This window comes from Ramlibacter tataouinensis (assembly GCF_001580455.1).
In the GTDB taxonomy this organism is placed as follows: Bacteria; Pseudomonadota; Gammaproteobacteria; order Burkholderiales; family Burkholderiaceae_C; genus Ramlibacter; species Ramlibacter tataouinensis_B.
Genome location: NZ_CP010951.1, coordinates 3,653,245 through 3,708,732, shown reverse-complemented (window position 1 = coordinate 3,708,732; position 55,488 = coordinate 3,653,245). Strand labels below are relative to the sequence as shown.

At 68.4% G+C, this 55,488-nt stretch carries 54 protein-coding genes and 1 other RNA gene (1 of these 55 only partly in view); 5 read left to right on the top strand and 50 right to left on the bottom strand.

Features of this window, described 5'->3' with window-relative positions:
- Position 1: 1 nt before the first annotated feature.
- From UC35_RS17160 to UC35_RS17105, 12 genes are all read right to left on the bottom strand, one after another.
- The gene (locus UC35_RS17160; RefSeq protein ID WP_061501818.1) at positions 2–1,483 is read right to left on the bottom strand and encodes a UDP-N-acetylmuramoyl-L-alanyl-D-glutamate--2,6-diaminopimelate ligase; all 1,482 of its coding nucleotides are present in this window, start codon (positions 1,481–1,483) and stop codon (positions 2–4) included.
- Positions 1,483–3,216 carry a peptidoglycan D,D-transpeptidase FtsI family protein gene (locus UC35_RS17155; RefSeq protein ID WP_061501815.1) on the bottom strand — a complete coding sequence of 578 codons (1,734 nt, stop codon included), beginning with the start codon at positions 3,214–3,216 and terminating at the stop codon, positions 1,483–1,485. Before UC35_RS17155 ends, UC35_RS17160 begins: the two co-directional genes overlap by 1 nt.
- Entirely contained in the window at positions 3,213–3,497 is a 285-nt protein-coding gene (ftsL, locus tag UC35_RS17150; protein WP_061501813.1) for a cell division protein FtsL, read from the bottom strand. The genes UC35_RS17155 and ftsL overlap by 4 nt, the downstream gene beginning before the upstream one ends.
- Positions 3,494–4,414, bottom strand: a complete 921-nt coding sequence (gene rsmH, locus UC35_RS17145; RefSeq protein ID WP_061501811.1) for a 16S rRNA (cytosine(1402)-N(4))-methyltransferase RsmH — start codon at positions 4,412–4,414, stop codon at positions 3,494–3,496. Before rsmH ends, ftsL begins: the two co-directional genes overlap by 4 nt.
- A 9-nt stretch (positions 4,415–4,423) precedes the next feature.
- The gene (gene mraZ / locus UC35_RS17140) at positions 4,424–4,852 is read right to left on the bottom strand and encodes a division/cell wall cluster transcriptional repressor MraZ (protein ID WP_061501809.1); all 429 of its coding nucleotides are present in this window, start codon (positions 4,850–4,852) and stop codon (positions 4,424–4,426) included.
- Positions 4,853–5,072: 220 nt separating this feature from the next.
- On the bottom strand, positions 5,073–6,389 hold the full coding sequence (gene hslU / locus UC35_RS17135) for an ATP-dependent protease ATPase subunit HslU (RefSeq protein WP_061501807.1): 1,317 nt from the start codon (positions 6,387–6,389) through the stop codon (positions 5,073–5,075).
- A gap of 57 nt (positions 6,390–6,446) precedes the next feature.
- Entirely contained in the window at positions 6,447–6,998 is a 552-nt protein-coding gene (gene hslV, locus UC35_RS17130) for an ATP-dependent protease subunit HslV (RefSeq protein WP_061501805.1), read from the bottom strand.
- Between the two features lie 117 nt (positions 6,999–7,115).
- Positions 7,116–7,400 carry an STAS domain-containing protein gene (locus tag UC35_RS24515; protein ID WP_227820571.1) on the bottom strand — a complete coding sequence of 95 codons (285 nt, stop codon included), beginning with the start codon at positions 7,398–7,400 and terminating at the stop codon, positions 7,116–7,118.
- 205 nt (positions 7,401–7,605) lie between these two features.
- On the bottom strand, positions 7,606–7,758 hold the full coding sequence (locus tag UC35_RS24510) for a hypothetical protein (RefSeq protein ID WP_415752711.1): 153 nt from the start codon (positions 7,756–7,758) through the stop codon (positions 7,606–7,608).
- A 1,275-nt stretch (positions 7,759–9,033) separates the two neighbouring features.
- Entirely contained in the window at positions 9,034–9,789 is a 756-nt protein-coding gene (dksA, locus tag UC35_RS24505) for an RNA polymerase-binding protein DksA (RefSeq protein ID WP_415752710.1), read from the bottom strand.
- 571 nt (positions 9,790–10,360) lie between these two features.
- Positions 10,361–11,416 carry a CobW family GTP-binding protein gene (locus UC35_RS17110; RefSeq protein WP_061501796.1) on the bottom strand — a complete coding sequence of 352 codons (1,056 nt, stop codon included), beginning with the start codon at positions 11,414–11,416 and terminating at the stop codon, positions 10,361–10,363.
- Between the two features lie 34 nt (positions 11,417–11,450).
- Entirely contained in the window at positions 11,451–12,635 is a 1,185-nt protein-coding gene (locus tag UC35_RS17105) for a class I SAM-dependent rRNA methyltransferase (RefSeq protein WP_061501794.1), read from the bottom strand.
- 50 nt (positions 12,636–12,685) lie between these two features.
- Between UC35_RS17105 and UC35_RS17100 the strand changes: the two genes are divergently transcribed.
- Positions 12,686–14,401, top strand: coding sequence for a 7TM diverse intracellular signaling domain-containing protein (locus UC35_RS17100; protein WP_082793339.1), 1,716 nt, complete (start codon positions 12,686–12,688; stop codon positions 14,399–14,401).
- Between the two features lie 39 nt (positions 14,402–14,440).
- Here UC35_RS17100 and UC35_RS17095 read toward each other — a convergent pair whose 3' ends face one another.
- The 3 genes from UC35_RS17095 to dapF all read right to left on the bottom strand — a co-directional run bounded on the left by UC35_RS17095 (position 14,441) and on the right by dapF (position 17,195).
- Entirely contained in the window at positions 14,441–15,367 is a 927-nt protein-coding gene (locus UC35_RS17095; RefSeq protein WP_061501791.1) for a tyrosine recombinase XerC, read from the bottom strand.
- Positions 15,368–15,369: 2 nt separating this feature from the next.
- On the bottom strand, positions 15,370–16,047 hold the full coding sequence (locus UC35_RS17090; RefSeq protein WP_227820358.1) for a DUF484 family protein: 678 nt from the start codon (positions 16,045–16,047) through the stop codon (positions 15,370–15,372).
- A gap of 284 nt (positions 16,048–16,331) precedes the next feature.
- Complete coding sequence (dapF, locus tag UC35_RS17085; protein ID WP_061501787.1) at positions 16,332–17,195, bottom strand: diaminopimelate epimerase; 864 nt, start codon at positions 17,193–17,195, stop codon at positions 16,332–16,334.
- 71 nt (positions 17,196–17,266) lie between these two features.
- On the opposite strand from dapF, the gene UC35_RS17080 reads away from it, so the two are divergent.
- Positions 17,267–18,895 (top strand): MBL fold metallo-hydrolase, encoded by a 1,629-nt coding sequence (locus UC35_RS17080; RefSeq protein ID WP_061503898.1) that lies wholly within the window; start codon positions 17,267–17,269, stop codon positions 18,893–18,895.
- 13 nt (positions 18,896–18,908) lie between these two features.
- Here the strand turns inward: UC35_RS17080 and UC35_RS17075 are convergent, their stop codons facing one another.
- Both UC35_RS17075 and rnpB read right to left on the bottom strand, forming a co-directional pair.
- On the bottom strand, positions 18,909–19,898 hold the full coding sequence (locus tag UC35_RS17075) for a zinc-dependent alcohol dehydrogenase family protein (RefSeq protein ID WP_061503897.1): 990 nt from the start codon (positions 19,896–19,898) through the stop codon (positions 18,909–18,911).
- 45 nt (positions 19,899–19,943) lie between these two features.
- Positions 19,944–20,303: RNase P RNA component class A (gene rnpB, locus UC35_RS17070), an RNA gene on the bottom strand.
- Between the two features lie 52 nt (positions 20,304–20,355).
- On the opposite strand from rnpB, the gene UC35_RS17065 reads away from it, so the two are divergent.
- On the top strand, positions 20,356–22,005 hold the full coding sequence (locus tag UC35_RS17065; protein WP_061501785.1) for an NAD(P)/FAD-dependent oxidoreductase: 1,650 nt from the start codon (positions 20,356–20,358) through the stop codon (positions 22,003–22,005).
- Between the two features lie 55 nt (positions 22,006–22,060).
- Here UC35_RS17065 and htpX read toward each other — a convergent pair whose 3' ends face one another.
- From htpX to UC35_RS16980, 17 genes are all read right to left on the bottom strand, one after another.
- Positions 22,061–22,933: a protease HtpX gene (gene htpX / locus UC35_RS17060; protein ID WP_061501783.1), complete on the bottom strand. Its 873-nt coding sequence runs from the start codon at positions 22,931–22,933 to the stop codon at positions 22,061–22,063.
- Positions 22,934–22,998: 65 nt separating this feature from the next.
- Positions 22,999–23,766 carry a DUF3025 domain-containing protein gene (locus tag UC35_RS17055; RefSeq protein WP_415752683.1) on the bottom strand — a complete coding sequence of 256 codons (768 nt, stop codon included), beginning with the start codon at positions 23,764–23,766 and terminating at the stop codon, positions 22,999–23,001.
- Entirely contained in the window at positions 23,767–24,522 is a 756-nt protein-coding gene (locus UC35_RS17050) for an NYN domain-containing protein (RefSeq protein WP_061501781.1), read from the bottom strand. It abuts the gene before it with no gap.
- On the bottom strand, positions 24,519–25,553 hold the full coding sequence (pyrC, locus tag UC35_RS17045; protein ID WP_061501779.1) for a dihydroorotase: 1,035 nt from the start codon (positions 25,551–25,553) through the stop codon (positions 24,519–24,521). The genes UC35_RS17050 and pyrC overlap by 4 nt, the downstream gene beginning before the upstream one ends.
- 111 nt (positions 25,554–25,664) lie before the next feature.
- On the bottom strand, positions 25,665–26,402 hold the full coding sequence (locus UC35_RS17040) for an amino acid ABC transporter ATP-binding protein (protein WP_061501777.1): 738 nt from the start codon (positions 26,400–26,402) through the stop codon (positions 25,665–25,667).
- A 24-nt stretch (positions 26,403–26,426) separates the two neighbouring features.
- Positions 26,427–27,098, bottom strand: coding sequence for an amino acid ABC transporter permease (locus UC35_RS17035; RefSeq protein ID WP_061501775.1), 672 nt, complete (start codon positions 27,096–27,098; stop codon positions 26,427–26,429).
- On the bottom strand, positions 27,098–27,862 hold the full coding sequence (locus tag UC35_RS17030) for an amino acid ABC transporter permease (RefSeq protein ID WP_061501773.1): 765 nt from the start codon (positions 27,860–27,862) through the stop codon (positions 27,098–27,100). Before UC35_RS17030 ends, UC35_RS17035 begins: the two co-directional genes overlap by 1 nt.
- 103 nt (positions 27,863–27,965) lie before the next feature.
- A complete protein-coding gene (locus UC35_RS17025; RefSeq protein ID WP_061501771.1) occupies positions 27,966–28,865 on the bottom strand; it encodes a transporter substrate-binding domain-containing protein in 900 nt (299 codons plus the stop codon).
- 165 nt (positions 28,866–29,030) lie between these two features.
- Positions 29,031–29,960, bottom strand: coding sequence for a LysR family transcriptional regulator (locus UC35_RS17020; RefSeq protein WP_061501769.1), 930 nt, complete (start codon positions 29,958–29,960; stop codon positions 29,031–29,033).
- Positions 29,961–29,969: 9 nt separating this feature from the next.
- Complete coding sequence (locus tag UC35_RS17015) at positions 29,970–30,269, bottom strand: hypothetical protein (protein ID WP_061501767.1); 300 nt, start codon at positions 30,267–30,269, stop codon at positions 29,970–29,972.
- Positions 30,269–30,757 (bottom strand): GFA family protein, encoded by a 489-nt coding sequence (locus UC35_RS17010; protein WP_061501765.1) that lies wholly within the window; start codon positions 30,755–30,757, stop codon positions 30,269–30,271. The genes UC35_RS17015 and UC35_RS17010 overlap by 1 nt, the downstream gene beginning before the upstream one ends.
- Positions 30,754–31,212 (bottom strand): YybH family protein, encoded by a 459-nt coding sequence (locus tag UC35_RS17005; RefSeq protein ID WP_061501763.1) that lies wholly within the window; start codon positions 31,210–31,212, stop codon positions 30,754–30,756. The genes UC35_RS17010 and UC35_RS17005 overlap by 4 nt, the downstream gene beginning before the upstream one ends.
- Before the next feature lie 39 nt (positions 31,213–31,251).
- Positions 31,252–31,836 carry a GNAT family N-acetyltransferase gene (locus UC35_RS17000; protein ID WP_061501762.1) on the bottom strand — a complete coding sequence of 195 codons (585 nt, stop codon included), beginning with the start codon at positions 31,834–31,836 and terminating at the stop codon, positions 31,252–31,254.
- Between the two features lie 28 nt (positions 31,837–31,864).
- Positions 31,865–32,338 (bottom strand): hypothetical protein, encoded by a 474-nt coding sequence (locus UC35_RS16995; protein ID WP_061501760.1) that lies wholly within the window; start codon positions 32,336–32,338, stop codon positions 31,865–31,867.
- A gap of 52 nt (positions 32,339–32,390) precedes the next feature.
- Positions 32,391–33,308 carry a threonine/serine dehydratase gene (locus tag UC35_RS16990; RefSeq protein ID WP_145979635.1) on the bottom strand — a complete coding sequence of 306 codons (918 nt, stop codon included), beginning with the start codon at positions 33,306–33,308 and terminating at the stop codon, positions 32,391–32,393.
- A gap of 32 nt (positions 33,309–33,340) precedes the next feature.
- Positions 33,341–34,291: a 4-hydroxy-3-methylbut-2-enyl diphosphate reductase gene (ispH, locus tag UC35_RS16985; protein ID WP_061501756.1), complete on the bottom strand. Its 951-nt coding sequence runs from the start codon at positions 34,289–34,291 to the stop codon at positions 33,341–33,343.
- Complete coding sequence (locus tag UC35_RS16980; protein ID WP_061501754.1) at positions 34,288–34,758, bottom strand: FKBP-type peptidyl-prolyl cis-trans isomerase; 471 nt, start codon at positions 34,756–34,758, stop codon at positions 34,288–34,290. The genes ispH and UC35_RS16980 overlap by 4 nt, the downstream gene beginning before the upstream one ends.
- Positions 34,759–34,815: 57 nt before the next feature.
- Between UC35_RS16980 and radC the strand changes: the two genes are divergently transcribed.
- A complete protein-coding gene (gene radC, locus UC35_RS16975) occupies positions 34,816–35,493 on the top strand; it encodes a RadC family protein (RefSeq protein WP_061501753.1) in 678 nt (225 codons plus the stop codon).
- Positions 35,490–36,134, top strand: coding sequence for a Smr/MutS family protein (locus tag UC35_RS16970; protein WP_061501752.1), 645 nt, complete (start codon positions 35,490–35,492; stop codon positions 36,132–36,134). Before radC ends, UC35_RS16970 begins: the two co-directional genes overlap by 4 nt.
- Before the next feature lie 16 nt (positions 36,135–36,150).
- Here UC35_RS16970 and UC35_RS16965 read toward each other — a convergent pair whose 3' ends face one another.
- From UC35_RS16965 to boxA, 16 genes are all read right to left on the bottom strand, one after another.
- Positions 36,151–36,555 carry a group II truncated hemoglobin gene (locus tag UC35_RS16965; protein WP_061501751.1) on the bottom strand — a complete coding sequence of 135 codons (405 nt, stop codon included), beginning with the start codon at positions 36,553–36,555 and terminating at the stop codon, positions 36,151–36,153.
- A gap of 21 nt (positions 36,556–36,576) precedes the next feature.
- Positions 36,577–39,093 (bottom strand): ABC transporter permease, encoded by a 2,517-nt coding sequence (locus UC35_RS16960; protein ID WP_061501750.1) that lies wholly within the window; start codon positions 39,091–39,093, stop codon positions 36,577–36,579.
- A 49-nt stretch (positions 39,094–39,142) separates the two neighbouring features.
- Positions 39,143–39,982 carry a formate dehydrogenase accessory sulfurtransferase FdhD gene (locus UC35_RS16955; protein ID WP_061501749.1) on the bottom strand — a complete coding sequence of 280 codons (840 nt, stop codon included), beginning with the start codon at positions 39,980–39,982 and terminating at the stop codon, positions 39,143–39,145.
- Positions 39,983–40,035: 53 nt separating this feature from the next.
- Positions 40,036–40,467, bottom strand: a complete 432-nt coding sequence (locus tag UC35_RS16950) for a hypothetical protein (protein ID WP_061503895.1) — start codon at positions 40,465–40,467, stop codon at positions 40,036–40,038.
- Between the two features lie 26 nt (positions 40,468–40,493).
- The gene (locus tag UC35_RS16945) at positions 40,494–41,693 is read right to left on the bottom strand and encodes a formate dehydrogenase subunit gamma (protein WP_061501748.1); all 1,200 of its coding nucleotides are present in this window, start codon (positions 41,691–41,693) and stop codon (positions 40,494–40,496) included.
- Positions 41,693–41,935 carry a hypothetical protein gene (locus UC35_RS16940; RefSeq protein ID WP_061501747.1) on the bottom strand — a complete coding sequence of 81 codons (243 nt, stop codon included), beginning with the start codon at positions 41,933–41,935 and terminating at the stop codon, positions 41,693–41,695. The genes UC35_RS16945 and UC35_RS16940 overlap by 1 nt, the downstream gene beginning before the upstream one ends.
- Positions 41,932–42,549, bottom strand: a complete 618-nt coding sequence (gene fdh3B / locus UC35_RS16935) for a formate dehydrogenase FDH3 subunit beta (RefSeq protein WP_061501746.1) — start codon at positions 42,547–42,549, stop codon at positions 41,932–41,934. The genes UC35_RS16940 and fdh3B overlap by 4 nt, the downstream gene beginning before the upstream one ends.
- 19 nt (positions 42,550–42,568) lie before the next feature.
- A complete protein-coding gene (locus UC35_RS16930) occupies positions 42,569–45,532 on the bottom strand; it encodes a formate dehydrogenase subunit alpha (protein WP_061501745.1) in 2,964 nt (987 codons plus the stop codon).
- Positions 45,533–45,549: 17 nt separating this feature from the next.
- Entirely contained in the window at positions 45,550–45,756 is a 207-nt protein-coding gene (locus UC35_RS16925) for a formate dehydrogenase (protein ID WP_061503894.1), read from the bottom strand.
- Between the two features lie 198 nt (positions 45,757–45,954).
- Entirely contained in the window at positions 45,955–46,572 is a 618-nt protein-coding gene (locus UC35_RS16920; RefSeq protein ID WP_061501743.1) for a molecular chaperone, read from the bottom strand.
- Positions 46,569–48,641 (bottom strand): 4Fe-4S binding protein, encoded by a 2,073-nt coding sequence (locus UC35_RS16915; RefSeq protein ID WP_227820357.1) that lies wholly within the window; start codon positions 48,639–48,641, stop codon positions 46,569–46,571. Before UC35_RS16915 ends, UC35_RS16920 begins: the two co-directional genes overlap by 4 nt.
- Positions 48,568–49,194, bottom strand: coding sequence for a DUF3306 domain-containing protein (locus UC35_RS16910; RefSeq protein WP_082793596.1), 627 nt, complete (start codon positions 49,192–49,194; stop codon positions 48,568–48,570). The genes UC35_RS16915 and UC35_RS16910 overlap by 74 nt, the downstream gene beginning before the upstream one ends.
- Positions 49,195–49,231: 37 nt before the next feature.
- Positions 49,232–49,777 (bottom strand): DUF3305 domain-containing protein, encoded by a 546-nt coding sequence (locus UC35_RS16905; RefSeq protein WP_061501737.1) that lies wholly within the window; start codon positions 49,775–49,777, stop codon positions 49,232–49,234.
- Positions 49,778–49,818: 41 nt separating this feature from the next.
- Positions 49,819–52,614 (bottom strand): formate dehydrogenase subunit alpha, encoded by a 2,796-nt coding sequence (gene fdhF, locus UC35_RS16900; RefSeq protein ID WP_061501735.1) that lies wholly within the window; start codon positions 52,612–52,614, stop codon positions 49,819–49,821.
- Positions 52,601–54,337: an NADH-ubiquinone oxidoreductase-F iron-sulfur binding region domain-containing protein gene (locus UC35_RS16895; protein ID WP_061501733.1), complete on the bottom strand. Its 1,737-nt coding sequence runs from the start codon at positions 54,335–54,337 to the stop codon at positions 52,601–52,603. The genes fdhF and UC35_RS16895 overlap by 14 nt, the downstream gene beginning before the upstream one ends.
- A gap of 276 nt (positions 54,338–54,613) precedes the next feature.
- A protein-coding gene (gene boxA, locus UC35_RS16890) for a benzoyl-CoA 2,3-epoxidase subunit BoxA (RefSeq protein WP_061501731.1) crosses the window boundary here: on the bottom strand, positions 54,614–55,488 show its 3' portion. The gene runs 406 nt beyond the window's last position; 875 of the gene's 1,281 nt are visible here — the last part of the coding sequence; its start codon lies off the right edge, out of view; the stop codon is at positions 54,614–54,616.

Sequence of the window (55,488 nt, the reverse complement as noted above, 5' to 3'; positions counted from 1 at the left end):
CTCATGCCGCCCTCTCCGCCTGCCGGGCGGCCAGCGCAGCCTGTGCGCGTTCGCGATCGGAGAACGGCAGCTTGGCGCCGCGGATCTCCTGGTAGTCCTCGTGGCCCTTGCCCGCAATCAGCACGACATCGCGCGCCGCGGCGGCGGCGATGGTCTCCTGGATGGCGAGGGCGCGGTCGGCCTGCACCTGCACGCACTGGTCGTGCGAAAGGCCCAGCAGGATCTGGCTGATGATGTTCTCGGGCTTTTCCATGCGCGGGTTGTCGCTGGTGACCACCACGCAGTCGGCGTTCTTTTCCGCCACGGCGGCCATCAGCGGGCGCTTGGTCGCGTCGCGGTCGCCGCCGCAGCCGAACACGCACCACAGCTGGCCGCCGCGCTGCGCAGCCAGCGGACGCAGCGCCAGCAGGGCCTTGTCCAGCGCATCGGGCGTGTGCGCGTAGTCGATCGCCACCAGCGGCTTGCCGGGCTCGGCGAGGCGCTCCATGCGCCCGGGCACCGGCAGCAGGCTGGCGCAGGCGCGCACCGCGTCCGCCAGGCTCACGCCCAGGGCCCGCATGGCACCGATCACGCCCAGGAGGTTGGACACGTTGTACTGGCCGATCACGCTGGTGGCGAGCGCGCGGCGCTCGTTCCCCTCGCAGACCTCGAAGCGCAGGCCGGCATCGCCGTAACCGATGCCCTGGGCCGCAAGTCGCGCGGGCTCTCGGCAGGACACGGTCCACACGTCGAGCCCCTGGCCGGAGAGCGAAGCCGCGAGCGCATGGCCCTTTTCATCGTCGATGTTCACGACTGCCGCCTGCAAGCCGGCCCAGCCGAACAGCTCGATCTTGGCATCCCAGTAGGCTTCCATGGTGCCGTGGTAGTCCAGGTGGTCCTGGGTGAAATTGGTGAAGATGCCGACTCGGATCCGGGTGCCGTCCAGGCGCCGCTCGACGATGCCGATGGAGGAGGCCTCGATGGCGCAGGCCTTCAGGCCTTCGTCGGCGAAGCGGCGGAACTGCCGCTGCAGCAGCACCGGGTCGGGCGTGGTGAGCCCGAAGAATTCGACCTGCGGCGGGCGGCCCGTGCCCAGGGTTCCGATCACGCCGCACGGCATGCCGGCGTTGGACAGCGCCTGCGCCAGCCACCAGGCGCACGAGGTCTTGCCGTTGGTGCCGGTGACCGCCAGCACGTCGAGCTGCGCCGTCGGGTGGCCGAACCAGTCGGCCGCCACCGGGCCGGTCGCGGCCTTCAGCTGCGGATAGGCGGCGATGGCCTCGGAGTCGAAGCCGAAGGCTTCCACGCCCTCGCGCTCCACCAGGCAGGCGGCGGCGCCTTGCCGGATGGCGGCCGCCACGTGCCGGCGGCCGTCGGTCGCCGCGCCCGGCCAGGCGATGAAGGCGTCGCCGGGACCGACCTTGCGGCTGTCGCATTGCAGCGTGCCGGTGACACGGCCGCGCAGCCACTGGACGGCCTGCTGGGGCGTGCGGAGTTCGATCATCAGAACGATTCCTCCACCGCGTTGACCACGATCTGCGGCTTGACGTTCATGTCGGGCTGCACGCCCATCATGCGCAGCGTCTGCTGCACCGCCGCGCTGAACACCGGCGCGGCCACGTCACCGCCGTAGTAGCGCCCTGCCGACGGCTCGTCGACCATCACCGCGACGATGATGCGCGGCTTGTCGATCGGCGCGATGCCCACGAACCACGAACGGTACTTGTTGCTGGCGTAGGACTTGCCGACCTGCTTGTGGGCGGTGCCCGACTTGCCGCCCACCGAGTAGCCCAGGGTCTGCGCCTTGGGTGCGGTGCCGCCGGGGCCGGCGGCCATCTGCAGCATCTTGCGCATCTCGCCCGTCGTGCCCGGCGTGAACACCTGCACGCCCGCCGCGGACTCGGGGCTCTTGAGCAGCGTGGCCGGGATGACCTGGCCGTCGTGCGCGAACACGGTGTAGGAGCGCGCCATCTGGAACAGCGAAGCCGACAGCCCGTAGCCGTAGGACATGGTGGCCTGCTCCACCGGCTTCCAGGTCTTGTAGGGGCGCAGCCGGCCGCTCACCGCGCCGGGGAAGGTGATCTGCGGCTTCTGGCCGAAACCCACCTGCGTGAACAGCTCCCACATCTGTCGCGGCTGCATCTGCAGCGCGATCTTGAGCGTGCCGATGTTGCTCGATTTCTGGATGACCTCCTGCACCGTCAGCACGCCGTGCGCGTGCGAGTCGGAGATCTTCATGCCGCCGATCATCACGTAGCCCGGCGCGGTCTGGATCGGCGTCTGCGGCGTTACCAGCCCGCTGTCCAGCGCCAGTCCCACCGTGAACGGCTTCATCGTGGAGCCGGGCTCGAACACGTCGGTCAGCGCCCGGTTGCGCAGCTGCTCGCCCGACAGGTTCTGCCGCTTGCCGGGCGTGTAACTCGGGTAGTTGGCCAGCGCCAGCACCTCGCCGGTGGTGGCATCGAGCACCACCACGCTGCCGCCGCGTGCCTTGTTCTCGATCACCGTGTCGCGCAGCTTCTGGTAAGCGAAGAACTGGATCTTGCTGTCGATCGACAGCTGCAGGTCGCGGCCGTCCACCGGCGGCACCTGCTCGCCCACGTCCTCCACGATGTGGCCCAGCCGGTCCTTGATCACGCGGCGCGAGCCGGCCCGGCCCGCCAGTTCTTTCTCGAACGCGAGCTCCACGCCTTCCTGGCCGCGGTCCTCGACGTTGGTGAAGCCCACCACGTGCGCCGCGGCCTCGCCCTCGGGATACTGGCGCTTGTATTCCTTGCGCTGGAACACGCCCTTGATCTGCAGCGCCGCCACCTGCTGCGCAACGGACTCGTCGACCTGGCGCTTGAGCCAGACGAAAGTGCGGTCCTCGTCGCCCAACTTCTTCTCCAGCTCGGGCAGCGGCATCTCCAGCAGCCTGGCCAGCTTGGCCAGCTTGGCCCGGTCGCGCTCCATGTCGTCTGGCGCGGCCCAGATGCTGGGAGCCGGCACGCTGGTGGCCAGCAGCAGGCCGTTGCGGTCGAGCACGCGGCCGCGGTTGGCCGGCAGCTCCAGGGTGCGGGCGAAGCGTACCTCGCCCTGCTTCTGGAAGAAGGCATTGCCGAACACCTGCACCCAAGCGGCGCGACCCGCCAGGCCAACGAAGCCCAGCGCGATGGCGGCCACGATGAACTTGCTGCGCCAGACCGGCGTCCGGCTGGCCAGCAGCGGGCTGGAGGTGTAGGCCACGCTTCGGCTCATGGCGCGGCGCCCTTCTGTACATGCTGCGGTACGTACTGCGTGATGGCCGGGGTGGCCGCGCGCATCTGCAGCTGCTCCTTGGCCAGCTGCTCCACGCGCAGCGGCGTGGCCTGGGCGCGTTTCTCGAACTGCAGCCGCTCGTGCTCGATCTCCAGGCGCCGCGACTCGCTGGTGGCCTTGTCCAGCTCGGCGTACAGGCGCCGCGACTCGTACTGGGTGCGCACCAGGTACAGGGCGCTCGCGATCACCGCCGCCAGCAGCACGATGTTCAGCCGCATCATGCCGCCGTCCTTTCGGCCACGCGCATGATGGCGCTGCGCGCACGCGGGTTGGCCTGAACCTCGGCGGACGTCGGCCGCACGCGGGCGATCGCGCGCAGCCGGGTCGGCTCACCGCGGGCAAACGGCGCGCGGCGGTCGAAGGCCTCGCGCGAATGCCGGGCGATGAACTGCTTGACGATGCGGTCTTCCAGCGAGTGGAAGCTGATCGCCACGAGCCGTCCTCCGGGTTGCAGGATGTCCAAGCTGGCCTCTAGCGCCTGTTGCAGCTCTTCAAGCTCGGCGTTGACGAAAATCCGAAGAGCCTGAAATGTGCGCGTTGCAGGGTCCTGGCCCGGCTCGCGGGTTTTGACCGAGCCAGCCACGAGCTGGGCCAGCTCGGCGGTGGTTGAAACAGGCCCCCGTTCCTGTCGGCGAGCCACAATCGCCTTTGCAATCGGAAGAGCAAACCGTTCTTCGCCAAAGTCACGTATCACCTCCGCGATGCGGCCCACTTCGGCCGTTGCAAGCCAGTCGGCGGCACTCTGGCCGCGCGTGGTGTCCATGCGCATGTCCAGCGGGCCGTCGCCACGAAAAGAAAAACCCCGCGCGGGGTTGTCGATCTGCGGGGAGCTCACGCCCAGGTCCAGCAGGACGCCGGCCACGCTCGAACCGGGGAGTTCCGAGATCGCGGCGAAGCCCTGGTGACGGATCGAAAAGCGCTCGTCCTCGATCGCATTGGCCACCGCCACCGCCTCGGGATCCTTGTCGAAGGCGACCAGGCGTGAGGCCGCATCGATCTGCGACAGGATCAGGCGTGAGTGCCCGCCGCGCCCGAAGGTCGCGTCGACATAGGTTTGGTCCGGCTTGGTGAATGAGTCGCCGAGAAGGGCGGCGACTGCCTCGTTCAACAAGACGGTGGTGTGCTGCCATGTATCCACCGCCTGCGCTCAAAAAGAGAAATCCTTGAAGACGTCGGGCATTGCACCCTTCATCGCCTCCGCTTCCTTGGCCTCGTACGTCGTCTTATCCCAGAGCTCGAAGTGGTTGCCCATGCCGAGCAGCATGGTTTCCTTCTCGATGCCCGCCGCGGCCCGCAATTCCGGTGAGATCAGCACGCGTCCCGTGCCGTCGAGCTCCCCATCCATTGCGTTGCCGAGGAAGATTCTCTTCCACCACTGGGCCTCCATGGGTAACGCAGCGATACGGTCGCGGAATTTTTCCCACTCGGGTCGCGGAAAGATCATCAGACAGCCATGCGGATGGCGGGTGATCGTGAGCTGGTTGTTCGCGGTGGCGGCCAGCACCTCGCGATGCCGGGTGGGGACGGAGAGCCGACCCTTGGCATCGAGAACGAGTGATGAAGCGCCTTGAAACAACGTGTGAGCCCTTGCCGGTCAGTGCAAAGGTTTCAAGGGACCAGAAAAGGCACCTTTTCCCACCTAATTGCACTTTTTTGCACTGTAGCAGGAAAACGCTGAGGCGCAAGGCGGCGTGACCGTCTTTTTGTAATGAAATCAACAACTTAGAAGCAACTCTGCCTGAGCGGCAAAAAGCGTTCTAAATGAACGACTTAGCTCAGGTAATGCAAGTGGAAACTCAAAGAATATAGCGCGACAGGTCCTCGTCACGGCTGAGATCCTTGAGTCGCCCATCCACGTAGGCGGCGTCGATCCGCACGTGTTTGTCGGCCAGCCGGGTCGCGTCGAAACTGACCTCTTCCAGCAGCCTTTCCATCACCGTGGCCAGGCGCCGGGCACCGATGTTCTCGGTGCGCTCATTCACTTCGTAGGCGATGTGGGCGATGCGGGTGATCGCATCGGCCGTGAACTCGAGCGTCACGCCCTCGGTCGCGAGCAGCGCCTCGTATTGCTTGACCAGCGATGCGTGGGTCTGCGTCAGGATCGCCTCGAAGTCCTGCACCGACAGCGACTTCAGTTCCACCCGGATCGGCAGCCGCCCCTGGAGTTCGGGGATGAGATCGCTCGGCTTGGACAGGTGGAAGGCGCCGCTGGCGATGAAGAGGATGTGGTCGGTCTTGATCGGTCCGTACTTGGTCGAGACGGTGGTGCCTTCGACCAGCGGCAGCAGGTCGCGCTGCACGCCCTGCCGCGAGACATCCGCCCCCGACATCTCCGAGCGCGAAGCCACCTTGTCGATCTCGTCGATGAACACGATGCCGTTCTGCTCGGCGTTGTGGATGGCCGCGGTGCGGATCTCGTCCTCGTTGACCAGCTTGGAGGCCTCCTCGTCGACCAGCAGCTTCATCGCCTCGGCGATCTTCAGCTTGCGGGTCTTGCGCCGGGCGCCGCCGAACTGGTTGAACATGCCGCGCAGCTGCTCGGTCACCTCCTCCATGCCGGCCGGACCCATGATCTCCAGCGGCTGGCGCTGCTCGGCCACGTCGATCTCGATGTCCTTGTCGTCCAGCAGGCCCTCGCGCAGCTTCTTGCGGAAGGTCTGCCGCGCCGTGCCCTCGGCCTGCGGCTCACCCATGCGCGGCGGCGGCACCAGCACGTCGAGCACGCGGTCCTCGGCGGCGTCCTCGGCGCGCGAGCGCACCTTGCGCATCTCGGACACGCGGGTCTGCTTCACCGACATCTCGACCAGGTCGCGGACGATGGAGTCCACGTCCTTGCCCACGTAACCCACCTCGGTGAACTTGGTCGCCTCGACTTTGATGAAGGGCGCGTCCGCCAGGCGCGCCAGGCGCCGGGCGATCTCGGTCTTGCCGACGCCCGTGGGGCCGATCATCAGGATGTTCTTGGGCGTGATCTCGCCGCGCAGCTTCTCGTCCACCTGCTGGCGCCGCCAGCGGTTGCGCAGGGCGATGGCCACCGCGCGCTTGGCTTCATGCTGGCCGACGATGTGGCGGTCCAGTTCGGAGACGATTTCCTGGGGGGTCATGGAAGACATGGCGACTCGGCGTTGGGACCAGCGCTAGCCGGCCGGGACGAACTTCGGAGCCGGCACTCAGCCGAGCACCTCGATCGTGTGATTCATATTGGTGTAGATGCACAGCTCACCGGCGATCTCGAGCGACTTCTTCACGATGTCGCGCGCCGGCAGTTCCGTGTTGTCCAGCAAGGCCCGGGCCGCCGCCTGCGCATAGGCGCCGCCGGAGCCGATGGCGATGATGCCGTGCTCCGGTTCGAGCACGTCGCCGTTGCCGGTGATAATCAGGGAGGCGTCCTGGTCGGCGACCGCGAGCATGGCTTCCAGGCGCCGCAGCACGCGGTCGGTGCGCCAGTCCTTGGTCAACTCGATGGCCGAGCGCACCAGGTGGCCCTGGTGTTTCTCCAGCTTGGCCTCGAAGCGCTCGAACAGGGTGAAGGCATCAGCCGTGGCGCCCGCGAATCCCGCCAGCACCTTGTCGTGGTAGAGCTTACGCACCTTGCGGGCCGTGCCCTTGACGACGACGTTGCCCAAGGTGACCTGGCCGTCGCCGCCGATCGCCACCTGCCAGCGGCCATCGGCGCCCTGGCGCCGCACGCTGACGATGGTCGTGCCGTGAAACTGTTCCATCGAAGAAAAATGGTGACGGACCCGGGCTTTGCAAGCCGCACCGTCGGCACAAGCGTAAGGGCCTGTTTACACTGTTTTTGACTCGCAACGCACAGCCAGAAACAGTGTAAGCAGACCCTAGTCGGTACGCGCCAGAACGCGGGCGTGCGCGCTGATCCCGATCACGTTGAGGAAGGCCGCCACGAGCCGGTGCGCCTCGACGAACTGCACCTGCCGCCCCTCGGCCTGACGGGCGCTCACCCAGTTGAGCAGGCCGCCGGCCGCGGTGAAATCGATGCGGATCAGCCGGGCGCAGGCGATGGTCATCACATCGGCGCCCAGGGTCTTGGATTCCAGCTGCTCCAGCGCCTCGGTGGCGTCGCCCAGCACTTGGCCGGCCAGCTCCACCGAGACGATGTTCATCATCTGCGAACTGAGCGCTGCCGCGCCGGTGTCGCCAAACCCGCTCATGCCCGAGGACATGGAATCGCGGAAGGCCTCGATCACCGAGTGCCCGGCCACCGCGCTGCCGTCCGCCTGCAGCGGCTTGTACTCGCAGCGTGCGCTTTCCCACGAGGGCGGCGACACCTCGTAGGTGACGCAGTAGTCCAGCGCCACCAGCTCGAATTCATCGGGCCGGTGCATCACGCGCAGCACTTCCATGCGAAGCTTCCACCAGGCCGGGCTGACGGACCGGTCGCCCGAGGGCGTCGCGTTCTTCAGCACCTGCTCGAGGTTGTCGGCGGCGATGAAACGCAGCTGCACCGGCTGCGAGGCCCACTGCGTGAACTGCCGGGTCAGCGGCTCCACCGCCGCCTCGTCGATCGCATTGAGCTTGACCCAGGAGAGTCTCCAGGGCGCCTGTGCCTTGGCCAGGGCCGCATTCATGGCCGCGATCGATTGCGTCCCCAGGGTGGCCGGTGAGGTCCAGTTCGCGACGCCCATCGGTCCCGTCGGGGTCGACGCCGGCCCGCTCATGCGCCCGACCGCCTCGGGCATGGAGAACCACTGCGGCGCCGAACGCCCGAAGCGGCCGGCGAATTCGATGGCCGCCGTCTCGAAGCGCTCCTGCTGGCCGATGGCGCGGTAGAGGTCGAACAGCGCCAGCCAGGTCTCGTCATGGTCGATGCGCGAGCCGCGCGGACCCAGCACTTCGAGCAGGCCGGTTTCCGCGCCGGCGTCATCGCCGTTGGCGAAACGGATGGCGGCTTCCTCCAGCTCGGGGTCGTGCGCGAATTCGTCGACGTGGATCGCGAACTGCTTGGACTGCGTAAAGCCGCTGGCCGGCTCGGAAGGCAGCTCGGCGCCGGCAGTGGACGGCGCCGGGGCCGGCGGCACGGGCGCACGCGGCGCCATGCGCAGGGCATCCGCCGCCGCAGCTGCGGCGCGTGCGCCCTCGGCTGGCCTGCTTGGCTGGAAGGACGGCCTGGATGCGCCGGCATCGCGCAGCGCCGGGGACGGCTCCGCCGCCGGCAGCATGGCTTCGAATGCGAGGGGCTGGGTGCGCACCACCTTCGCTTCCAGTTCCTGGGGCTCGGTCCGGGTGTAGGCCATGGAGCGGCCCGAAGCGGACTCCGCGCTAGGCGGCTGCTGCCCCAGCGGAACGCTGGTGGTGGTGCCCAGGCGGCCCGCGCCGGTCTCGCCATGCTTGGTCTTCCACCACTGCATGGACATCTGCGCCTCGATCTCGTCGATCTTCTTCAGCGTGGTCGCGCGGTCGTCCGGCTTGGACGGCATCGAACTCTGGAAGAAGGAGGGGCGCGCGGCCGGATCCTGGCCTGCCATCACCTCGCTGCGGCGCATCTTGCGCAGCATGTCGAACTCACGCTTGCGGACGAAGTCGTTGCGCCGCTTGCGCTCGATCATCTCCTTGAGCATCTGCTTGGAGTAGCTGCTCTCGCGGTCCGAGTCCGCGCCGTCGAGGTCGCCCCAATTCGTCGTCGGGTTCTTGACGAACTTCACCACCTTGGAAAGCAGGCCGGATCCTTCTTCTTTCGGCGGCATGTGGCTTCGGTAGTGGTGCTGGGTGTACTGCGGGATGAAAGGAGGCGCGCCCTCAGTCCCCGAACATCTTCTGCTTCAGCTCGCGGCGCTGCTGCGCCTCGAGCGACAGCGTGGCCGTGGGACGCGCCAGCAGGCGCCCGACGCCGATCGGTTCGCCGGTCTCGTCGCAATAGCCGTAGTCCCCGGCGTCGATGCGCGCGATGGACTGCTCGATCTTCTTGAGCAGCTTGCGTTCGCGGTCGCGCGTGCGCAGCTCGAGCGCATGCTCTTCCTCGATGGTCGCGCGGTCGGCCGGGTCGGGGACGATCACGGTGTCCTCGCGCAGGTGCTCGGTGGTCTCGCCGGCGCTGTTGAGGATGTCCTGCTTGAGCTGCATCAGCTTCAGGCGGAAGAACGCCATCTGCTTGTCGTTCATGTATTCCGAGTCCGGCATCGCCAGCACCTCGGCGTCCGACAGTTCTTCGGCCGCCTTGGTCTTCCAGTTGTTGGCGAGCTTGGGATCTTTCTTGATCGCCACCAGGGGGGGCGGCGTGAGGACTGAAGGGGACATCGTCTGGATATAACTTGCTTTGGCTGCGGTGGACGCCACGGCCTGCGCCATCGAAGGCACCGTGATCTGCGCCAGTCGCGCCGAGGGTTTGGTGGCCCGTGTCGGTTCGGCGGCCGCCGCGGCCGGGGTCGGCCGTGGTGGCATGGCGCGCGCAGGCGCCACAACGGGTGCTGCAGCGGGCACGACTTTGGGCGCGCCCGCCTTCAATGTTTTGGCTCCGGCGGTCGCCGCCGCCTTGGCAGGGGTTGCTTTCACCACCGGCGCGGACTTCGGCGCCGGCGCCGTCTTCCGGGGGGTGGGCTTGGCGGCCGCCTTCGCAGGGGCCGCCTTGGTGGCGGGCGATTTCTTCGCGGCGGTCTTGGCCGGCGCTTTCTTGGCCGCTGCCTTCGGCGCCGGTTTGGCCGCTGCTTTCTTCGCCGGAACTTTGGTCGCCGCTGCCTTTGCAGGCACCTTCTTCGCCGGCGTCTTGGCCACGGTCCGGGTGGACTTGGCTACCGGTTTGGCCGGCTTGGAGGGGGTCTTGGCTTTGGCGGCGGGTTTGGCTGCTTTCGCAGTGGCCTTCGGTTGAGGCTTCACTTCCTGTCTCCTCACGCCCGCGGCCACGGCATGCAAATGCCGCTCTTTCGCGGGCTGTCCTCGTTCTTGGAGTCGATCGCCTTCATCAACGCGAGTTATACCCTGATTGCCCCCCTGACGGCCCTCACGGCTGGGGTTTTCACCCCCTCGCCGGGCCGACGGCCTGCCGAAAGGGAAGGCCATCAGTTGCAGAATCGAGACAATCATCGGGGACCCTCGCGCCTGTTGATTTTTTTGAAGGCGCTAGCCTACCTCAGATCAGGCACTGCTCCAGGCCCTGGAGGAAGATTTCCCGGGGCAGGTCAATCCCGATGAAGACCATCTTGTTGCCCCTCGCCTCGCCTTCGGCCCACTGGGGCCCCAGGTCGCTGCCCATCAACTGGTGCACGCCCTGGAAGATCACCTTGCGGTCGGTGCCCTTCATGTGCAGCACGCCCTTGTAGCGCAGCATGCGCGGGCCATAGATATTCACCACCGCGCCCAGGAAGTCCTCCAGCTTGGCCGGGTCGAAGGCGCGCTCGGACTTGAACACGAAGCTCTTGACGTCGTCGTCGTGATGGTGGTGATGCCCGTGGCCATGGGCATGCGACGGATGGTCGCAGTGCTCGCCGTGCTCATGGTCGTGGTTGTGGTCGTGGTGGTCGTCCTCTTCTTCCTTCAGGAAGTCCGGGTCGATGTCGAGCTTGGCGTTGAGGTTGAAGCCGCGCAGGTCGAACACCTCGGGCAATGACACCTCGCCGAAATGCACGGCGCGCTGGGGCGCGCGCGGATTCATGTGCTTGAGGCGGTGCACCAGCGCGTCCACTTCCTCCTGCGACACGAGATCGGCCTTGCTGATGAAGATGCGGTCGGCGAAGCCCACCTGGCGGCGCGCTTCCTGACGGTCATTGAGCTGCTGCGCCGAGTGCTTGGCGTCCACCAGCGTGATGATCGAATCAAGCAGGTAGGATTCGGCGATCTCGTCGTCCATGAAGAAGGTCTGCGCCACCGGGCCAGGGTCAGCCAGCCCGGTGGTTTCGATGACCACCCGCTCGAAGTCGAGCAGCCCCTTGCGGCGTTTGGCGGCCAGCAGTTGCAGGGTGGAGCGCAGGTCCTCCCGGATGGTGCAGCAGATGCAGCCGTTGCTCATCTGGATGATCTGCTCCTGGGTGTCCGTCACCAGGATGTCGCTGTCGATGTTCTCTTCGCCGAATTCGTTCTCGATCACGGCGATCTTCTGGCCATGGGCCTCGGTGAGCACGCGCTTGAGCAGCGTGGTCTTGCCCGAGCCCAGGAAGCCGGTGACGATGGTGGCGGGAATGAGGCTCATGGCTGTGTAGGGTGGCTTCGAAAGGGTCGAAAGTTTAGCCCTTCCGCAGGATCACGAGGCCTTTGAGGTATTCCCCTTCCGGGAAGGCGAGCGTCATGGGATGGTCGGGCGCGCCGCCCAGCCGCTCGGTGATGAACCCGTCCACGCCCGCGTCCGCCCCGGCGGAGGCGACGATCTTGTGGAACAGGTCGGCGCTGATCCCGCCGGAACACGAGTAGGTGAACAGCACGCCGCCGGGCGCCAGCAGCTTGAGCGCGAGCCGGTTGATGTCCTTGTAGGCGCGCGCGGCGCGCTCGGCGTGGGCCGCCGTGGGGGCGAGCTTGGGCGGGTCGAGCACGATGCCGTCGAAGCTGCGGCCCTCGTCGATGAAGCGGCGCAGGCTGGCGTTGACGTCGGCATCCAGGAAATCGGCGCGCTGGGGATCGAAGCCGTTCAGGGCGACGTGGTCCCGCGCCCGCTGCAGGGCCGGCGCCGACGAATCGATCGAGGTGACATGGGCCGCCCCGCCGGCCAGGGCTGCCACGGTGAAGCCGCCGGTGTAGCAGTAGCAGTTGAGCACCCGTTGCAGGCCGAGCCGCTGCGCATGCTCGGCGAACTTGCGCCGGCTGTCGCGCTGGTCCAGGTAGAAGCCGGTCTTGTGCCCGGTGGCGATGTCCAGGGTGAAGCGCCAGCCGTGCTCGCGGATGGTCAGTTCCGTGGCGCCCTCGCCCTGCAGCCAGCCGGCCGCTGCCGGCAGGCCCTCCAGCGTGCGCGCGCCGGTGTCCGAGCGCTCGTAGAACCGGGACAGGCCGGTGGCGCGCAGCAGCGCCTCCGTCAGCACCGGCTTCCACCGCTGCGCACCGGCTGACAGGAACTGCGCCACCAGGGTGTCGCCGTAGCGGTCCACGATCAGGCCGGGCAAGCCGTCCGACTCGCCGTGCACCAGGCGCAGGCCGTCGCTGTCGATCGCCAGCCGGTCCCGGGCGCGGACGGCCCGCTCGCAGGCGACGCCAAGGAAGGCGGCGTCGATCCGCTGGCCTTCTTCGAAGCTCCAGGCCCGGGCCCGGATCTTCGACGGCGGGCTGAAGGCGGCCCAGGCCAGGAACTCGCCCTCGTGCGATTCGACGCGCACCGTCTCGCCGGAGTCGCCACCGCCCTTGGCGATGGCCGAATCGAACACCCAGGGATGACGGCGCAGCAGCGAACGCTCCTTGCCTTCTTTCAAGCGGATCGTCTTCATTGGCTATATTGTCGAGGCCAGAAGAGGGATGCCCAAGCGCAGGAGGGACGATGGGGCTGTCGAACATCGGTCGAAAATGGGCGGTTGCCGCAGGGCTGCTGATCGGGTTGTGGTCAGCGGCCGCATCGGGGCGCACGGTCCTCGACCTGGACCCTGCGCACCAGCCAGTCGACCTGCAGGACTGGGGCGACGTCTGGATGGACGACACCGGCCGGGCCACGGCCGACCAGGTGGGCCAGGACGGAACGATCGAATGGACGCCGACGGCGCACGGCGCGATCTACCCCTTGACCACCGGGCAGGCGCTGTGGGTGCGGTTTACCGTGCCGCCCGCGCCGGACGCCGAACGCTGGTATTTGGAAATCCCCTACGCCTCCGTGAACAAAACCACGCTTCACTCACTGGACAGCGCCGGGCAGTGGATCCCGCAATCGGCCGGGGACACCATCGCGGTCGCCAACTGGCCGGTGCCGCATCGCCATCCCCTGCTGCCGGTGGACGTCTCGGCTGAGATCCCGCGCAAGTACCTGCTGCGCATCGAGAACCCCCACAGCTTCAGCGCTCCCCTGGTGTTCGTGAGCGAAAGCTATCTCGCCCGGCGCGAGCAGCGCACCTCGCTGATCCTGGGGATCTGTTTTGGGCTGGCCGGCCTGGCCGCGATCCTGGCCGGCCTCAGTGCCGTGTCGCTGCGGGATTCGGCCTACGGCTTCTACGCCCTGAGCGTGGCACTCATGAGCCTGAGCCAGGCTGCGATGCTGGGCATTGGCGGCCTGCACCTGTGGCCGCACCTGCCCGGCTGGAACGACCTGTCGTCCATGGTGCTGCCGGTCCTGGCCGTGGGCTCGCTCAGCTGGTTCTTCAGCGCCGTGGTCTCCATGCCCGAGCGCTGGATGTTCATGCACCGGGTGCTGGTGGCGATGGGCCTGCTTTCGGTGGTGACCGCACTGGCCATCACCGTGGTCGAGCCCTCGCTTCGCTACCGGCTGATGGTCCCCTACATCGTGCTGGCCTCCACCCTGGGCCTGGGCTCCATCGTCTGGACTGCCCTGCGCGGCGACCGCTATGCAGCCTGGCTGCTGGTCGGGGCGGCGCCGGTGGTCCTGGGCGCCGCCTTCCCGCTGGCGCGCCTGTGGGGCCTGATTCCGGTGAGCCCGTGGACCATCTACGCGATGCAGGCGGGCATCGCGATCGAATTGCCCATCATCCTGCTGATCCTGATGATGCGCAGCCAGCACCGGCGCGAGCACAACCGGCGAATCCAGGGCCTCGACAAGATGGACCCGGCCACCGGCCTGCTCAACGACCAGATGTTCGCGGCCTCGCTCAAGCGCATGATGGGCCGCTCCCGGCGCCTCAAGTACGACAGCGCGGTGCTCATCATCGACGTCGTCAATTCCGAACAGATCCGCCGCACCTACGGCGCGCGCTCGGCCGAGGAGCTGCCGCTGCTGGTGGCCGGGCGGCTGCTGTCCGCGGCGCGCGACATCGACGTGGTGGCGCGGCTTTCCGAGCTGCGCTTCGGCATGCTGGTGGAAGGGCCGATCAGCGCGGTGGACGCGGGGGCGGAAGGCCCGCGCATCGTGGCGCGCTGCCTCATGCCCTTCAAGAACAAGCCGGTCGAGTGGGTGGCCCAGGTGCGGGTGGCGCAAACCATCGTCCCGGCCGAGGGCGCGGATGCCCGGGAGCTGATCGCCCGCCTGGAAGGCAAGCTGGCCAGCGTGCCGCCGGACAGCCGGCGGGCGGTGTTCACCCTGGCGAACGCCTGAAAGGCGCCGAAAGCGACGAAGCGCCTGGCACCTGGTCGCTTAGCGCTTGGTCCTTTGCGCGCGCGGGTGCGCCGCATCGTAGGCCTTGGCCAGATGCTGGAAGTCCAGCCGCGTGTAGACCTGCGTCGTGGTGATGTTCGCGTGGCCGAGCAACTCCTGCACGGCCCGCAGGTCGCCGCTCGACTGCAGCACGTGGCTGGCGAACGAATGCCGCAGCATGTGCGGATGCACGGGCGTGGCCAGGCCGGCGCGCAGGCTGCGCCGCTTCAGCCGTTGCCAGATGCTTTGCGCCGACAGGCGCGTGCCGCCGCGGCCGACGAACAGCGCCGGCGTCTCGTGCGCGGCCAGCGCCCGCAGGCCGAGCCAGTGCCGCAGGGCCTGCGCCGCCTGGGCGCCCACCGGCACGATGCGGCGCTTGCTGCCCTTGCCCAGCACATGCGCCTCCCCGGCGTCCAGGTCGACCCAGCCGCGCGCGCTGCCGCTGGCGAGCGCGTCCAGCCCCACCAGTTCGCCCACCCGCAGGCCGCAGCCGTAGAGCAGCTCCACCATCGCGGCATCGCGCGCTTCCAGCCAGGGATCGGCCCGCTCGTCCTCGAACTCGGCCAGCTGCACCGAGTCGTCCACGCTCAGCGCCTTGGGCAGCGGCTTGGGCGCCTTCGGGGCGCGGACATCGACGACCGGGTTGCTGTCGATCAGGCCCTGGCGGCCCAGCCAGGCGTAGAAGCCGCGCCAGCCGGACAAGATCAGCGCGATGCCCCGGCCGCTGCGACCGCCGCTGTGCATCTGTGCGACCCAGCGGCGGATGTGGGCGTTCTGCACCCGCGTGAGTTCCAGGCCGGCGCCGGCGGCATTCGCGGAGAGCTTTTGCAGGTCGAGCGCATACAGCTCGACCGTTCGGGCCGCCAGGCGCTTTTCGACGCGGACATGCTCCAGATACCGCTCGACCAGGCCGGCGGTACCGTCCATGCTCATTGCCCGCGCAGCCGCGACAGCGCCGCGCTCGCCAGTTCGGCGATGCGCTCGAGGAAATCGGTGCCCATGCCGGCGCCGAAGCGCTGCGGGTCGGGTGAGGCGAGCACCAGCATGCCGAAGGCCGGACCGGCGCCGCTGGCCGCTCCCTCGCGCAGCGGAATCAGCACGATCGACAGGGCCATGGCCGGGTCGGGCAGCCACTGCACCGCCTCGAAGCCGGAATTGACGCCGCAGTAGGGCTGCGTCAGCGAGGAGGCGAAGGTGCGGGTGTCCTCGCTCACGCCCTGAGCGAAGCCTTCCCCGGCGTGCGCGCCATCGACGTCCCAGACCTTGATCGCGGCCTGCGGCACCATGAACTGCGACTGGATCTCCTCGACGAGGGAGGCCGGCAGCTCGCGCGCCGAGGGCACCTGGAACAGCTTGCGCGCCCAGCGGTGCAGGCGGTCGGCGATGACGACGTTCTCGTTGCCGTGCCGCACCATGTCCATGATCCGGTGTTCCAGCGCCTTGATCTTCTCGCGCAGCATCTCGGCCTGCCGCTCCTGCAGGCTCACCGCGCGATTGCCGTGCGGGCTGGTCAGCTGGACGGCCGCCAGCAGCTGGGCGTGGCGCTCGAAGAAGTCGGGCGTGTTGGCCAAGTAGTTGGCGATGTCGTCCTCGGTGATCGGATTCATGGCGTCGTTATTCATAGTGTCCTGTCCCGCTGAAACTTGGCATTTCGTTCGATTCCTGCGGGGATGATCGGTGGGTGGCCAGAGGGGGTCAAGACTGGACGTCTTGAACCCCTCTGGGCGCCCGCCGAGGGCCCCGCAGGCGTCGAACCCTTCGGGCTGCGCCGTATCGGGGCGCATGCCGCGTTGCGGTCACAGGTCAAGCCGCCCAGGCTTGACCCGCACCCGCGCCTTGCCTGCGCCCCGATACGGCGCAGCGACATGCCAAGTTTCAGCGGGACAGGACACTAGGGTACCTCCATCTCCCCTTCGAACACGGTGACCGCGGGGCCGGTCATGAACACGGGGCCTTGCCCGTCCCACTCGATGGTCAGCAGCCCGCCGCGCGTGTGCACGTCGACCTTGCGGTCCAGGCGCCCCAGGCGGATGCCGGCCACCACCGCCGCGCAGGCCCCGGTGCCGCAGGCCAGCGTTTCGCCGGCGCCGCGCTCCCAGACGCGCAGCCGCACCTGCGACCGGTCCACCACCTGCATGAAGCCGGCATTCACCCGCTTCGGAAAGCGCGGATGGCACTCGATCGCCGGCCCTTGGGCGTGCACCGGCGCCGTGTCCACGTCGGCCACCTCCTGCACCGCGTGCGGGTTGCCCATCGACAGGATCGCTACAGAAATAATAGCTGAGCCGGCATGCGTGTCGAGCGCCAGGTGCCACTTGTGCCAGGAACCGTCGGCCTGGGACGACAGTCCGGCCGTGTCGAAGGGCACCTGGGCGGGCTCGAACACCGGCGCGCCCATGTCCACGGTCACCCGGCCATCGGGGTTCAGCCGCGGCTCGATCACGCCGGAAAGCGTCTTCACCCGCAGGGTGTCGCCGGGCGCCAGGCCCTTGTCGCGCACGAACCGCGCAAAGCAGCGCGCGCCGTTGCCGCACTGCTCCACCTCGCCGCCGTCGGCGTTGTGGATCACATATTCGAAGTCGATGCCGGCGCCAGGCGAGGGGCGCACCGACAGCACCTGGTCGGCACCCACGCCGAAGTGACGGTCCGCGATGAAGCGGTACTGCGCCGGCGTCAGGCCCAGCGGCCCCCGTGTCTCGTCGAGGACCACGAAGTCGTTGCCCGCGCCCTGCATCTTGGTGAAGCGGATACGCATGGCCCCGATTATCCGCGCGGCAAAGACCCCTCCAGCCTGGGCGGCGCGGGCTCATCGCGATAATGAAGCGCATGGTAAGAGTCAGCCAGCTTCTGCATCCCCAGCGCGAGGCCGTGGCGCCGCGCCCCGCCGCCACCATCCTGCTGCTGCGCGACGGGGACCAGGGCCTGGAAGTGCTGATGACGCGCCGCTCGGCCAGCGCCAGCTTCGCCCCGGGCGCCTATGTGTTCCCGGGCGGCGTGATCGACGCCGCGGATGCGGGCAGCCACGCGCTCGCCTCGCGCCGGCCGGCGCAGGACGGCGAGCGGCTCACCCAGGCCATTGCCGCCATCCGCGAGAGCTTCGAGGAACTGGGCGTGCTGTTCGCGCGGCATGCGGACGGCCGCTGGGCCGATGCCGGCGACATCGCGGCGCTGCAGCGGCACGCGCCCTTCGCCGCGCAATGCCGCGACCGCGGCCTGACCCTGGCGGCCGAAGAGGTGTTCGTGCTGGCGCACTGGATCACCGACCGCGACCTGCCGCGGCGTTTCGACGTGCCCTTCCTGGTCGCGCGCATGCCGGGGGGCCAGAGTCCGGTGGCCGACGAGGCCGAGCAGTTCGAGCCGGTGTGGGTGCGCCCCGCCGAGGCGCTGGCGCGGCACGAAGCCGGCAGCTTCTTCATGATCTTCCCGACCATCCGCACGCTGGAGCGGCTGGCGCGCTTCGAGCGGGTCGACGCCGTGCTCCAGGCCTGCGGCGAGCAGCCGCTGTGGACGAGCTGCCCGCGCGCCGGCTTGCTCAAGGGCGCCGAAGCGCGCTACATGGAGCACGAAATGCCCTTCGGCGAGCTGGCGCTGGTCAGCCCCGACGGCCAGATGGTGCACCACCTCGACTGGCGCAGCGACCAGCCGGTGGCGCTGCTCAAGAACCTCATGCGCCTCACGGCCCCCAATCCCGGTCCCATGACCGGGCCCGGCACCAACAGCTACCTGGTGGGCGATCCGACCAGCGGCTATATCGCGATCGATCCCGGCCCGAGCGACCCGGAGCACATCGAGCGCCTCTGGCGCGCCGCCCATGGCGACATCCGGCTGATCGTGTGCACCCATTCGCATCCGGACCATTCGCCGGGCGCCCGGCCCCTGCAGGCCCGCTGCGCCACCCGGCCGCCCATCCTCGGCCTGGCCTCGCGGCCGACGGCGCGCGCGGCCAGCGAATTCGCGCCGGACCGGGAACTGGCTGACGGCGAGACGATCACGGTGGAAGGCGCCGGCGGGCGCCACACGCTGCGCGCGATCCACACCCCGGGCCACGCCGCCAATCACCTGTGCCTGGTGCTGGAGGAAGACGGCCTGCTGTTCTCGGGCGACCATGTGCTCAACGGCAGCACGACCGTGGTCGACCCGCCCGACGGCGACATGAGCGCCTATCTGGAGTCGCTGGACAAGCTCACGCAGGCCTGCGCGCAGCACGGCATCGAGTTCATCCTGCCGGCCCACGGCTACGTGCTGGGCTTTGCGCCGCAGGCCATCGCCCAGCTCAAGGCCCACCGCCTCAAGCGCGAAGCCCGCGTCATCGCCGCCATGCAGGCCCGCCCCGACGGCTCGATGGAAGACTGGGTGGCGCTGGCCTACGACGACGTGCCACAGCGCATGTGGCCGCTCGCCCAGCGCTCGCTGCTCGCGCACGTGCAGCGCATCGAGGCGCTCGGGCTGGTCTGAGGGCCGCAGAAGCTCAAGGGATCAGCACCGCCGCGCCCTGTAGCCGGCCGCCGCGCACGGCCGCGACCGCCACGTTCGCCTCCGCCAGCGCGAAGCGCTGCACATGGGTGCGCACCGGCGTCTTCTCGAGCAGCCGGTAAAAGGCCTCGCCGTCTTCGCGCGTGAGGTTGGCCACCGACTTGAGCTCGCGCTCGCCCCACAGCAGCGCGTAGTCGAACGCGGGAATCGGGCTCATGTGGATGCCGCCGCACACCACCACGCCGCCCTTGCGCGTGAGCGCAAGCGCGGCAGGCACCAGCGGCCCCGCCGGCGCGAAGATGAGGCTGGCGTCCAACGGCACGGGCGGGCGCTCCTCGCTCGCGCCGGCCCACGCCGCGCCGAGCTGGCGCGCGAAGGCCTGGCCGGCCGTGTCGCCGGCACGGGTGAAGGCATAGACCTGCTGGCCCTGCGCCACCGCGAGCTGGCACACGATGTGCGCCGCCGCGCCGAAGCCCCAGATGCCGAGGCGCCGCGGCGCGGTGCCGCCCGCGATGCGCCAGCTGCGAAATCCGATCAGGCCCGCGCACAGCAGCGGCGCCGCGTGAGCCGCGTCGTCGTCGCCGGGCAAGGCCAGGCAGAAACGCTCGTCGGCGGCGCAGTACTCGGCGTAGCCGCCGTCGCGGTCCCAACCGGTGAAGGACGGCGCGTCGCACAGGTTCTCGCGCGCCATGCGGCAGAAGTCGCACTGGCCGCAGGTGTGACCGAGCCAGGGAATGCCGACCCGCTGCCCGTGCTGGAAGCGCATGGCGCGCGCGCCCCGGGCCACCACCTCGCCCACCACCTCGTGGCCGGGCACGACACCGGGCCGCCTGGGCGGCAACTCGGCGTCGATCAGGTGCAGGTCGGTGCGGCACACGCCGCAGGCCAGCACGCGCACCAGCACATCCTGCTCGCCCATGGGCGGCAGCGGCTTGCGCTGCGGCACCAGCCGATGCGCATCGGCGTCCACCGCCATCGCCAGCATGGAAGAGGGCAGCATCCGGGGATGGTATGCCGCGCCTGATGAAAAGTGTGAAGTCCGCCGTACGCCGGATTCTGTGGCGTCCGGTTGCCCGGACGTGACCGCCATTCCTCTGGGCCGGGCGTCGCCGTCCCGGCTCGGTGCTACCTACCCGCCGGCATCCCGCGGACCACGGGACAGGGCTTGCGCCCACTGCCGGCCTATTTGGTATTGCTGCGCGTAGAGATTGCCCGTTTCACCCCTGCGCCCGCCCCTTCTTTCGAAGGGTTGGGCACAGGACTCGTCTCTGTTGCTCTGATCCTCACCTCGCGGTGGACAGGTGTTACCTGCTACGCTGTCCTGTGCAGTCCGGACGTTCCTCCAGTGCCTGGTTTCCCGTGTGGCACCAGCGGCGGCCTGGCGGGCTTCACACCCCGTATTATCCGCCGACGTTCCTGCCCGATCGACACGGGCCCCTCTCATGATCCGTCTTTCCGAAATCAAGCTGCCGCTGGCGGCGCTGCCGGCCGAGGAAGGCCTGCACCCCGAGGCCCCGCTGCGCGCCGCCGCCGCCGGCATCCTGCGCATCGACGAAGCGGCCATCGCCGCGCTGCAGGTCCACAAGCGCAGTTTCGACGCGCGCAAGGCCGAGCTGTTCGCCGTCTACATCGTGGATGTCGCGCTGGCCGACGCCGAACGCGAAGCGGCGCTGCTCGCGGCTTTCCGCGGCCAGCCGCACATCGCCGCCACGCCCGACATGGCGTGGGCGCCGCCGGTCCGCGCGAGCGCCACGCCGGCCCTGCGCCCAGTGGTCGTGGGCTTCGGCCCCTGCGGCATCTTCGCCGCGCTGGTGCTGGCCCAGATGGGCCTGTGCCCCATCGTGCTGGAGCGCGGCAAGCCCGTGCGCGAGCGCACCCAGGACACCTGGGGCCTGTGGCGCAAGCGTGCCTTGCAGCCCGAGAGCAACGTGCAGTTCGGCGAAGGCGGCGCCGGGACCTTCTCCGACGGCAAGCTCTACAGCCAGATCAAGGACCCGCGCCACCTCGGACGCAAGGTGATGGGCGAATTCGTCAAGGCCGGGGCGCCGCCGGAGATCCTGTACGTCGCGCATCCGCACATCGGCACCTTCAAGCTGGTGAAGGTGGTGGAGAACATGCGCGAGGAGATCATCCGCCTGGGCGGCGAGGTGCGCTTCCAGCAGCGGGTGACCGACCTGCGGGTCGAGGGCGGCCGGGTGCGGGGCCTGGCCGTGCTCGACCAGGCCAGCGGCCAGGCCGGCGAGCTGCGCGCCGACCATGTCGTCCTGGCGCTGGGGCACAGTTCGCGCGACACCTTCGAGATGCTGCACGAACGCGGCGTGTTCATGGAAGCCAAGCCCTTCTCCATCGGCTTTCGCATCGAGCACCCGCAAGGCGTGATCGACCGCGCGCGCTGGGGCCGACATGCCGGCCATCCGCTGCTGGGCGCGGCCGACTACAAACTGGTGCACCACGCCGGCAACGGCCGCAGCGTCTACAGCTTCTGCATGTGTCCGGGTGGCACGGTGGTCGCCGCCACCTCCGAGCCGCAGCGCGTGGTGACCAACGGCATGAGCCAGTATTCGCGCAACGAGCGCAACGCCAACGCCGGCATCGTGGTGGGCATCGAGCCGGGGCGCGACTACGCCGAAGGGCCGCTGGCCGGCATCGCGCTGCAACGCGAGCTCGAGTCGCGCGCCTTCGAGCTGGGGGGCGGCAACTACGACGCCCCCGGCCAGCTGGTGGGCGACTTCATCGCCGGCCGGCCGTCTACTGAGCTGGGCAGCGTGACCCCCTCCTACAAGCCCGGCGTGAAGCTCGGCGACCTGCACCCGGCCCTGCCGGACTTCGCGATCGAGGCCATGCGCGAGGCGCTGCCGGTGTTCGGGCGCAGGATCCGGGGCTACGACATGCACGACGCGGTGCTGACCGGCGTCGAGACGCGCACCTCCTCGCCGCTTCGCATCACGCGCGGCGACGACTTCCAGAGCATCAATGTGAAGGGGCTGTATCCCGCCGGGGAAGGTGCCGGCTACGCCGGCGGCATCCTGTCGGCGGGGGTGGACGGCATCCGGGTCGGCGAGGCGGTGGCGCTCGGGATGGCGGCGGCGTAGGCCCACGGCCGAAAAAAAGGCCGCCCGAGGGCGGCCTTTTGCTTGAAGGGGGGCTTCAGCCCTGCGCGTTCTGCAGCGCGGCGATGCGCTCTTCGATCGGCGGGTGCGTGGAAAAGAGCTTGCCCACGCCGGAGGTGATGCCCATGGCCTGCAGGCTCTTGGGCAGCTCGCCGGGCACCATGCCGCCCAGGCGCGCCAGCGCATTGATCATGGGCTGCTTGCGGCCCATGAGCTGCGAGGAGCCGCGGTCGGCGCGGAACTCGCGCTGGCGCGAGAACCAGGCCACGATCAGCGCCGCCAGGAAGCCCAGCAGGATGTCCAGCACGATGGTGGTGATGTAGTAGCCGATGCCGGGGCCGGAGCGGTTCTCGCCTTTGCTCAGGAAACCGTCCACCAGGTAGCCGATCACGCGCGAGAGGAACACGACGAAGGTGTTCATCACACCCTGGATCAGCGTCATGGTCACCATGTCGCCGTTGGCGATGTGCGCCACCTCGTGGCCGATCACGGCCTCGACTTCCTCGCGCGTCATACCCTGCAGCAGGCCGGTGGAGACGGCCACCAGCGCGCTGTTCTTGAAGGCGCCGGTAGCGAAGGCGTTGGGCTCGCCCTCGAAGATGCCGACTTCGGGCATGCCGATGCCGGCCTTGTCGGCAAACTTGCGCACGGTGGCGACGATCCAGGCCTCGTCGGCGCTCCCGGAGCCGTCGATCAGCTGCACGCCGGAGCTCCATTTGGCGATCGTCTTGGACATCAGCAGCGAGATGATCGCGCCGCCGAAACCCATGATGAAGGAGAACCCAAGCAAGGCGCCCAGGTTCAGCCCATTGGCCGTGAGGTACCTGTTGACGCCCAGCAGCGAAGCGACGACGCCGAGGACGACGACGACCGCCAGGTTGGTGGCCAGGAACAGGAAGATGCGTTTCATGTAAGCGTTTCTCCGCTAAGAGGCAAGTTCACCTCGCGCCGAAGGTAAGGACGAGCCGTCCGGTTTCAAGACGCGGGCGCCGCACGGGCCTGTTTTATTGGCTTCTTTTGCCCGGCAGGACGAAATACGAAAGAGTCATCATAAAAGGAAAAGTTCTGGTTCTGCTCGCACCAGCCGGGGATGCCCAGGACCGGCAAGGGCGTGAACGGCTTGGCGGCGAGCCGTTCGGCCGAGAGCGCTTCGGCCAGGGCCGCATCCATCGCCTCCATGGCGCCGGCCGGCATGTCCGCGCACCAGACATGGGCGGTGAGGTCCTTGCGCGGATGCGCCAGCTTCTCCAGCAGGGCATGGCCGAAGACCACCAGCTGCGCCTGCGGCCACAGCGGCCGCAGCTCGACAAAGAGCCTCCGCCAGTCGCGCTCCAGCAGCGCCTCCCACAGCGGCGGCGGCGCCTGCAGCAGCGCCCCGTTCTCGTCCAGGATGGTGATGGCATCGCGCACCCGCCCGCGCTGGCCGCCGATGCCGCTGCGGGTGATCTCCCGCGCTTGCAGACGGTTGAGCACGGCCTTGGTTCGGGGGAAGCGCATCCACACCAGCGCGTTGAAGAAGTCGTGCGTGCCGGGACGGACAGGGCACTGGCCCGTGTCGAAGATGAACTGCTCGTAGGCCATGCCGCCAGGCAGCGACTGCTGTGGCGTGAAGCGCACGGGCGCACCGCCGGCATTGAGTGCAGCGTGCGCCGCCTCGCCGGCTGCGATCCGGCTGGCAAGCCGTTCGCCGGGGTCGCGCCAGGGGGCGAACCAGGGCTGCGCCCAGTCGAGCGCCGGCAGCACCTACGCCTTTCCGCGGCGTGCCGGCTTCTCGCGGACTGAAACCGTGGACCGGCCCTCGTCCGCGACGTCGAACAGGTCGATGGCGGTCAGCAACTTGGTCAGCGTGGAGTAGCCGTAGTTGCGGTGGTCGAAGGAGGCCTGGTTTCCGATCTGCTGCCGCACCGCGTGCACACGTGCCCAACCCTCGTCGTCGGCCGCCGCCCGCACGGCATTGCGCAGCAGCGCCACGAGCTTGCGGTCCTGGCGCAGCTCCGCAGGCGACTTGCGCAGCGGCTGCGTCCGCTCCGACTCCGGCGCATCGCCTTCACTGTCGGCCGTGGCCGCCTGCAGTTCCTCGAGGAAGAGGAATCGCGAGCAGGCGTTGACGAACGGTTCCGGCGTCTTGCGCGCACCGAAGCCATACACCGCGGCACCCTTGGCCCGAAGGTGCATCACGAGCGGCGTGAAATCGGCGTCGGAAGAGACGATCCCGAAGGCGTCGGGCCGGTCGGTGTACAGCAGGTCCAGGGCGTCGATGACCATGGCCATGTCGCTGGCGTTCTTGCCCTTGCTGTAGTCGAACTGCTGGATCGGCCGGATGGCGTGCTCATGAAGCTGCTCCTCCCAGGACTTCAGCTCGTTCTTTTTCCAGTTGCCATACGCACGGCGGACGTTCGTTTCGCCGAATGTCGACAGCTCGTTCAGGATCAGTCCGATCTTCGCTGCCGGCGCATTGTCGGCGTCGATCAGCAGGGCGACGCGCGGCTTGGCGTTCATGCCGCCAACCGCCACTGCAGCGTCTCGCCCCCGCGCAGCGGCTTCAGTTGAGCCTCGCCGAAGGGCAAGCTCTCCGGCAGCAGCCAGGCCTGCTTCTCCAGCGTCAGTGTGCCCGTATTGCGCGGCAGGCCGTAGAAGTCGGGGCCGTGGAAGCTGGCAAAGCCCTCCAGCTTGTCGAGCGCGCCCGCGCTGTCGAAGGCCTCGGCGTAGAGTTCCATCGCCGTCAGGGCCGTGTAGCAGCCGGCGCAGCCAAGAGCGTGTTCCTTCAGCACCGCCGGGTGCGGCGCGCTGTCGGTGCCGAGGAAGAAACTGGCGCTGCCGCTGGTGGCCGCCTCCACCAGCGCCAGGCGGTGCGTTTCGCGCTTGAGCACCGGCAGGCAGTAGTAGTGCGGGCGAATGCCGCCGGTGAAGATCGCGTTGCGGTTGTAGAGCAGGTGGTGCGCGGTGATGGTGGCGGCCGTGTGGGCGTCCGCATCGCGCACGTACTGCGCCGCTTCACGCGTGGTGATGTGCTCGACCACGATCTTGAGCTCCGGGAAGTCACGCCGCAGCGGGATCAGGTGCCGGTCGATGAACACCGCTTCGCGGTCGAACACGTCGACCGCCGGATCGACCACTTCGCCGTGCACCAGCAGCAGCAGGCCGGCGCGCTGCATCGCCTCCAGTGTCTTGTAGGTCTTGCGGATGTCGGTCACGCCGGCGTCGCTGTTGGTGGTGGCGCCGGCCGGATACAGCTTGACCGCGACCACGCCGGCCTCCCTGGCGCGCGCGATCTCCTCGGGCGGCAGCATGTCCGTCAGGTACAGCGACATCAGCGGCTGGAAGGACAGGCCCGGTGGCACCGCCGCGAGGATGCGATCGCGGTAAGCCGCCGCCTGCGCCGCCGTGGTCACCGGCGGCTTGAGGTTGGGCATGACCAGCGCCCGGGCGAACTGCGCCGCCGAATGCGGCACCACCGAGGCCATGGCCGCGCCGTCGCGCAGGTGCAGGTGCCAGTCGTCGGGGCGGGTGATCGTGAGTTGGTCAGTCATCCCGCGATTGTCCGACAAGTGCCGTTCACGGCCGGGCGCGCCAGCGCCACGGGAAAAAAGCAAGGGGCCCGTGCGGCCCCCTGCGACTTCAGTGCCTCTGCGGTGAGTCGGTCAGTGCGCCAGGATCTTGTTCAGGAAGTCCTTGGTGCGCGGCTGCCGCGCATCGGGATTACCGAAGAAGTCGTCCTTGGAACAGTCTTCCAGGATGCGGCCGCCGACGTCGATGAAGATCACGCGGCTGGCGACCTTGCGCGCGAAGCCCATCTCGTGCGTCACCACCATCATGGTCATGCCTTCCTTGGCCAGCGTGACCATCACGTCCAGCACCTCGCCCACCATCTCGGGGTCGAGCGCCGAGGTGGGCTCGTCGAACAGCATCACGATCGGGTCCATCGACAGGGCGCGGGCGATCGCCACGCGCTGCTGCTGGCCGCCGGACAGCTGCCCGGGGAACTTGTCCTTGTGCGCCATCAGGCCGACGCGATCCAGCATCTTGAGGCCGCGCGCCTTGGCGTCGTCGGCCGAGCGGCCCAGCACCTTGATCTGCGCGATCGTGAGGTTCTCGGTCACCGACAGGTGCGGGAACAGCTCGAAGTGCTGGAACACCATGCCCACGCGGCTGCGCAGCTTGGGCAGGTCGGTCTTGGGGTCGTGCACGGCGACGCCGTCGACCCAGATCTCGCCCTTCTGCACGGGCTCGAGCGCGTTCACCGTCTTGATCAGCGTGGACTTGCCTGAGCCCGAGGGACCGCAGACGACGACGACGTCACCTTTGGAGATGTTGACCGAGCAGTCGGTGAGCACCTGGACAGGCCCATACCACTTGGAAACACTCTTCATATCGATCATGGCAGCCATGGAGCTCTCCGGAATTCAGCGAATGATGGCAATGCGGGCCTGCAGGCGCTTGACCATGAAGGACAGCCCCCAGCAGATGATGAAGTAAACGATGGCCGCCAGCAGGTAGGCCTCGACCGGCCGGCCGTAGTTCTTGCCGGCGGTTTCCAGGCCCTTGAGCAGGTCGGACGCGTTGATGGCATACACCAGCGAGGTGTCCTGGAACAGGATGATGGTCTGGGTGAGGAACACCGGCAGCATGTTGCGGAACGCCTGCGGCAGGATCACCAGGCGCATGTTCTGGCCGTAGGTCATGCCCATCGCATAGCCGGCGTTCACCTGCCCGCGCGGGATCGACTGGATGCCCGCGCGCACGATCTCGGAGAAGTACGCGGCCTCGAAGGCCACGAAGGTGATCACCGCGGAGTTCTCCGGCCCGATCGGCCGGCCGATGAAGAACGGGATCAGCAGGAAGAACCACAGCAGCACCATCACCAGCGGCACGGAGCGCATGGTGTTGACGTAGGCGGCTGCGGGTAGTTCCAGCAAGGTCTTGCCCGACAGCCGCATCAGCGCCAGCACCGTGCCCAGCGCGATGCCGCCCAGGGTGGCGATGATGGTCAGCCAGACCGAGAACCACATGCCCTTCGCGACGAAGGGACCGATGACTTCCCAGCGGAAGAAGGAGAGGTCGAGGGAACCCAGCATCAGTGCCCCCCTCCACCAGCCGAAGCGACGAAGCCCGGCACGCGGGTCCTGCGCTCGATGAAGGTCATGATGCGGTTGATCACGAAGGCCGAGATCGCGTACAGCACGGTCGCGGCCAGGTACATCTCGATCGGCGCGCCGGTTTCCTCACCCGACTGGCGGGAGAAGAAGGTCAATTCCGCGATCGACACGGCGAAGGCCACCGAGGAGTTCTTGATGATGTTCATCGACTCGCTGGTCAGCGGCGGGATGATGATGCGAAGCGCCATCGGCAGCAGCACGTAGCGATAGGTCTGCGCGGTCGAGAAGCCCATGGCCAGCCCGGCGTAGCGTTGGCCCCGGGGCAGCGACTGGATGCCGGCGCGCACCTGCTCGGCGATCCGCGCCGAAGTGAACAGGCCCAGTGCCAGGACCACCAGGACCACCGAAGGGATCTCGCGCAGCGGCAGGAAGATGCCCGGCAGCACGAAGTACCAGAGGAAGATCTGCACCAGCAGCGGGATGTTGCGGAACAGCTCCACCCAGGCGGTGGCCAATCGGGAGATCACCGGGTTGTTGGTCAGCGTACGCGCGGTCCCGACCACCAGGCCGGCCACCAGCGCCACGACCAGCGCGGAAAGCGCCACCGACAGGGTCCAGCCCCAGGCGGTAATGATCCAGTTCAGGTAGGTCTGGTCGCCACCCTTCGCGAAGCCGGCCAGGCAGCCCGGTACGTGTTCGTTGGTGGTGGTTTCCTGGCAGAAGACCTGCCAATTCCAAGCCATGTTCTTCTCCTCGTGATGATGCGATCTTGAGGGGCCAAGCCCGTAAACGCAAGACCCCTGCCGGGGCAGGCCCGGTCAGGGGTCTTGGACGCCCGGAAGAGGATTACTTCTTGGCGTAGTCTTCCATCGGCTTGTCGTTCGGGCCGGCCCAGGCGGCCTTGGTGCTTTCCGACAGCGTCAGCCCAACCTTGACGTTCTTGGGCGGGATCGGCTGCAGGAACCACTTGTCCCACAGCTTGGTCATTTCGCCGCTCTTGATCATGCCGGCGATCACGTCGTTGCCGAACTTCTTGAACGCCGGATCGTCCTTGCGGATCATGATGGCGATCGGCTCGACGTTCAGCACGTCACCCACGATCTTGAAGTCGGCGGGGTTCTTGGCCGTGGCGATGTTGCCGGCGAGGATCGAGCCGTCCATCACGAAGGCATCGGCGCGGCCGGTTTCCAGCAGCAGGAAGCTGTCGGCGTGGTCCTTGCCGAAGATTTCCTTGAAGTCCACGCTCTTGGCGCGCTCGTGCTTGCGCAGGTGCTGCACGGAGGTGGTGCCGGTGGTCGTCGCCACCGTCTTGCCGTTGAGCTGGTTGATGTTGGTGATGCCGGAATTGGCCTTCACCGCGATGCGAACCTCTTCCACGTAGGTGGTGTTCAGGAAGGCCACGTCCTTCTGGCGAGCCGCGTTGTTCGTCGTCGAGCCGCATTCGATGTCCACGGTGCCGTTCTGCACCAGCGGGATGCGGTTCTGCGAGGTGACGGGCTGGTAGGTCACGTTGAGCTTCTTGCCCACGCTCTTTTCCAGCTCAGAGACGATGCGCTGGCAGATTTCGGTGTGGAAGCCGCCGAACTTGCCGTCACCCAGCGCATAGGAGAGCGCGCCGGAAGATTCGCGCACGCCCACGCTGATCGCGCCGGAGCTCTTGACCTTCGAGATCGTGTCGTTCGCCTGCGCGAAAGCGGCACCGACGGCCAGGGCGCTGACCGCCAAAGCCCACATTTGTTTCTTCATATCAGTCTCTCCTGTGTGAAACGTTACGGGGTGAGATAAAAACGGGATTCTATGGTTTCGCGTCGTCGGGAATACCCTGAACAACGCCGCCAAGCCATGCACTTTGCGCGCGTCGCTCATGCAAAACGCTGATAAGCGAGAAGCGGGCCACCCGGCTGGCCTTGCTCATTTCGCGCTGTTGTGGCTTGCCAGGTAGTTCCACAGCGCCTGCGCCGTTCCCTTGGGCGTGTCCTTGCCCAGGGGCTTTTCCCGGTAGGCGCGCACGTCCATGGCCATCTCCAGTCCCTCCAGCCCCGGCGCTGCACCCACGAGCTTGCGCGCGCGCAGTTCCTTCTTCACCGCGCTGTAGGGAAGGAAGGCCACGCCATGGCCTTCCAGCGCCATCACCTTCAGGCCCTCGGCCATGTCGGTTTCGTACACGCGGTCCAGGTGGATGGCCGTGGCCGACTGTTTGAGGATGAGGTCGGTGACGCGGCCGAGGTAGGCGCCCGGCGCATAGCCCAGATAGGGCAAGGGCTGGCCCGGCCGTCCCGGCAGGCGGAACATGGGCTCGCCGTTCGCGTCGGGCTTGCAGTAGGGCGCGAGCGACTCGTCGCCCAGGGTCACCATCTGGTAGCGGTCGGCGTCGAGCTGGAAAGGCTGCGAGGCGTGGTGGTAGCCGATGAAGATGTCGCAGCCGCCTTCGACCAGGCGCATCACCGCGTCATGCACGTTCAGCGCGATCAGCCGGCTCTTGATCGGGCCGAACTTCTCGCGCAGCGAGGACACCCAGGCCGGGAAAAATGTGAAGGCCAGCGTGTGCGGCACGGCGAACTCGATCACGTCCTGGCCCGCGGCCGAATGCCCTCGCAGCATGGCGCGCGTGCTTTGCAGCGCCTGCAGCATCTCCAGCGACTGCGTATACAGCGTCTGGCCCGCCGGCGTGAGGCGCGTCGGATAGGAACTACGGTCTACCAGGTCGGTGCCGGCCCAGGCTTCGAGCGCCTGGATGCGCCGCGAGAAGGCGGGTTGCGTGACGTGGCGCAGCTGCGCGGAGCGGCTGAAACTGCGCGTCTCCGCCAGGCTCACGAAGTCCTCCAGCCATTTGGTTTCCATCGGCTGCGATTATTGCGGAGCGCGCCCCGGGCGCCATCGTGCTTTCCCTCGCCGCCGCAGCCGGCGCATTGCGGCGACGACGGCCAGGAACCAGGCGAACTGCGCCCCGAAGATGGCCGCCACGTGCAGCGCGCCGGACCCGGCCCCCTGCCCCGGCCCAAGCAGGTAGTGCGGCCAGAACGCCAGCAACAGCCCCCAGGCCCAGGGACCGTCGGCGTGCTCGAGGCCAGCGCCCGGCAACATCGCCAGCAGCAGCGCGAGCGCGCCCAGCGCCAGCGTCCAGGCGAGGCAGCGTGCGAGCTCGCGCATCACGTCGCGCCCAGCGCCAGGCGCCGCCGCTCGAGGCTCTCGGCCGGCCAGTACTGGGCCAGGTCGTAGTACTGCGGCATCGCGGGCGTGCCGGCCGGCAGCACCACCCAAGGCTGCTTGCTCTCGGTGAAGATGTGGATGTCCGGTGGGAAGCGATCCGGCTCGTCCAGGGTGCCCACGCGCACGAAGCGCACCGCCGCGCCGGCGCCCGCGTAGTTGCTCCAGATCGCGATGCGGCAGCGAGGGCAGCGCGCGATCATCTGGCCCTGGCCGCTTTCGCTGGGCGTGTCGACGATTTCCGGCAGGGCGCCGGTGTGCTCCAGGCGACCGGCCTCGATCAGCGCGTTCAGCGCGAACGCCGAACCGGTCTCGCGCTGGCACCAGCGGCAGTGGCAGCAATTGACGAACATCGGCCGCCCGCGCATGCGATAGCGCACCAGGCGGCAGTCGCAGCCGCCTTCGAACAGTTCTTCGCGCATGTCGCTCATTTCGCCCCGCAATCGCAGACGTCGCTGCCCTTGTCAAAGATGATGCGCCATTGTCCCGGCGCCTCCTGGCGCCAGATCGAGGAAAACCGGCCGATCAGCTTGCCTTTGGCATCGTGCACCGGCCCGCTGGACAGCGCCAGCGTGCCGCTGTCCAGCACTTCGACCTCTTCCGGCGCCCACGAAAACGGTGCCTGGGGCGCGGCATAGAAGCGTGACCAGAAAGCAAGCACCTCCTGGCGGCCCCGCAGGGCCTTGCCGCCGGAGAAGAACACTGCCTCATCGGACAGGAAACTGCCGAAGGCGCGCAGGTCGCGCTCGGCCATGGTCCGGGCGAAGGCCTGCTCGCTAGCGATCACCTGCTCGCGCGCCCTGGCGGCATCGGGCTTGGCCGGCGGCGCGGCGCAGCCGGCGGCGAATGCGCAGGCGGCCAGCGCCAAGGTCGAGCCAATCCGCATGAGTCACCCCTCCTCGGGGGCGATCTTACGCGGGCCGGCTCAGGATGCCGTCGGCCGGATACGCACGATGGGCCGCTCGGGCTTGCGGCGCGCCACTTCCTCGAAGCCCGCCGCGTCGAACATCGACTTGGCGCCAAACCACATGTCCTGGTCATGGGCGCGATGCGCCTTGTCCACGGGGTAGGCCTCCAGCAGCCTCACCCGCTTTTTCCGGCAATAGGCCACCGCGGCCGCCAGCAAGGCTTTCGCGACACCCTGCCCGCGGTGTTCCGAAGGCACGACGAAGCAGACGATGGACCAGACCGGCTCATCGTCCACGGGCTTGAGGACCGGCGAGCGCCTGAGCTTGGCGAAGTCTTCGCGCGGCCCGAACGACACCCAGCCGACCGGCACGCCATCGCGGTAGCCGATCAGTCCGACCTGGGCACCGCCTTCGGCCAGCGCACGCAAGTCCTTGCGGCTTTGCTGCGCGCGCTCACCGTAGGCCGACGGCACTCCGGCGGCGCCGCTCCGCCTGTAGAACATGCACCAGCAGCCCCGCGCCACCGAACAGCCGCGTGCGTCGAAGATGGCCTCGAGATCGGGCCATGTCTGGTTGGTCAGCGGCTTTGTGGTGAATCTCATCGGGCCCGCTTGGCGGCGTGCTCGTGCCTCAGGGCAGCTTCGGCGTGAAGCCTGCGACCACTTCCTGGAACATCCCGCGGCGCCCGGGCAGGAAGGCCACCGGCGTCTCGACGAACACGTGCAGGATCTTGCGGCGCGTGAGCACGCCGAAGTAGCCCACGAAGCTCTTGCCGTCGTGCATGCCTTCGAAGGACATCAGGCAGCCGAGCGCGCTTTCGTGCGGCTCGACGCTTTCACGGTCGATGGTGACCTGCGGCTCCTGCCCGCCGGCCATCAGCTCGCGGGCGGCCTCGAGGTAAGCGCGCTTGCGCGCGGCCAGCACCTGCCGGGCGAAGGGCTCAAGGTCACCCTTGGTCGGGCTCACCTCGTCCATGGACAGGGTCACCATGGTGAGGGTTTCGCCGCAGTGCAGCTGCATGGCTTCCTGGGTGCCGGTGGCAACCTGCTGCCAGTCGCGCTGCGACTGGAAGCTGAACTCCGGATGATTTAGTTCAAAGGGCATGGGGATCAATCGACAAACGGCCGGATTATCCGGCGCGCCGGCCGGCAAGGGCCTAGGCCAGCGTGGCCGGATCGAGATTGGCGCCGCACAGGATCACGCACACCCGCCGGGCAGGGGCAGGGCGGCCCGCGCGCAGCGCCGCGACGCCCAGGGCCGCGGCCGGCTCGACCGCCAACTGGAACTGCTGCCACAGGAAGCGCTGGGCCTCGCGGATGGCCTCATCGCCGAGCAGGCTCGCCTCGGGCACCCATCGCCGCGTCAGTTCCCAGGCGATGGTGCCGATGCGCTTGGCGCCCAGCGAATCGGCGGCGATGCCGCCCACGGCCACGTCCACCGACTGCCCCGCTTCACGGGCGCGGAACAAGGTGGGCGCGAGCTCCGGCTCCAGCGCCAGCACCCGCGTGCGGTCTTCGAACCAGGCGCAGATGCCGGCGATCAGGCCACCGCCGCCCACGCTCACCAGCACCGCATCGGGCACGCCGCCACCCTGCTCCTCGATCTCCTGGGCGATGGTGCCCGCGCCGGCGACGACTTCGCCCTGGTCGTAGGCGTGCGTGAGCAGCGCGCCGGTTTCCCGCTGGCGCGACAGGCAGGCCTCCAGCGCTTCGGCATAGACCGCGCCGGTGACCACCACCTGCGCGCCCAGCTCGCGCAGCCGCGCCTGCTTGGCGGCGCTGCTGACCGTGGGCACGAACACCTCGCAGCGCACGCCCAGCGCGCGGGCGGCGGCCGCGGTCGCGATGCCGGCGTTGCCGCCGGAGGCCACGATCACGCCCGCAGCAGGGATCGGGTTCGCGAGCAGGCGGTTGAGCATGCCGCGCGCCTTGAAGCTGCCGGAGACCTGCAGGTGCTCCAACTTGAGCCACACCTCTTCGCAATCGGCGCCCAGCGCCGAGCCGGGGAGCTTCCACAAAGGCGTGCGGCGGATGAACCCGGGATGGTCGCGCTCGAAGCGCTGGGCCGCCCGCAGGACCTCCGCGCGACCGAGCGCCGGGCCAGGACTCACAACTTCAGGCCCTTGGGCAGCGGGAACTTCACGGTTTCCTCGATGCCGTCCATCTTGCGCACCGACACCGCGCCCATCGAGCGGATGCGGCGCACCACGGCCTTCACCAGCACCTCGGGCGCCGAAGCGCCGGCCGTCAGCCCGACGCGCGTGTGGCCCTCCAGCCATTCGGGCCGCAGGTCCTCGATGCTGTCGACCATGTAGCTGGGCACGCCGAGCTTGCGCGCGAGTTCGGCCAGCCGGTTGCTGTTGGAGCTGGTCGGGCTGCCCACCACGATCACCACGTCCACCTGCCGCGACATCATCTTCACCGCATCCTGGCGGTTCTGCGTGGCATAGCAGATGTCCTGCTGCTTGGGCTCGCGGATGTTGGGAAAGCGCGCCTTCACCGCCGCGGTGATCTCGGCCGCGTCGTCCACCGACAGCGTGGTCTGCGTCACCACCGCGAGCTTGTCGCTCTGCGAAGGCTGCACCCCGGCGACATCGCCCACGTCTTCGACCAGGTGGATGCCGTGGTCGAGCTGGCCCATGGTGCCCTCTACCTCCGGATGACCCTTGTGGCCGATCATGATGAACTCGTAGCCCTCTTTCGCGAGCTTGGCGACTTCCACATGCACCTTGGTCACGAGCGGGCAGGTGGCGTCGAAGACCTGGAAGCCGCGCTCGCGCGCCTCGGTCTGCACCGCCTTGCTCACGCCGTGCGCGGAGAAGACCAGGGTCGCCCCGGGCGGCACCTCGGCCAGGTCCTCGATGAAAATCGCGCCCTGCGACTTCAGGTCGTTGACCACGAAGGTGTTGTGCACGATCTCGTGCCGCACATAGATCGGCGCGCCGAACTTCTGCAGCGCGCGTTCGACGATCTCGATCGCGCGGTCCACGCCGGCGCAAAAGCCGCGCGGCTCGGCCAGCAGGATCTCGGTGGCCACGATGCCCTCTTCCGCGCTCATAGCACTCCGATCACTTTCACTTCGAAGGTGACCGGCTGGCCGGCCAGGGGGTGGTTGAAGTCGAACAGCACGGCATCGGCCTTGCCGTCGCCGTCCCCGTCCTTGCCCACCTGCCGGACCGCGCCGGCGTAGCTCGACATGCCGTCGGGCGTGGGGAACTGCACCACGTCGCCGACGTGGTACTGCTCCAGGGGATCGCCCATCTCGTTGAGCAGCCGGCGGGCGACCCACTGGACCATCTCCGGGTTGCGCTCGCCGAAGGCCTCGCCCGCGGGGATCTCGAAGGTGGCGTGCGCGCCCTCCTCCAGCCCGAGCAGGCGCTGCTCCACGGCCGGGGAAAGCTCGCCCGTGCCCAGCGTGAGCGTGGCGGGCTTGTCCTTGAATGTATTGATGATGTCGCCTTCGGGCCCCGACAGCCGGTAATGCAGCGTGAGGAAGGAGCCCGGATGGACGCGAATGGCTGCCATGGGAGTACCGATAAACTGCCCCTATTGTAGAAACCCCGGCCGCCCGCCCCCGCCCCCATGCCCCTGAAAGACCTTCCGGCCGACACCCGGCCGCGTGAGAAGCTGCTGGCGCGCGGCGCGGCAACGCTGAGCGACACCGAGCTGCTGGCCCTGCTGCTGCGCACCGGCACGCCCGGCCGGGGCGTGCTGCAGATGGCCAGCGAGGTGCTCACCACCTTCGGCGGCTTCGCCGGCCTGCTGCACACCGCGGCCGAGGACCTCAAGCGCATCAAGGGCCTGGGCGGCGCCGCCAAGCGCGCCGAGCTGCTGGCCGTGATGGAGCTCGCCCGCCGCGCCATGTCGCAGCGGCTGAAGGAGCGGGAGGTGTTCAGCTCGCCCGAGTCGGTCAAGCAGTTCCTGTCGATCGAGCTCGCGCGCAAGCCGCACGAGGTCTTCGCGGTGCTGTTCCTGGATGCGCAGAACCGGCTCATCGCCATGGAGGAACTGTTTCGCGGCACGCTCACCCAAACCAGCGTCTATCCGCGCGAGGTCGTGCAGCGCGCGCTGCAGCTCCATGCCGCTTCAGTGGTCCTGGCGCATAACCACCCCAGCGGGACCGTGCAGCCCTCGCGCGCCGACGAGGCGCTGACGCAGACGCTGAAGGCGGCATTGGCGCTGATCGACGTGCGCGTGCTCGACCACGTGATCGTGACGCAGGGCGATTCGCTGTCGATGGCGGAGAAAGGCTTCATTTGAAAGCGAAATCGCTGCAGGACCTGCAGGCCATCCAGCAGAAGCTGGCCGAGCAGCAACGGCTGGCGGCAGCGCAGGAGCAAGCCCGGCTGGAGGCCGAGCGCAAGGCGCATGCCGAGCGCACGCTGTTCCAGCGGGCGGCCGGCAAGGTGGAGCCGCTGGCCCAGCACCGCGCGCGCCACCAGCGCGTGCAGCTCGCGCCGGAGCAGCCGCCGCCGGTTGCCGTCCAGCAGCAACTCGACGAGGTCCGGGTGCTGCGCGAGGCGATCAGCGACGAGTTCGACGCCGCAACGCTGCTGGACATCGACGAGGCGCTGAGCTTTCGCCGGCCCGGTGTGGGCACTGACGTCACGCGCAAGCTGCGCAAGGGCGCCTGGAGCATCCAGGGCGAGATCGACCTGCACGGCCTGCGCCGCGAGGAGGCGCGCGAGGCGCTGGCCGAATTCCTGCGCGAATCCCTCAAGCGCGGCTGGCGCTGCGTGCGCGTGGTGCACGGCAAGGGCTTGGGATCACCGGGCAAGACGCCGGTGCTCAAGGGCAAGGTGCACGGCTGGCTGGTGCAGAAGAGCGAAGTGATGGCCTTCGTGCAGGCCCGGGCCGACGAAGGCGGGGCCGGCGCCCTGGTGGTTCTCCTGAAACCCTGAAGCAACGCTGAGCTTTTCAGCCCGGCGAGTTCCGCATCCAGTCGGCGGTCTGGAAGAACGAGGCCTGCAGCCGCGCGCGCAGGGTCGCGTCGACGCCGACCTCGCCCATGGCCTGGTCCATGCAGGCGAGCCATTGGTCGCGCTCCTGGATGCCGATCACGAAGGGCATGTGGCGCGCACGCAGGCGCGGATGGCCGTGGCGCTCGACATAGTGCTGCGGGCCGCCGAGCCAGCCGCACAGGAACCAGAACAGGTTCTGGCGGGCGCGCGCCAATTCCGTGCCATGCGAGGCGCGCAATTGCGCGTAGCCCGGCTCCAGGTCCATCAGGTCGTAAAAGCGGTCAACCAGCGCCTTCACGCGATCTTCTCCGCCGATCCACTCGAATGGCGTGTTGTGGGGCAGCTTCTCTTCGGATTCCATCTCCGTATTGTCGCGTTGCGGCTATTCCGCCGCCCGGCGCAGGGTCTCGACCACCGGCCGCCGCAGCACCTCGCGCAGGCCCCACCAGCCCGCCGCCAGAGCCAGCGCGGCGCCTGCGAGCGCGCCGAAGAACGGCACCCAGGCCGAAGCGGTCCAGTCGAAGTCGAACACATAGCGCGCCATGCCCCAGCCGACCGCGGCGGCCACGATGCTGGCCAGGAAGCCCGCGAGCAGGCCCACGCCAACCAGTTCGGCGCGCTGGACCTGGCGCAGCAAGGCGCCGCTGGCGCCCACTGCACGCATCACGGCGAACTCGCGGGCCCGCTCCTCGCGCGTGGCGGTGACCGACGCGAACAGCACCACCAGGCCGGCCGCCAGCGTGAAGCCGAACAGGAATTCGACCGCGCGCACCACCTTGTCCAGCACGCCCTGCACCTGGTTGATGGTGGCCGTCATGTCGACGTTGGTGATGTTGGGGAAGCGCCGAACCAGCTCGTTGTCGAAGCCCCGGCGCTCGGGCGCGCGGAAGGCGCTCATGAAGGTGACCGGCACATCCTTGAGCTCACTCACCGGGTAGATCACGAAGAAATTGGCGCGCATCGAGCCCCAGTCGACCTTGCGCAATGACGTGATGCGCGACTCGTTGGTGACGCCGCCGATGTCGAAGCGCAGGCTGTCGCCCAGTTTCAGGCCCAGGGTGGTGGCAATGCCCTCTTCGACGCTGATCGCACCCTGCTCCTGCGGCGTCCAGTGGCCCTGCACCACAAGGTTGTGCGCCGGCTGCACCGGCGTGGTCGAGAGATTGAACTCGCGGTCGACCAGGCGCTTGGCGCGGTCGTCCGTGTAGTCGCCCGGCGCGACCGCGCGGCCGTTCACCGCCACCAGGCGCCCGCGGATCATCGGGAACCAGTCGTAGTTCTTGACGCCCGCCGTCTGCAGGGCGGCCTGGAAATCGCCCGCCTGCTCGGGCATCACGTTGATCACGAAGCGGTTCGGCGCGTCGGCCGGCGTGGCGCGCCGCCAGCTGGCGACCAGGTCGGTGCGCAGCAGCACCAGCAGCACCAGCGCCAGCAGGCCCACCGCCAGCGCGCTCACCTGCACCACCGCATAGGCCGGGCGTGCGCTGACCTGCCGCGTCGCCAGCACCAGCCAGCGCGGCGCCGTGGCTTCGTTGACCGACACACGCAGCAGCTTGACCGCCGCCCAGCTCAGGAGCGCGAACAGGACCACGGCGCCGGCAAAGCCGCCCACCGCCATGCCCCCGAGTTTGAGGTCGCTGCTTGCGCCCAGCAGCAGCGCGGCGAAACCGGCCACGCCCAGGGCCAGCACCGCGGCCGAGGCCGGCTTGAGGTTGCCGATGTCGCGCCGGATCACCCGCAGCGGCGGCACCTGCGCCAGCTGCAGCACCGGCGGCAGGCCGAAGGCGAACAGCAAGGTCAATCCCATGCCCAGCCCGAACGCGGCCGGCCAGGCGCTCGAAGCCGGCAGCGTGGTTTCCACCAGCCCGGACAGCAGGAACACGAACACGTAGTGGATGCCAAAGCCAATTGCCACCCCCAGCAGGCTGGCCGCCAAGCCCACCAGAGCGAACTCGAGCGTGTAAGCGCCCGCGATGGTGCGCTGGCTTTGGCCGAGCACGCGCAGCATGGCGCAATCGTCGAGATGGCTGGTGGCGAAGCCGCGCGCGGCCAGTGCCACGGCCACCGCGCTGAGCAGCGCCGCGAGCAGGGCCACCAGGTTCAGGAATTTCTCGGCCCGGTCCAGCGTCTGCCGCATCTCGGGCCGGCCGCTTTCAAAGGACTCGATACGCACGCCGCGCACCTCAGGTCTCGTCGCTTGCTGCTGCGCCCACTGTGCGAACTGCGCCACCTTGCGATCCGGACCCGCGACGGCAAAGCGCCAGGAGACCCGGCTGGCGGGCAGGATCAGGCGACTTGCCGGCAGGTCCGCCTCGTTCATCATCACACGCGGCGCGAAGCTCAGGAACCCCGCGCCGCGATCCGGCTCCAGCGTGATGACACGGGCGATGCGCAGCTGCGTATCACCCAGCAACAGCGGGTCGCCCAGGTCCAGTCCCAGCGCTTCGAGCAGCGACGCCTCCACCCAAGCCTGGCCCGGCGCTGGGACGTCGCGGGTGGGCGCGCCTGCCCTGTCGCGCGAGGCAGCAGTGCTCAGGTTTCCGCGCAGCGGATAGCCGGACGGAACGGCCTTGAGAGAGACCAGGCGGCTCGCGCCGCCCTGCGCGTCGGTGGCCCGCGCCATGGTGGGAAAAGTCGCCGTGGTGAGTGCGCCAAGGCCCAGTTCGCGCGCCTTTTGACCGAACTCCGGGGGCGTCGGGTTGTCGCTCACCACGACCGCATCGCCGCCCAGCAGCTGCCGCGCATCGCGCGCCAGCCCGCCCTTGAGGCGGTCGGCGAAAAATCCCACCGCGGTCAACGCGGCCACGGCCAGCGTGACCGCCACGATCAGAAGGCGCAACTCGCCGGCGCGCAGGTCGCGCCACAGGGTTCGCCAGCCCAGATGCCAGACAGATGCCATGGGCGCCAGCGTAACCTAGTAATGATTCAGCGGACCAGCCGCTGCGATTTCAGGCCACGCGCAGCGTGGCCGCCGCCAACTCGGGCTGCAGCTGCAGGCGGTGCGCGGCGGTATAGCACAGGAAATGCTTGTTGGTCGCGCGCCCGATGGCGCAGAGGCCGAGGCGCTGCGCGATCTCGTAGCCCATTTGCGTGGTGCCGCTGCGCGAGACCACGACGGGCACGCCGATCTGGGCCGACTTGATGATCATCTCGCTGGTCAGGCGCCCCGTCGTGTAGAACACCTTGTCGCGCGCATCCGCGATGCCCTGCAGCCACATCCAGCCGGCGATGGTGTCGATGGCGTTGTGGCGGCCCACGTCCTCGATGAACAGCAGCAGCCGCTCGCCTTCGAACAGTGCGCAGCCATGCACCGAGCCGGCCGACTTGTACGTGCTCTCCTGAAGGCGGATGGCATTGAGGATGCCGTACAGCTGCGCCTGGGTGATGCCCGCTTCAGGCAGCTGAATCGATTCGATCTCGTCCATGAGCCCGCCGAACACGCTGCCCTGCCCGCAGCCGGTGGTCACCACGCGGCGCGCGGTGCGCTGCTTCAGGTCGGCGATGCCGCGCCGGGTCTTGACGGCGGCCGCGCCAACCTCCCAATCGACGGTGATCGATTCCACCTCGTCCACCGAGCGCACCAGCCGCTGGTTGCGCAGGTAACCCAACACCAGCCATTCGGGCCGCGCGCCCAGGGTCATCAGCGTGACGAGTTCCTGCCGGTCCACATAGACCGTCAGCGGCCGCTCGGCCGGGATCGAGGTGGTGCTGCGCTCGCCGTGCTCGTTGACGGTTTCGATCTCGCGCGTGAGCGGAACGTTGGCCTCGGTAAGGAAGGGCAGGGACATCCGCAGAGATTACCGCGAAGTCCTGCCCTACGGGCGGGCCGGCCCTACTGTCCCTACTTCTTCTGCGCGGGCGCCATCTGCGCCGACTCGGCCTTCACGCTGGGCGGGCTGGCGGCCGTGGGCGGAGGCGAGTGCGCCCCTGAGGCTTCCAGGGGCTTCTGCTCCGGCGGGGTGTAGGCGAAAGGCCCTGGGTCCGTGCATGGCGACGGCGGCGCGGCGGCGGGCGTTGCGCCGCTCGCAGCGGGCTGGGCGGCCACCGGCGTCGGCGCGGGCTTGCCGCCGTTCTTGCCGGCGTTCTTCTGGTAGACGGCAACGACCTTGTCCTGCGACTTGCACAGCTGGTAGCCATCCATCTTGGCCTGCCATGCGGCCCTGGCCGTGGTCTCGGCGGCCTTGGCCTTGGTGGCGTCGTCCGGCGCGGGCAGCTTCGCGAAGGCCGCGCCGAAGGCGACGGCGAGCAGCGAGGGCACGAGTAGCTGTTTCATCATTTGTCGAATTCCCTCCATGGCCCTCAGGCGGGCCGTGCCTGGTCGCTGGGGATCACCGGCTGCTGGCTGCGCTCGGCCGGGATTTTTCCGGCTGCGATGTCTTCGGCCCAGTAGGCGTGGTGCTCGCGCGCCCAGGCTTCGTCCACGTAGCCGTGGCGCATCGCTGCATAGGCACCTCGCATGCCGACGGTGCCGAGGTAGATGTGGAAACCCGTCAGGCAGATCATCAGCACCGCCGCAGCCAGGTGAATCATGTGCGCCGTCTGCATGGTGCCACGCAGGTACTCGATGGAAGGCACCAGCTTGTCCAGCACCAGGCCCGAAGCGACCACCACCACGCCCAGCAACACCACGCCCAGCCAGAACACGACCTTTTCGCCTGCGTTGAACCGGTGCGTGGGCGGCTCCTGCCAGGATCGCCTGAACACGCCGCTCACTTTCAACAGCCAGCCCAGGTCGCCGCGGCGCGGGAGCTCATCCTTGATGAAGGTGATGATCACCACCACCAGCGAGACCGCGAACAGCGGGCCGAAGAAGTTGTGCAGGTTCTTCAGCGCATAGGTCAGCCAGCCGTTCAGCTGCAGGCCCAGCACCGGCACCAGGAAGAACCTGCCGAAGGCCATCACCAGGCCGGAGATCGCCAGCACGCAGAAGGCGATGGCGTTGGTCCAGTGCGCCGCGCGCTCGAAGGGTGTGAAACGCTCAATGCGCCGCCCCCCGCCACCCACCGCGTCTTGGTGGCCGATGGGTCCGCGCGCGAAGTAAAAGATAGCCAGCGCGACGGCAAAAATAATCACCAGCGCGCCGCCGTAGGGCAGCAGCCAGTTGTTGCGCACCTGCCGCCAGGCTTCCCCGGCTGACACGAATCGCGAACCCGGATACTGCACTGGCGCCTGGATCAGGACACCGGCTTCCGGATACTTGTCGCGCGGATAGCTGGTGAAGCCCTCGATGCCTTTTTCCACGCCGCGCCACATCGGCGAGTTATTGCCGGGCTGGACCTTGTTGCGCTCGGCATTGCCCTGCTCGAGGTACTTCGGATCCGAGCTCGCGTCGGGTTTGACCTCGGGCTTGACGTCGAAGATGTTCTGGCTCTGGATACCGCCCGGTGCGGCGGGCGTCGCCGGCGCCGAGGGCACCTCGTCCTGTTTAGGCGCCTGCGCGCCGGCGCCCAGTGCAACGCCCAGCAAACCGGCCAGCAGCAACGATCTGAGCGCCCGCATCAGGGCACCTTGTTGTAGTCGTTCTGGCCCATCTGGGCGCGCGTCTTGAGCTGCTGCTCCCAACTGGTCTTGTCGCCCGGCTTCCAGCCCGTTGCCACATAGGGCATGCCGGTGCCCTGGAAGGCCGCAGCGTCCTGCTTGCTGTTGCTGCCCCCCATGGTCTGCGGCTTCTCGCTGCATGCGGCCAGCGCCGCCACCGCGGCCACTGGCCACACGACCCAGACAATGCGGCGCTTCGTCATGACTTGCCTCCCTGCGGCTGGCCCGCCTGCTTGGAGCCGTAGGCAGTGCCCCAACCCCAGGCCTCGGCGCCCTTGCCGCGCTTGATGACGCGGTTGCGGAAGATATCGGCCACCACATCGCCGTCGCCGGCGATCAGCGCCTTGGTCGAGCACATCTCCGCGCAGGCCGGAAGCTTGCCTTCGGCCAGGCGGTTGCGTCCGTACTTTTCGAACTCGGCCTGCGATCCGTTGGCCTCGGGGCCGCCGGCGCAGAAGGTGCACTTGTCCATCTTGCCGCGCACGCCGAAGTTGCCGGCCGACGGGAACTGCGGCGCACCGAACGGGCAGGCATAGCTGCAGTAGCCGCAGCCGATGCACACGTCCTTGTCGTGCAGCACCACGCCCTCGTCCGTGCGGTAGAAGCAGTTGACCGGGCACACCGCCATGCAGGGCGCGTCCGAGCAGTGCATGCAGGCCACCGAGATCGAGCGCTCGCCCGGCACGCCGTCATTGAGCGTGACCACCCGGCGCCGGTTCACGCCCCAGGGGACCTCGTGTTCGTTCTTGCAGGCCGTGACGCAACCGTTGCATTCGATGCAGCGTTCGGAGTCACAGATGAATTTCATTCGTGCCATCGTCGTCTCCTCGCTGCGGTCAGGCCCGTTCGATCTGGCAGATCGTGGTCTTGGTCTCTTGCATCATGGTGACGCTGTCGTAGCCGTAGGTCGTGGCGGTATTCACCGCCTCGCCACGCACCACCGGCGCCGCCCCGCTGGGGTAGTAGGCCAGCATGTCGGCGCCCAGCCAGCGCCCCGAGAAGTGGAACGGCATCCACACCGTGTCCGGGCCCACGCGCTCGGTGACCAGGGCCTGCACGTTCAGCCGCGCGCCGGTCGGGCTGACCAGCCAGACGCGGTCGCCGTGCCGGATGCTGCGCTCGGTGGCCGCCTGCGGGTTGATCTCGACGAAGGCTTCCTGCTGCAGCTCGGCCAGCCAGGGATTCGAGCGCGTTTCCTCGCCGCCGCCCTCGTACTCGGTCAGGCGCCCCGAGGTCAGGATCAGCGGGAACTTCTGCGCCACCTTGTCCTCGATGTTCTTCTGCTGCAGCGTCTTGTACAGCGTCGGCAGGCGCCAGAACGCCTTCTTGTCGTCGTGGGTGGGGTACTTGGCGACCAGGTCGGGCCGCGTGCTGTAGATCGGCTCGCGGTGCTGCGGGATGGCGTCCGGGAAGTTCCAGACCACCGCGCGCGCCTTGGCATTGCCGAACGGGTGGCAGCCGTGGTTCTTCATCACCACCCGGATGATCCCGCCCGAGAGGTCGGTCTTCCAGTTCTTGCCTTCTGCCGCCGCCTTCTCGGCGTCGGTGAGTTCAGACCACCAGCCCAGTTTCTTGAGCAGCACGTGATCGAATTCGGGGTAGCCGGTCTGGATGTCCGCGCCCAGGGAGGCGGAGCCGTCCTCGGCCAGCAGGTTCACGCCGTTGCGTTCGACGCCGAAGTTCGCGCGGAAGTTGCCGCCGCCGTCCATCACGTGCAGCGAGGGGTTGTACAGGACGTGGGTGCCGGGGTGCTTGAGTTCCGGCGTGCCGAAGCACGGCCACGGCAGGCCGAAGTAGTCGCCCGTCAGGTCGTAGCCATTGACCTTGTCCTTGACGTTGCCCTTGGCCCGCAGCGTCTTGACGTCGAAAGCCGACATGTTGCGCATGTGCGCCTGCAGGCGCTCGGGACTCTGGCCGGTGTAGCCGATGGTCCAGTTCGACTTGTTGATCTCGCGCAGGATGTCGTCCGGCAGGGGCTCGTCCATGCCCTTGACCTTCTGCATCTTGTAGTTCTTGACCAGCTCCTTGCCGAATCCGAGTTTTTCGGCCAGCTGGTACATGATCATGTGGTCGCTGCGGCTTTCCCACAGCGGCTCGATCACCTTCTCGCGCCATTGCAGCGAGCGGTTCGAGGCCGTCACCGAGCCGCTGGTCTCGAACTGCGTGGCCGCCGGCAGCAGGTAGACCGCCCGGTTGGGATTGAGGTCCTCCGGCTTGCCCGGCATGGCCGCCATCGCGGCGGTGGCCGACGGGTAGGGATCGATCACCACCAGCAGGTCGAGCTTGTCCATCGCCCGCTTCATCTCGACGCCGCGCGTCTGCGAGTTGGGCGCGTGGCCCCAGTACACGACGCCGCGCAGGTTCGGATCCTGGTCGATCAGCTCGTTCTTCTCGAGCACCCCGTCGATCCAGCGCGAGACCGTGATCCCCGGCTTGCTCATCATGCCCACGTTGGCAAAGCGCCCCTTGATCCAGTCGTAGTCCACGCCCCAGACCTTGGCGTAGTGGCGCCACGAGCCTTCGACGATGCCGTAGTAGCCGGGCAGCGAGTCGGGGTTGGGACCGACGTCGGTGGCGCCCTGCACGTTGTCGTGGCCGCGGAAGATGTTGGCGCCGCCGCCCGACACACCGATGTTGCCCAGGGCCAGCTGCAGGATGCAGGAGGCGCGCACCATGGCGTTGCCGATGCTGTGCTGGGTCTGGCCCATGCACCACACGATGGTCGACGGCCGGTTCTTGGCCATCATCTCGGCGACCTTGTAGACCGTGGCCTCGGGCACGCCGCAGGCCTCTTCGACCTTGTCCGGCGTCCACTTGGCCATCACGTCCTTGCGGACGTCCTCCATGCCGTAGACGCGGTCGTTGATGTACTTCTTGTCTTCCCAGCCGTTCTTGAACACGTGATAGAGCACGCCGAACAGGAAGGGGATGTCGGAACCCGAGCGGATGCGCACGTACTCGTCCGCCTTGGCCGCGGTGCGGGTGAAGCGCGGATCGGCCACGATCATCTTGGTGCCGTTTTCCTTGGCGTGCAGCATGTGCAGCATGCTGACCGGGTGCGCCTCGGCGGCGTTCGAGCCGATGTACAACGCGCACTTGCTGTTCTGCATGTCGTTGTACGAGTTCGTCATCGCGCCGTAGCCCCAGGTGTTGGCGACGCCGGACACCGTGGTGGAGTGGCAGATGCGCGCCTGGTGGTCGCAGTTGTTGCTGCCCCAGAGGCTGACGAACTTGCGCATCAGGTAGGACTGCTCGTTACTGTGCTTGGACGAGCCGATCCAGTACATGGCCTCGGGGCCGCTTGCCTTGCGCAGCTCCAGGATCTTGGCGCTGATCTCGTTCAGGGCCTGGTCCCAGCTGATGCGCTGGTACTTGCCGTCCACCAGCTTCATCGGGTAGCGCAGGCGGTATTCGCCGTGGCCGTGCTCGCGGATCGCCGCGCCCTTGGCGCAGTGGGCACCCAGGTTGATCGGCGAATCGAACACCGGTTCCTGGCGCACCCACACGCCGTTCTCGACGACAGCGTCGATCGCGCAACCCACCGAGCAGTGGCTGCAGACGGTGCGCCTGACCTCGATCTTGCCTTCGCCCACGACCCCGCCGGTGCCGTTGGCCTTGGCCTTGGTCACCAGGGTCAATTGCGTGGCAGCAATGCCGGCGCCCACACCCAGCCCGGAGCGGCGCAGGAATGCGCGGCGGTCCATGGTGGGGATGGCCTGCGACAGGCCCCGCTGCAGGCTATGCACGAAAGGCGAGCGCGTAGCATCGTGCACGCCGCTCGATTTCTTTGTCAGCAACATGGCAGTCTCCAGGCGCGTCAGACGAGGGTGCTCTTGTAATAGCGCTTGACGTGTTCCGTCAGCTGATAGCCGCCGCCTTTTTCAGGCGGCTGCTTCATCTCGGGCGCGCTTGCGGTGTCTTGCACCACACCGGGCAGCAGCGTCGCGGCTGCGGCGACGGCGCCGGCAGTCCCCGCTCCTGCAAACAATGTCCGGCGCGACAATTTCGTCTTCGGCTGGCTCATCGAGGTCTCCTTGGCACCGCCACATATCCACATATGTAAACGGTTGCATGGGCTACTTTGGCGAATGTAGCCGTTAGCACCGATGTTGTGCACCCTCACCGCACTATGGGAACTACTTCAACCCAAAGGTTACATTCGCCTCTTTCGGCTTGCTGCGTCGCAGCAATGCCGGAATAAGCGCCGGCGCAAGCTTGCAGGTCAGGCAAGCATGTCGAAGCCCTGCGCCTCGATGCTGCCGAATGCGCGGGTAAACGAGGACAAGCCGGCATAGAAACGCGCCCCGGGATGGGCCGACAGGGCGTCGCACATCTGAATCAGCCAGGGCTGGACGTGGGTGCCGAAGAACTCGCGCTGGGTCGTGAGGTTGGCAACTTCCACGTCTTCGGCCGCGATCAGATAACGCATCACCTCAAATAAATAGGCGACGTGGTCCTCGGTCTCGGACATGGCCTCGTCCCGCGCCAGCCCCAGGCGCTCCAGGTCGGCGCGCAGCCGTGCCAGCGGCTTCTCGTTGAGGAAGCCGCTCAGGTAGTGCGACCCATAGAGATAGACATCGGGCTTGCCGACGCCACCGAACAAGGCGTCGTATTCGGCCGCGACCGCGGCGTCGCTCATGGCGCGTGCCGTGCCCACCAGCTCGCGCCAGGGTTCCTCGAGGTAGGCCCCGGCGGCGGGCGCTTCGGTCGCCGCCGCGCGGATGGCCTGCAGCAGCTCCGGCGCCGGTGGCGCGTAGTAGAGCTGCGCCAGCAGGCCGTAGATTTCGGCCCGCGCGGTTTCCTCGTCGAGCGCGGAGGAGACGGGGATCTGAGGCGTCATAGGTCGGTGATCTTCACTTCGTCCTGCGATGAGTAGATGTCGACCACGCGGCAGTCGCCGCACATCTTGAGGCGCTCCAGGGCCGCTCCCTGGAACATCGAGTGGCCCTCCAGCTTGCCGAGCATGGCCTCGATGGCCTTGAGCGTGCCGAAAGGCTTGCCGCAGCGGACGCAGGCGTACGGCTGGGTTTCGTTCAGCACGCGCGGCTGGCGGCGTTCCGGCGTCAGCAGCAGGCGGGGCCTGAGCACGATTGCGTCTTCCGGGCAGGTGGTGGCGCACAGGCCGCACTGCACGCAGTTCTTCTCGATGAAGCGCAACTGGGGCAGCTGCGGGTTGTCCTGCAGGGCGCTGGCCGGGCAGGCGCTCACGCAGCTCAGGCACAGCGTGCAGCGCTCCTTGTCCACCTCGATCGTGCCGAAGGGCGAAGCCGCCGGCAGCGCGATGGCTTCGGGCTTGCCCGGCGCCTGCGCGGCCAGGTGATCGAGCGCGAGCTCGAGGGTGCTGCGCTTTTCCGGCGCGACGGCGAACGCAGCCGCCTCGCGCGGGCCCTCGGCGGAGTTCGCGGACAGCAAGCCCAGTTCCTGGTCCAGGTCCTGGATGTGATCGGCCTCGATGAGCGTGAAGTGGCGGCCGGTGTAGCCCAGGCCCGTCAGCACGGCCTGCCCCACCGCCATCTGCTCGCGCACGGCGTCGCGGTATTGCGGCGCCTCTTCCCGCGTCATGAAGACCACCACCTGCGATGCCCCAAAGGCGACGGCGCTCAGCCACAGGTCCAGGCCCACGCTGGCCGTGTGCCACAGGCCGACCGGGATCACATGGGCAGGCACGCCGGCGGCGACGCCCAGCTGCGCGGCACGGCCCAGCTCCTCGATCAGCTCACGGCCGCGTTCCTGGCTGTGCAGCAGGAGCGTCGCCTGCTCGCCGCCGGCGCGCCGGTAGGTGGACAGCAGGGTCCGGAGCTTGAGCCCCTGGTCCGTGGCGCGGGGATAGGCGTAGCCCAGCGCGCCGGTCGGGCACACCGTGGTGCAGGTGCCGCAGCCCACGCACAGGCTGGCGTTGACCTTGATCTGCTGGTGCCGCTGGTCGCTCGAGATCGCCTCGGCCGAGCACACGTCGATGCAGGCGTGGCAGCCGACCTTCTCGTTGCGGCTGTGCGCGCAGATCTTGGCCTTGTAGTCGAAGAACTTCGGCTTCTCGAACTCGCCGACCAGGTCGCGCAGCTTCACCAGCTGCGCCGGATCGAGGCCCTGCGGCGCGTGGAAGTAGCCCTGCGGCGGCGCGTGCTGCAGGAAGGCCGGGGCGCTGCGCAGGTCGAGCACCAGGTCGAACTTCTCCTGGTGCGGCTGCGGCGCGCGCTCGAAGTCGATCGCGCCGACTGCTTCGCAGGCCTTGACGCAGGCGCGATGCGACTGGCACTTGGCCAGGTCGATCTGGTAGTCCAGGCCGATCGCATCTTCGGGGCAGACCTTGATGCAGGCGTTGCAGCGCGTGCACAGGTCCAGGTCGATCGGGTTGTCCCGCGACCATTGCAGCTCGAACGCGCCCAGCCATCCCCGCAGGCCGTCGATCTTGCCCGCCAGCACCGGATGGCGGCGCTCCTGCTCGCCGGCGCCGCCCTGCGCGAACAGGGTAACGTCGAGGATGTCGTCCAGCAGGCGCGCGGCGCGCGCGGCCTCTTCCAGCGGACCGATGATCAACAGGCGCCCGCCGCTGCGATAGCTCACCGTGGCCACCGGCTGCGGATCGGGCAGGTTGGCGGCAGCCAGCAGCGCCGCGATCTTCGGCATGGCCTTGGACGCGTCGCGGCTCCAGCCGCCGGTCTCGCGGATGTTGACGAAACGCAGCGGCGCCACCGCGCCTTCGGTCTGCCGCGCCAGCTCGCCGAACAGGCGCTGCTCCTGGGTGCAGGCGACGACGACCTCGCCTTCGCCCTTGATCGCCCGCTGGAAATCACCGGCTTCACGCCGGCACAGGCAACTATGAAGCGTCAGCGCTTCATCCAGTGCCGCGCCCAGGCTCTTCGCCTGCAGCGGCATCGTCTTGTTGCAGTCGCAGATCAGGGTCGTCATCTACAGCTTCGGTCCCGGATATGGCCTCAGGGGCATGAGACGACTGTGCCACGGTCTGTGTTCCCGCGTCATAGGCAACATCCCGCGGTTCGCCGGCGCCGCCATCGTCCTTCGGCTTCTCCTCGAAAAGGCGCAGGAAGCGCGCCGCCGACAGCTTGCGCAGCATGGCCTCGGGCATGGGGTCGGGCTTGGAGTAGTCGTCGATGTAGACGTCCAACCCGTCCATGACATTGAAGTGGGGATCGGCGAACAGCTTCTTCAGGGCCGCGTTCTTCACCTCGGGCGCGACACCGGGCGTCACGAAGCGGCGGAAATCCGACTCGGCGGTGAGGGTTTTGACGTCTTCGAGCGTGGGCGGCGGCGGTTCAGATCGAGCTTCGGGAGCATCCCCCGGAGCCGCGTGAAGCACCTCCTCGCCCCCTCCCCCTCCGGGGGAGGGCTGGGGTGGGGGCGCACGATTCTCAAGCTCGATTGCCGGCTCGCCCTCGACCGGCTTCCCCTCGCGCACATCGGCCTTGCGCCTGGACCAGCGTCCCAAGAATCCTTCGCTCATGCCCGGACCCCCACGTTGGTCCCTTCGCGTACGGCGCTCATGAGCCGCCCCCGCCATACTTCTTCTCGGTCGTGATCGACACCGGATTGCCGAAGCGATCCTCCAGTTGCTTGAAGCTTTCGGGGCGCTTGCGCTTGCGCGGCTCGGGCACATAGTGCTCCTGGACGAAGGCGAGCATCCACTCGACCACCTCGGGCGGCGCGGGCACCTGCTCGACCGTCTCCTGCGCGTCGAGCCAGCGGCCGGCGTCGTGGTAGCTGAGTGAGACGACGACCGGGCGCGGAATCGGCTCGTCCGCGACGGTGGCTTCTTCCTCCATGCGCCACAGCACGAACCAGCAGGGCGCCGGCGTTTCCGCGTTCAGGAAATAACCCTCGGCATCGTCGCGGAACAACTCGACCAGGAAGCCGGGATGAAGCCAGCGCTCTTCGCTTTCGCTCCTGAACAGGAGGCGCGGCTCGGCGCCGAAGCCGGGCTCGTTGCGGACCACCTCGTGCAGCACCCAGCGCCAGGGCTGCCAGCGGTTGTCCAGGCGCTCGCGGCGCATCACGACGGCGACTTCGATGCTCGGTCGTTGGGCCATGCGCCCAATGTACCCCAGCGCGGCGCCCTCGTCGCGCCGCCCTAGTCGGCCGTCACGCGCACCGCGCAGTACTTGAACTCCGGGATCTTGCCGAAGGGGTCGAGCGCCGGATTGGTCAGCAGGTTGGCCGCCGCCTCGTTGTAGGCAAAGGGCATGAACACGGTCGCGTCGGGCGTGCCGTCGTCCTGCCGCACGGTGCAGCGCACCGCGCCGCGGCGCGAGGCGATGGTGGCGATGTCGCCCGGCGCCAGGCCCAGGCGCTGCAGTTCACGCGCGTTCAGCGAGGCGGTGGGGACCGGCTCGATGGCGTCGAGCACCGAAGCGCGCCGGGTCATGCTGCCGGTGTGCCAGTGCTCGAGCTGGCGGCCGGTGATCAGGACCAACGGATATTCGAGATCGGGCTTTTCGTCGGCCGGCACCAGCTCTGTGGGCACCAGGCGCACGCGGCCGTCGGCGGTCGGGAAGCGCTCGGTGAAGACGATGGGCTGGCCGGGGTCGTCTTCGCTCAGGCATGGGTAGGTCACGCTGCCTTCGCGCTGCAGCCGCTCCCAGGTCACGCCGGCAATCGACTCGTGCATGGCCTGGCGCATCTCCTCGTATACCGCCGCCACGCCCGAGTCCTCGCCGGGGTAGTTCCAGGCCAGGCCCATGCGCCGCGCCAGTTCCTGGATCAGCCACAGGTCGGGCCGCGCGTCGCCCGGCGGCTCGATCGCCTGGCGTCCGAGCTGCACCATGCGGTCGGTGTTGGTCACGGTGCCGGTCTTCTCCGGCCAGGCGCTGGCAGGCAGCACCACGTCGGCCAGCCAGGCCGTCTCGGTCAGGAAGATGTCCTGCACCACCATGTGCTCCAGCGACGCCAGCGCCTCGCGCGCGTGCTGCAGGTCGGGGTCGCTCATGGCGGGGTTCTCGCCCATGACGTACATGCCGCGCACCTTGTGCGGGTCGCTCGCCGGGGCGAGCGCCTTGTGCATGATCTCGACCACGGTGTAGCCGGGCTTGTCGTCCAGCTTGGTGTTCCAGAACTGCTCGAACCACTGGTGCGCGCCCGCGCTGTCCACGCGCTGGTAGTTCGGGAACATCATCGGGATCAGGCCGGCGTCGCTCGCGCCCTGCACGTTGTTCTGGCCGCGCAGCGGATGCAGGCCGCTGCCCGGCTTGCCGATCTGGCCGGCCACGCTGCACAGCGCGATCAGGCAGCGGGCGTTGTCCGTGCCGTGCACGTGCTGGCTGACGCCCATGCCCCACAGGATCATGGCCGACTTCGCGGTGGCGAAGGCACGCGCCACCTCGCGGATGGTGGCCGCGGGAATGCCGCATATCGATTCCATCGCCTCGGGGCTGAAGGCACGCACGCCTTCGCGCAGGGCCTCGAAGTTGCTCGTACGCTGCTCGATGAAGGCCCGGTCCGCGAGCCCTTCCTCGATGATGGCGTGGATCATGGCCGACAGCAGCGCGACGTCGGCGTCCGCCTTGAACTGCATCACGCGCCAGGCGTGGCGCCCGATGTCGGTCACGCGCGGATCGGCCAGGACGATCTTGGTGCCCCGCTTGGCGGCGTTCTTCATCCAGGTCGCGGCGACCGGATGGTTGGCCGTGGGGTTGGAGCCGATCACCAGGATCAGCTCCGCATGCTCGACGTCGTTGACCTGGTTGCTCACCGCGCCGGAGCCCACGCCTTCGAGCAGCGCCGCCACGCTGGAGGCATGGCACAGGCGCGTGCAGTGGTCCACGTTGTTGCTGCCGAAACCGGTGCGAACCAGCTTCTGGAACAGGTAGGCTTCCTCGTTCGTGCCCTTGGCGGAGCCGAAGCCGGCCAGCGACTTCGGGCCGTGCGTGTCGCGCAGCGACTTGAGCTTGCCGGCGGCCAGCTCCAGCGCCTCGTCCCAGCTCGCCTCGCGGAACACCTCGCGCCAGCGGGCCGGATCGCGCTCCACGTCGAGGTCTTTCGGCACCCCGGCCTTGCGGATCAGCGGCTGCGTCAGCCGGTGCGGATGGTGCGCGTAGTCGAAGCCGAAGCGGCCCTTGACGCACAGCCGGCCGTGGTTGGCCGGCCCGTCGCGGCCGTCCACGCCCACGATCTTTTCGTCGCGCACCTTGTACTTGATGAGGCAGCCGACGCCGCAGAACGGACAGACCGAGTCCACTTCGCGATCGACCACCTGCGAGCCGACCAGGGTCTTGGGCATCAGCGCGCCGGTCGGGCAGGCCTGCACGCACTCGCCGCAGGCCACGCAGGAGCTGGCGCCCATGGGGTCGCCCAGGTCGAACACGATCTCGCTGGAAGAGCCGCGGCGCGAATAGCCGATCACGTCGTTGACCTGCTCCTCGCGGCAGGCACGCACGCAGCGGGTGCACTGGATGCAGGCATCCAGATTCACCGCCATTGCTGGATGCGACAGGTCGGCCGCGGGCGCCTCGCGCCGGATCGCCTTCAGCTCCTGGCGCGGCTGGACCTGCAGCCGCTGCGCCCATTCGCTCAATTCGCCATGCGGCAGTTCGCCCTTGGCATCGGCCCATTTGTGGCCCTGCTCCGGCATGTCGGCCAGCAGCAGTTCCAGCACCATCTTCTGGCTGCGCTGCGCCCGCTCGCTTTGCGATTGGACCTGCATGCCGGACGTGGGCGCGCGGCAGCAGCTGGGCGCGAGCACCCGTTCGCCGGCGATCTCGACCACGCAGGCGCGGCAGTTGCCGTCGGCACGCATCCCGTCCGTGTAGCACAGGTGCGGAATCTCGGTGCCGGAACGCCGCGCCGCCTGCAGGATGCTCTCGCCCGGCAGCGCATGGACCGGACGTCCGTCCAGCGTGAATTCGATCGTGGGCAGGTCAGGCGATTTCATGGGGGAAGTACTTCTGCACGCAGCGCACGGGATTGGGGGCCGCCTGGCCGAGGCCGCAGATCGAGGCATCGGCCATGACGGTGCTGAGATCCTCCAGGGTGGCGTTGTCCCATTGGGACGCCTCCATGAGATGCGCGGCCTTGTCGGTGCCGACCCGGCAGGGCGTGCACTGGCCGCAGCTCTCGCTGGCGAAGAAACGCATCATCGACAGGGCCGCGTCGCGCGCCCGGTCGTGCTGGCTGAGCACGATGATCGCGGCCGAGCCGATGAAGCAGCCGTGCGGCTGCAGGGTGTCGAAGTCCAGCGGCAGGTCCGCCAGGCTGGCCGGCAGGATGCCGCCCGATGCGCCACCCGGCAGGTAGGCATAGAGCTCGTGGCCGTCCGGCATGCCGCCGCAGTACTCGGCGACGAGCTCGCGCAGCGTGATGCCCGCCGGCGCCAGCTTGACGCCTGGGTCCTTGACGCGCCCGCTCACGCTGAAGCTGCGCAGGCCCTTGCGCCCGTGGCGGCCCTGCCCCGCGAACCAGTCCGGGCCCTTGTCCACGATGTCGCGCACCCAGTACAGCGTCTCGAAGTTGTGTTCCAGCGTCGGCCGGCCGAACAGCCCCACCTCGGCGATGTAGGGCGGGCGCAGGCGAGGCTCGCCGCGGCGGCCTTCGATGCTCTCGATCATGGCCGACTCTTCGCCGCAGATATAGGCGCCGGCACCGCGGCGCAGCTCGATGTGCGGCAGCGCGCAGGGCGGATCGCGGCGCAGACGCGCGAGTTCGGCCTCGAGCATCACGCGGCAGTCGTGGTACTCGTCGCGCAGGTAGATGTAGACGGCGTCGATGCCCACCACCTTGGCCGCGACCAGCATCCCTTCGAGGAAGCGATGCGGGTCGCGCTCGAGGTAGTGCCGGTCCTTGAAGGTGCCCGGCTCGCCTTCGTCGATGTTGATCGCCATGAGGCGCGGCGCGGCGTAGCCGCGCACGATGCGCCACTTGCGCCCGGCCGGGAAGCCCGCACCGCCCAGCCCGCGCAGGCCCGAACTTTCCATGGCGGCGAGCACCGATTCATCGCTCTTGCTGCCATTCGCCAGCGCGGTGGCGAGTGCGTAGCCGCCCGCCGCGCGGTAGGCCTCGTAGCCGACGAAGCCTTGCACGCCAGCCGCGCGCCCGGCCTGGTCGGCGCGGCGCTGTTCCTTGGCGGCAAGATCGGCCACGGTCTCGGCCGTGGCATGCGGCACCGCCACCTGGCCCACCAGCGCGGCCGGCGCCTGCTCGCAGCGGCCGATGCAGGGCGCAGCCACCACCTGGACGTTGGGGCCGAGCGAGGCGGCCAGGCGTGCCAGGATCTCGTGCGACCCCGCCATGGCGCAGGACTGGCTCTCACACACACGCACGGTGAGCCCCGGCGCCTCTTCGCCGTTTCGCAGGATCTCGAAATGGTGGTAGAAGCTCGCGACCTCGAACACCTCGGCCATGGAGATCTTCATCTCGCGGGCGAGCGCCACCATGTGACGCTCGTGCAAGCCGCGATAGGCATCGTTCAGCTTGTGCAGGTGTTCGATCAGCAGGTCACGGCGGTGGCCATCGGACGGCGCGGCCCCGATCAGGGCACGCACCTCTTCGAGCGACTGCGGGTCGGGCTGGCGGCCCTTCAGCTGGGCGCGGCGGCGCAGGCCCTGCCGAAGGGAGTCCGGGCTGCCCAGCGGGTGGACGGAAATGGCGGATGCACTCATGCGGTCGTCATCTTCCCATGCGTTGTTGGCGCGATCTCACGCAAGACGTCGCATGAGACTCGGCATTTACCCTTGCATGATGATGGCTGATCACGCGTGTGCTTCTTGACTGCGGTCAAGAACAAAAAATTCCCTCTTGCCCGGCTCTTTCCCTCCGCAGCCGCAACTCGCATCGATGCGATGGCGCATCAGGAACTTGCGAGTGACAGGGCTTGCCCCGACGGGCGCCGCCTCGCCACATCACCGCCGCGGTGGTCCCGGACGGCCGCTGCGGGATCAGTAGGTCTCGAGCTGCAGCCGCCCCTGCGTCTGCAGCGCCGGGCCCAGCGCTTCCCAGGACAGGCCCGCCTGCTGCGCCACGTCGCGCAGCGCCAGCACCACGCCCTCTTCCATGCTCTTGAGCCCGCACACGTAGACGTGGGTCTGCGCGTCGGCCAGCAGCGCGCCCAAGTCGGCCGCGCGCTCGCGCATCAGGTCCTGCACGTAGCGCCGGGGCTGGCCGGGCTCGCGCGAAAAGGCGAGGTTGACGTCGATGAAGTCGCGCGGCAGGTTCGTCAGCGGCCCGAAGTACGGCAGTTCCGCGCGGGTGCGCGCGCCGAAGAACAGCATCAGGCGGCCGCTCTCGAACTTGCCCGACCTGCGCAGGCGCCGCCGCCATTCGGTCATGGCCCGCATCGGGGCGCTGCCGGTGCCGGTGCAGACCATCACGATGTGGCTGCGCGGATGGTTGGGCATCAGGAAACTCGCCCCGAAGGGCCCGATCACGCGCACCTCGTCGCCCACTTTCAGGTCGCACAGGTAGTTCGAGGCCACACCCCGCACCGCCCGGCCCTGCCGGTCCTCGAGCACGCGTTTCACGGTCAGCGCGGCGTTGTTGTAGCCGGGGCGCTCGCCGTTGCGCGGGCTGGCGACCGAGTACTGGCGCGCGTGGTGCGCACGGCCCTGCGCATCCGCGCCGGGCGGGATCACGCCGATCGACTGGCCCTCCAGCACCGGAAAGGGCATGGCGCCGAAGTCGAGCACGATGTGGTGGGTGTCGTACTCGCGGCCGACTTCGGTCACCCGCATGTTGCCGGCCACGGTGGCCACAACCTCCTTGCGCGCCGATCTGGGCCCGTAGAGCTGCACATAGGCGTGCGCGGCCGACCAGG

Excerpts from the sequence above, each read along its gene's own strand:
- UC35_RS17160 (WP_061501818.1), bottom strand. The coding sequence starts at position 1,483 with ATGATCGAACTCCGCACGCCCCAGCAGGCCGTCCAGTGGCTGCGCGGC.
- UC35_RS17155 (WP_061501815.1), bottom strand. The coding sequence starts at position 3,216 with ATGAGCCGAAGCGTGGCCTACACCTCCAGCCCGCTGCTGGCCAGCCGG.
- ftsL (WP_061501813.1), bottom strand. The coding sequence starts at position 3,497 with ATGATGCGGCTGAACATCGTGCTGCTGGCGGCGGTGATCGCGAGCGCC.
- hslU (WP_061501807.1), bottom strand. The coding sequence starts at position 6,389 with ATGTCTTCCATGACCCCCCAGGAAATCGTCTCCGAACTGGACCGCCAC.
- hslV (WP_061501805.1), bottom strand. The coding sequence starts at position 6,998 with ATGGAACAGTTTCACGGCACGACCATCGTCAGCGTGCGGCGCCAGGGC.
- UC35_RS24515 (WP_227820571.1), bottom strand. The coding sequence starts at position 7,400 with ATGAACATCGTCTCGGTGGAGCTGGCCGGCCAAGTGCTGGGCGACGCC.
- UC35_RS17110 (WP_061501796.1), bottom strand. The coding sequence starts at position 11,416 with ATGAGCCTCATTCCCGCCACCATCGTCACCGGCTTCCTGGGCTCGGGC.
- UC35_RS17105 (WP_061501794.1), bottom strand. The coding sequence starts at position 12,635 with ATGAAGACGATCCGCTTGAAAGAAGGCAAGGAGCGTTCGCTGCTGCGC.
- UC35_RS17100 (WP_082793339.1), top strand. The coding sequence starts at position 12,686 with ATGGGGCTGTCGAACATCGGTCGAAAATGGGCGGTTGCCGCAGGGCTG.
- UC35_RS17095 (WP_061501791.1), bottom strand. The coding sequence starts at position 15,367 with ATGGACGGTACCGCCGGCCTGGTCGAGCGGTATCTGGAGCATGTCCGC.
- UC35_RS17090 (WP_227820358.1), bottom strand. The coding sequence starts at position 16,047 with ATGAATCCGATCACCGAGGACGACATCGCCAACTACTTGGCCAACACG.
- dapF (WP_061501787.1), bottom strand. The coding sequence starts at position 17,195 with ATGCGTATCCGCTTCACCAAGATGCAGGGCGCGGGCAACGACTTCGTG.
- UC35_RS17080 (WP_061503898.1), top strand. The coding sequence starts at position 17,267 with ATGGTAAGAGTCAGCCAGCTTCTGCATCCCCAGCGCGAGGCCGTGGCG.
- UC35_RS17075 (WP_061503897.1), bottom strand. The coding sequence starts at position 19,898 with ATGCTGGCGATGGCGGTGGACGCCGATGCGCATCGGCTGGTGCCGCAG.
- UC35_RS17065 (WP_061501785.1), top strand. The coding sequence starts at position 20,356 with ATGATCCGTCTTTCCGAAATCAAGCTGCCGCTGGCGGCGCTGCCGGCC.
- htpX (WP_061501783.1), bottom strand. The coding sequence starts at position 22,933 with ATGAAACGCATCTTCCTGTTCCTGGCCACCAACCTGGCGGTCGTCGTC.
- UC35_RS17050 (WP_061501781.1), bottom strand. The coding sequence starts at position 24,522 with ATGAACGCCAAGCCGCGCGTCGCCCTGCTGATCGACGCCGACAATGCG.
- pyrC (WP_061501779.1), bottom strand. The coding sequence starts at position 25,553 with ATGACTGACCAACTCACGATCACCCGCCCCGACGACTGGCACCTGCAC.
- UC35_RS17040 (WP_061501777.1), bottom strand. The coding sequence starts at position 26,402 with ATGATCGATATGAAGAGTGTTTCCAAGTGGTATGGGCCTGTCCAGGTG.
- UC35_RS17035 (WP_061501775.1), bottom strand. The coding sequence starts at position 27,098 with ATGCTGGGTTCCCTCGACCTCTCCTTCTTCCGCTGGGAAGTCATCGGT.
- UC35_RS17030 (WP_061501773.1), bottom strand. The coding sequence starts at position 27,862 with ATGGCTTGGAATTGGCAGGTCTTCTGCCAGGAAACCACCACCAACGAA.
- UC35_RS17025 (WP_061501771.1), bottom strand. The coding sequence starts at position 28,865 with ATGAAGAAACAAATGTGGGCTTTGGCGGTCAGCGCCCTGGCCGTCGGT.
- UC35_RS17020 (WP_061501769.1), bottom strand. The coding sequence starts at position 29,960 with ATGGAAACCAAATGGCTGGAGGACTTCGTGAGCCTGGCGGAGACGCGC.
- UC35_RS17015 (WP_061501767.1), bottom strand. The coding sequence starts at position 30,269 with ATGCGCGAGCTCGCACGCTGCCTCGCCTGGACGCTGGCGCTGGGCGCG.
- UC35_RS17010 (WP_061501765.1), bottom strand. The coding sequence starts at position 30,757 with ATGAGCGACATGCGCGAAGAACTGTTCGAAGGCGGCTGCGACTGCCGC.
- UC35_RS17005 (WP_061501763.1), bottom strand. The coding sequence starts at position 31,212 with ATGCGGATTGGCTCGACCTTGGCGCTGGCCGCCTGCGCATTCGCCGCC.
- UC35_RS17000 (WP_061501762.1), bottom strand. The coding sequence starts at position 31,836 with ATGAGATTCACCACAAAGCCGCTGACCAACCAGACATGGCCCGATCTC.
- UC35_RS16995 (WP_061501760.1), bottom strand. The coding sequence starts at position 32,338 with ATGCCCTTTGAACTAAATCATCCGGAGTTCAGCTTCCAGTCGCAGCGC.
- ispH (WP_061501756.1), bottom strand. The coding sequence starts at position 34,291 with ATGAGCGCGGAAGAGGGCATCGTGGCCACCGAGATCCTGCTGGCCGAG.
- UC35_RS16980 (WP_061501754.1), bottom strand. The coding sequence starts at position 34,758 with ATGGCAGCCATTCGCGTCCATCCGGGCTCCTTCCTCACGCTGCATTAC.
- radC (WP_061501753.1), top strand. The coding sequence starts at position 34,816 with ATGCCCCTGAAAGACCTTCCGGCCGACACCCGGCCGCGTGAGAAGCTG.
- UC35_RS16965 (WP_061501751.1), bottom strand. The coding sequence starts at position 36,555 with ATGGAATCCGAAGAGAAGCTGCCCCACAACACGCCATTCGAGTGGATC.
- UC35_RS16960 (WP_061501750.1), bottom strand. The coding sequence starts at position 39,093 with ATGGCATCTGTCTGGCATCTGGGCTGGCGAACCCTGTGGCGCGACCTG.
- UC35_RS16955 (WP_061501749.1), bottom strand. The coding sequence starts at position 39,982 with ATGTCCCTGCCCTTCCTTACCGAGGCCAACGTTCCGCTCACGCGCGAG.
- UC35_RS16950 (WP_061503895.1), bottom strand. The coding sequence starts at position 40,467 with ATGAAACAGCTACTCGTGCCCTCGCTGCTCGCCGTCGCCTTCGGCGCG.
- UC35_RS16945 (WP_061501748.1), bottom strand. The coding sequence starts at position 41,693 with ATGCGGGCGCTCAGATCGTTGCTGCTGGCCGGTTTGCTGGGCGTTGCA.
- UC35_RS16940 (WP_061501747.1), bottom strand. The coding sequence starts at position 41,935 with ATGACGAAGCGCCGCATTGTCTGGGTCGTGTGGCCAGTGGCCGCGGTG.
- fdh3B (WP_061501746.1), bottom strand. The coding sequence starts at position 42,549 with ATGGCACGAATGAAATTCATCTGTGACTCCGAACGCTGCATCGAATGC.
- UC35_RS16930 (WP_061501745.1), bottom strand. The coding sequence starts at position 45,532 with ATGTTGCTGACAAAGAAATCGAGCGGCGTGCACGATGCTACGCGCTCG.
- UC35_RS16925 (WP_061503894.1), bottom strand. The coding sequence starts at position 45,756 with ATGAGCCAGCCGAAGACGAAATTGTCGCGCCGGACATTGTTTGCAGGA.
- UC35_RS16920 (WP_061501743.1), bottom strand. The coding sequence starts at position 46,572 with ATGACGCCTCAGATCCCCGTCTCCTCCGCGCTCGACGAGGAAACCGCG.
- UC35_RS16915 (WP_227820357.1), bottom strand. The coding sequence starts at position 48,641 with ATGACGACCCTGATCTGCGACTGCAACAAGACGATGCCGCTGCAGGCG.
- UC35_RS16910 (WP_082793596.1), bottom strand. The coding sequence starts at position 49,194 with ATGAGCGAAGGATTCTTGGGACGCTGGTCCAGGCGCAAGGCCGATGTG.
- UC35_RS16905 (WP_061501737.1), bottom strand. The coding sequence starts at position 49,777 with ATGGCCCAACGACCGAGCATCGAAGTCGCCGTCGTGATGCGCCGCGAG.
- fdhF (WP_061501735.1), bottom strand. The coding sequence starts at position 52,614 with ATGAAATCGCCTGACCTGCCCACGATCGAATTCACGCTGGACGGACGT.
- UC35_RS16895 (WP_061501733.1), bottom strand. The coding sequence starts at position 54,337 with ATGAGTGCATCCGCCATTTCCGTCCACCCGCTGGGCAGCCCGGACTCC.